Source organism: Nocardioides pakistanensis, assembly GCF_054781215.1.
Genome location: NZ_BAAGUV010000073.1, coordinates 1 through 53,884, shown reverse-complemented (window position 1 = coordinate 53,884; position 53,884 = coordinate 1). Strand labels below are relative to the sequence as shown.

Genomic DNA, 53,884 nt, shown 5'->3' with positions numbered 1-53,884 from the left:
GCGGGACTGTCACTGCGGGCGAGGTACTCCACCTGGGACGGTGACCCGTTCGACGACTCGTCCGGTTACGCCGTCAGCGTCCACGTGCTCGACTGAGCCCATGCTGACCATCGGGATGCTCGGCGGGATGAGCTGGGAGAGCACGGCGGAGTACTACCGGATCGCCAACGAGCTGGTGCGTGAGCGGCTCGGTGGGATGCACAGCGCGTCGTGCCTCGTGCGCTCGGTCGACTTCGCCGAGATCGAGGCGATGCAGGCAGCCGGCCGGTGGGACGAGGCCGGTGAGCTGCTCGCCGCCGAGGCCCGCGCGCTGGAGGCAGGAGGCGCCGACCTGTTGGTGCTGTGCACCAACACGATGCACAAGGTGGCCGACCGGGTCGAGCAGGCCGTGTCCATCCCGTTCCTGCACCTGGCCGACACCACCGCGCGCGCCGTCGCGGCGTCCGGCATCGGTGTGGTGGGGCTGCTCGGCACGGCCTTCACGATGGAGCAGGAGTTCTACCGCGACCGGCTGGAGTCACACGGCCTCACCGTGCTGGTGCCCCCGGCTGAGGACCGGGCGCTGGTGCACCGGGTGATCTACGACGAGCTCGTCCTCGGGATGGTGAAGGAGTCCTCGCGGGCGTCGTACGCAGCGGTGATGGCCCGCCTCGTCGAGCGCGGCGCCGAAGGGGTCATCCTCGGGTGCACCGAGATCGAGCTGCTCGTCGGGCCCGAGGACGTGACGGTGCCGGTGTTCCCGACGACCCGCCTGCACGTCGAGGCCGCGGTCGACCTCGCGCTGCGCTGAGCGCGCCGGTCTGGCGCCGACGGTCACCGCCGGGCGGCGTCCTTCACGCAGCGCACGGCCCAGGGCAGCGCTTCGAGCCGCTCCTCGGCGATCGGCTCACCGCAGACGTCGCACCTGCCGTAGCTGCCGTCCTCGAGCTTGGCCCGCGCCCGCTCCACGTCGGCCAGCGTGGCCTGCAGCTTGTCGTGCACCGCGACCTGCGAGAGCCGGTCCACGGCCATCGACGTACCTTCGCCGACGCGCTTGCCGAACGAGATCGAGCCGTGGTCGGTGGGCTTCTGCTCGAGCAGACCCATCTGGGCGAGGATCTCGGTGCGCTTGGCCTGCAGGGTCTCGGCGGTGGTGGGCATCTGCCCATGGTGCCCCGCCGGCAGCGGCCGAAGCGTGCGAAGTGGAAGTGGTTGCACGTCCCACTGGATGTGGGCCGCCGATCGCCCACGTGCGGCGTCACGGCGGCGACGGTCCGTCCCCTACGGGACCTTCGTCCCGATATGGCGACACACGGGCTCGACTTGGTCACATTCAGCGGCGAGACCCAAACAGGTGCTCTAGTTTCGCAAGGGTGAAGATCGCAGTCGCGAAGGAAGTGCGCGAGGGTGAGGCCCGTGTGGCCCTCGTGCCCGAGCTGGTCGGCAAGCTGACCGCTCTGGGCTACGAGGTCGCCGTGGAACCCGGCGCAGGAGAAGAGGCCCTTGCCTCCGACGAGGAGTACGCGCTCGCCGGCGCGGTGGTGTCCGGCGCGGCGCTGGAGGGCGCGGACCTTGTCGTCTCGGTCCAGCCCCTGGACCCGCTGGTGGTACGTCGCCTGCCGCGTGGCACGGCGACGTTGTCGTTCCTGCCGCCCGCGCAGTCGCTGGACCTGGTCCGCGACCTGCGCGACGTCGGCGTGACGTCGTTCGCCATGGAGCTGGTCCCCCGGATCTCCCGGGCGCAGTCGATGGACGCGCTGTCGTCGCAGGCCCTGGTGGCCGGCTACCGCTGCGCCATCGTCGCCGCCGGGATGCTCCGCCGGTTCTTCCCGCTGAACATGACCGCCGCCGGCACCGTCCCCCCGGCCGAGGTCGTGGTTCTCGGTGCCGGGGTCGCGGGCCTCCAAGCGATCGCCACGGCCAAGCGCCTCGGCGCGGTCGTCAAGGCGTACGACGTCCGCGCGGCTGCCGCCGAGGAGATCAGGTCCATGGGCGCCCAGTCGATCGACCTCGACCTCGAGACGCTCGAAGGAGCGGGTGGCTACGCGCGCGAGATGACCGAGGACCGTGCCGCTCGGCAGCGCGAGCTGCTCGCGCCGTACATCGCGAACGCCGACGCGCTGATCACCACCGCCGCGGTCCCCGGCCGCCAGGCCCCGCTGCTGGTGACCCGGGACATGGTCGAGGCGATGAAGCCCGGCTCGGTGGTGGTCGACCTCGCGGCGGAGACCGGCGGCAACGTCGAGGGCTCCGAGCCCGGCAAGGTCGTCCGGGTCGGCAACGCCCAGGTCTGGGGCGGTGCGAACGTGCCGAGCCAGATGCCCGGCCCCGCCTCCAAGCTGTACGCCCAGAACATCGTCAACATCGTCACCCTGATGACCCGTGACGGCGCCTTCGCCCCCGACTTCGAGGACGAGATCGTGGCCGGGTCCTGCGTGACGCGCGACGGCCAGGTGTGGCACGAGCCCACCCGCAACCTCCTGGAAGGAGTGACGTCGTGAGTGAGGCGGTTGTCTGGCTGACGATCTTCGTGCTCAGCGTCTTCGTCGGCATCGAGGTCATCTCCAAGGTGTCCTCCACGCTGCACACCCCGCTGATGTCCGGCGCCAACGCCATCCACGGGATCATCCTGCTCGGCGCGATCCTGGTGACCGGCTACGCCGAGTCCACGGTGCAGCTCGTCGTCGGGCTGATCGCGGTCGTCCTGGCCACGGTCAACATGGTCGGTGGCTTCGTGGTCACCGACCGGATGCTGCAGATGTTCACGCGCAAGAAGCCGAAGGCCGCGAAGGCCGGGGCCGACACGAACGGAGCGGGCGCATGACCGCGACTCCCGTCTGGGTGCAGCTGGTCTACCTCGCTGCGGCAGTCTTCTTCATCCTCGCCCTCAAGGGGCTCTCCTCGCCCAAGCACGCGCGCACCGGCAACATCCTGGGTGCGATCGGCGCCACCGTCGCGGTGGTGGTCGTCTTCTTCTACGCCGAGCTCGACAACGTGGTCGCGATCCTCGTCGCGATCGCGATCGGCTCCGTGGTCGGCGTCCTGGGCGCCCAACGCGTGCAGATGACGCAGATGCCGCAGCTGGTCGCGCTGTTCAACGGCGTCGGCGGTGGCGCGGCGGCCCTGGTAGCGCTGCTCGAGCTCTCGGAGATGACCGAGGCCGGTCACGACGCGGGCACGTTCGCCCTCGTCGCCACCGCGTTCACGGTCTTCATCGGCTCGATCACGTTCTCCGGCTCGGTGATCACCTTCGCCAAGCTCCAGGAGCTGATGACCTCCAGGCCGGTGGTGTTCCCGGGTCTGCCGATCGTCTTCGGGCTCGGTGTGATCGCGGCGGTGGTGCTCTCGGTGCTGACCGTGAGCGACCCGTCGATGGTGATCGGCATCGTGCTCGGCCTGCTCGGTCTGCTGGTCGGCGTACTCCTCGTGCTGCCGGTGGGCGGCGCGGACGTGCCGATCGTGATCAGCCTGCTCAACGCCGGCACCGGTCTGGCCGTGGCCGCCAGCGGCTACATCCTCGAGAACACCGTGCTGCTGGTCGGCGGCACGCTCGTGGGCGCGTCGGGTACCTTCCTGACCCTGCTGATGGCCGGCGCGATGGGCCGCAGCGTCGCGAACATCCTGTTCGGCGCGCTCAAGGGCGGCTCCACGCTCGGCGCCGGTGAGGCCTCGAACCGCCCGGTGCGCTCCGCGGGCCCCGAGGACGTGGCGATCCTGCTCGGCTACGCCAACAAGGTGATCATCGTGCCCGGCTACGGGCTCGCGGTCGCCCAGGCCCAGCACACGCTACGCGAGCTCGTCGACGTGCTCGGCGAGCGCGGCACCAAGGTCGACTACGCGATCCACCCGGTCGCCGGCCGGATGCCCGGTCACATGAACGTGCTGCTCGCCGAGGCCCAGGTGCCCTACGAGCAGCTCAAGGAGATGGACGACATCAACTCCGAGTTCAAGCAGACCGACGTGGTGCTCGTGGTCGGCGCGAACGACGTGGTGAACCCGGCCGCGCGTACGACGCCCAGCGCGCCGATCTACGGCATGCCGATCCTCAACGCCGACGAGGCGCAGCAGATCGTCTTCATGAAGCGCTCGATGCGGCCCGGTTTCGCCGGGATCGAGAACGAGCTGCTCTTCGACCCGAAGACCACGCTGCTCTTCGGTGACGCCAAGGACTCGCTGTCGAAGCTCCTGGCGGCGGTGAAGAGTCTCTGAGCCGCTAGACTCGCGGGCGGGGAGGGTCCTACTGCCGCAGATGACTGGAGGTCATCGCCATGGATGGTGGACACAAGTACGACGCGCCCGAGCCGCCCGAGGAGACCAAGTCCAAGGGCATCAGCTACGCCGTGCTCGGACTTCTGGTGGTGCTGATCATGGTCCTGATCGCGACCGGCACCGTTCCGATCTTCGACATGTGACGCGTGAACGACGAACCGCCCGCACGAACATCGTGCGGGCGGTTCGTCGTACCAGGCGCGGGTCGGGACCTCAGCCGCCGGCGATCCCGTACAGCCGGTCCCCGGCGTCGCCGAGGCCGGGCACGATGTAACCGAGCTCGTTGAGCCGCTCGTCCATCCCGGCGGTCACCACGGTCACCGGGACGTCCAGACCAGCGAGGTCCTTCTCCACCCGGTCACACCCCTCCGGCGCGGTGAGCAGACAGATCGCGGTGATGTGGTCCGCGCCGCGGTCGGTGAGGAACCGGATCGCGGCGGCCAGCGTGCCGCCGGTGGCGAGCATCGGGTCGAGCACGTAGCACTGCCGGCCCGACAGGTCCTCGGGCAGCCGCTCGGCGTAGGTCGAGGCCTCCAGCGTCTCCTCGTTGCGGACCATGCCGAGGAAACCCACCTCCGCGGTGGGCAGCAGCCGCATCATGCCGTCGAGCATGCCCAGGCCGGCGCGCAGGATCGGCACGACCAGCGGCTTGGGGGAGGCGAGGCGGGTGCCTTGTGCCTCCGAGACGGGGGTGCGCACGGTGACCTGCTCGACCCGGACGTCGCGCGTGGCTTCGTAGGCCAGCAGCGTCACGAGCTCGTCGGCGAGCCTGCGGAAGGTGGGTGAGTCGGTGCGCTCGTCCCGCAGAGTCGTGAGCTTGTGGGCGATGAGGGGGTGGTCAGCCACGTGGATCCGCATACGACAGAACCTAGGTCATCGGATCCGGCTAGTGCCACGCGGGATGATCTGCAACGATCGGGGTTGCGGGACCTACCAGGGAGGCTGCATGTCCGATCAGTCCGAAGCTTTCGCCGAGGGGATCGACTTCGCGGTGGTCGCCTACCGCGAGGAGGGTGTCTGGCAGGTCGAGGAGGTCGCGCCCGAGAAGGTCACCGACATCGAGTCGTTCGCCGAGGAGCTGCGCCGCTGGCCCGGAGACGGCGGGTCGCTCGGCATGGTGTCGGTCGACGAGGACTTCTTCCTGCTGGTCAAGGTCGCCGGTGCCCGCACACAGGTACTGCTCTCCGACGTGACCGCCGCGACCGACTGGCCGATCGCCCGCTCCGCGGTGGAGTTCCTGGGCATCCCGCTCCCCGACGACGAGGACGAGCAGGTCCCGGCCGGCGACGCCGGCATCCTGGCCGACCTGGGCCTCGGCGCGATGGACATGGGTGCGCTGCTCGACGACTACGACCTCTACCCCGACGAGGTGCTCGGCGACATCGCCGAGAAGGTCGGCTTCGGTGACCGGTTCAACGAGGTGGTCGGGGTCCCCGCCACCTGATGGCAGGGTACGACGAGTGGGTCGACCCGATGCGGGAGGCCCTCGCCGAGGCACGCTCGGCGCCGGACACCGGGGACGTCCCGATCGGGGCCGTCGTCCTCGACGCCGAGGGCACGGTGATCGGCCGTGGCCGCAACGAGCGGGAGGCCGTCGGCGACCCCACGGCGCACGCCGAGGTGCTCGCCCTGCGCGAGGCCGCCCGGGTGCGCGGTGAGTGGCGGCTCGAGGGGTGCACGCTCGTGGTGACGCTCGAGCCGTGCACGATGTGCGCCGGCGCGGCCGTGCTCTCCCGGGTGGCGCGGGTGGTGTTCGGTGCCTACGACGACAAGGCCGGTGCGGTCGGCTCGCTCTGGGACGTCGTACGCGACCGCAGGCTCAACCACCGCCCCGAGGTGATCTCCGGAGTGCTCGCCGACGAGTGCACGCTGATGCTGCAGGAGTTCTTCGCCACCCACCGGGTGCGGGACTGACGCCCGATTTCGGCGCGAGGTCCCGGTTCTAGTACTCTCATCGGCGGTGGCGTGTCCGAGCGGCCTAAGGAGAACGCCTCGAAAGCGTTTGTGGGCGCAAGTCCACCGAGGGTTCAAATCCCTCCGCCACCGCGCGTCGAACGGCGCCGTCCTCCGGGGCGGCGCCGTTCGTGTCTCCGCTCGACGCCCGCTCGGTGGTCAGCTGAACAGGCAGGATGCAGATGACCCACCGACGGCCCCGCGCAGCCACCGAGCTCGCAGGCACAACCTGCCTGTTGATCTGACCGCCCGCGCACGCGGCACGTCGATCCCCGACGCCGGAATGCCCCCGGCACCCGCGGGTACCGCCCTACCATGACCGAGAAGCAGCACGACCAGGACGCCGAGCCCACCCAGAACGCACCCGGCGAGGAGGCCCCGGACGGCACCGTCGCCGAAGGGCAGACCGTCGAGGGCACCCCGGCCGACACCGAGGACCAGGATGCCGAGCCGACCAGGAACGCCCCGGGAGACGCCGGCCCGACCGGCCACTCCTGAGTCCTGACCACGACGCGCAGCGGGGCCCGCCGGTTGCCGCTGTGGCGCTACCTCGTCGAGCTCGACAAGCCCGTGGTGGCGGGCGTCTGACGCGTCACGTTCGCCGCGCGATCCGGCCTGCCCTGGGACGATGGAGCTGAACCGAGGAGGCACCCACATGCAGCTCCATGTCCTGCTGCGCGACGCCGAGCACGACGTCCTCGACCTGGCGTACTCGACCCTTCAGCGCGTGCACAGCACCCACTACGAGACCGCCGGCGAGGCGTTCACCCGGGACCGGCTCGCCGACCTGTTCCGGCTCGTGGTCGCAGCGATCGAGGCCCGCGACCTGGCCGCGATCAGCTCCTACGCCACGCAGGTGGCGACCGAGCGCTTCAACCAGGGCTTCGACATCGCCGAGGTCCAGGCCGCGTTCAACGCCCTCGAGGGCGCCGCGTGGTCGCGGGTCGTCGCCGACGTCCCCGCCGACGAGCTCGCCGAGGCGATCGGTCTGCTCAGCACCGTGCTCGGTTTCGGCAAGGACGCGCTCGCCCGGGAGTACGTCGAGCTCGCCAGCCGGCGGCACGTGCACTCGCTGGACCTGTCGGCGCTGTTCGCCGGCGCTCAGACCTAGGTAGCCGGCCTAGCAGCTCACGCCTGTGGCGGGCAGGCTCACCCAGCCGCGCGTGAACGGTGCGCGCACCCGCTCGCCGGCCGTGACGTCCACGCCGATGCCCGGCTGGCGTCGCAGGAGCTCCTCGAACGCCACCCGGGCCTGCAGCTTCGCCAGGTGGTTGCCGATGCAGAAGTGCGGCCCGCTGCCGAAGCCGAGGTGCCGCGGCATGTCGCGGGTGATGTCGAGCCGGTCGGCGGTCGGCCCGAACTCCCGTTCGTCCCGGTTGGCCGAGGCGTACATCAGCAGCACCTTGGCGCCCTCGGGGATCTCCACCCCGCGTACGACGGTCGGGGCGGTCGTCGTACGCGCCAGGCCCTGCACCGAACCCTCGAGCCGCAAGAACTCCATCACCGCGTTCGGAACCAGCGACATGTCGGCGACCAGCCGCTCGCGCTGCGCGTGGTCGGAGTCGAGCAGCATCACGCCGTGGGAGATCAGGTTGGCCGTCGTGTCGTTGCCGCCGGCAACCATCACGAAGCAGAAGCCGAGGATGTCCCAGTCACCGAGCCGCTCGCCGTCGACCTCGGCGGTCACCAGCGCACTGATCAGGTCGTTACGAGGTTCGGCGCGGCGGGCAGCGATCACGTGCGTGAAGTACTCGAACATCTCCGCGACCGCATCGGGCGCGGCGACGATCGAGGAGCTGTCGAAGCCGTTGTCCTGCAGGGTGGTGAGCGCCTTCACCCACGGCCCGAACCGGGCGCGGTCCGCCGCGGGGACGCCGAGCAGGTCGGCCAGCACGAAGGTCGGCAGCGGCGCGGAGAGGTCCTGGTGCAGGTCGACCGGCGCACCGGTCCCGGCCTTCTCCTCCATCAGCGAGATCCGGCCGTTGACGAACTCGCGGATACCTTCCTCGAGCGCGGCGATCCGGCGCGGAGTGAAGCCGTGGCTGACCAGCCGGCGCAGCTGGGTCTGCCGGGGCGGGTCGAGCATCACGATCGTGGGCGCCAGGCCGAGCGCCTCGATCTCGTCGGGGTAGAAGGTCAGCCCCTGCGCCGAGGAGAACAGCCCGGGGTCGCGCACGGCGTCCCACACGTCCTCGAACCGGGAGAGCGCGAAGAACGGTGGGTCCTCGTGTCGGTGGACCGGGTCGTGGTCTCGCAGCTCGCGGTAGGTGGCGTAGGGGTCGGCAAGGAACTCCGGGTCCAGCGGGTCGTACCGGACCGGGTTGCGCACTGCTGCGTCCATCCGGCCACCTTGGCCCACCCTCCCGGACATGGGCCAGCCCCTGTCTCACTCCGGCGTCTTCCCCTGGGCGAGGATCAGTCGTTTACTGGTAAGGGTCCGCGAACTCCGGTGAGGGAGCTGGTCCGATGCCGAACTCCACGCGTGTCCCCGACTTCATGCCGACGCTGTCCCCGGGCCGGCACCGCAACCCCCGCAAGGGGGCGTGCTTCATGGAGATGGCCTCCTACCTGGCCGGCGAGCGCTGGTCGGACCATCCCCGCTGCACCCACCCGTTGCTGGCCGCGATGGCCCGCGAGATCAACGACCGGATCGGCGACGCCGCCCGCCAGCGGCTTGTTCCGTTGATCCCCCTGGTGGTCCACCTCAACGGGGACGACCGCCGGATGGACGTGTGGATCGCGCGCGAGGCGGCGCTCACCGCGCTGCCGCTGGTGTCGATGTCGCGGCAGCGGGCCGCTGCCGTCGGCATCCTCCGCAGCGAGGCGGCGCTCGCCGAGCACGACGGGCTGCCCAGCGGTTGGCTCTCGCCCCGGGCGCAGGCGACCCTGGCGCTCGTGCCCGAGGCCGAGAAGTGGGCCCGGGACTTCATGCAGATGACCATGGGCAGGCGCGACGCGTTCGTGGTGCGGGGCGCGCCGGCCGTCGTGCACCAGGCGGTGCTGGGCCTCTCCGAGGCCTGCGTCCCGGAGCCGGAGGAGCAGCTGGTCGGCCTGCTCGAGCGGACGATCGTCTCGCTGCGTCAGCTCACGATGGTCGGTAGCCAGGAGTCCATGCGCTCCAGCGCCTCGCTGATCTCCGCGGGCGCCCCGGCGAACGAGAACCGCAGGAACTTGCCTCCGTCGACGGTGTCGAAGTCGATGCCCGGCGCCGTGGCGACGCCGGTGTCGGCCAGCAGCCGGTGGCACAGGCGCATCGAGTCGGCGGTCAGGTGGGACACGTCGGCATAGACGTAGAACGCCCCGTCGGCCGGGGCGAGCCGGGTGATCCCCAGTCGGGGTAGCCCGTCGAGGAGCAGCGCGCGGTTCTCCGCGTAGCGCGCGACATGCGCGTCCACCTCGGCGTACGACTCCGGCGTGAACGCCGCGACCGCCGCGTGCTGCGACAGCACCGGGGGGCAGATCGTGTAGTTCCCGGTGAGTACGTCGACCGCACGGCGCAGCCGTTCCGGCACGAGCATCCAGCCCAGCCGCCACCCGGTCATCGAGAAGTACTTCGAGAAGGAGTGGAACACCACCGCCTCGCGCGAGGTCTGCCAGGCCGACGCGTGCTGCTTGGGGTGGGCGTACTCGATGCCGTGGTAGATCTCGTCGCTCACCAGCTGCACACCGTTGGCCTCGCACCATCCGGCCAGCGCGGCGAGCTCCTCGGGGGCGAGCATCGTGCCGGTCGGGTTCGCCGGGCTGGCCACGACGAGCCCGTCGACCGGGCGGTCCAGGGCCTCGAGCATCGCCACCGTCGGCTGGAAGCGTGACTCCGGCCCGGTGGGCAGCTCGACCACCTCCACGCCCAGCGAGGTGAGGACGTTGCGGTAGCAGGGGTAGCCAGGGCGGGCGATCGCCACCCGGTCGCCGGCGTCGAACGCGGCCAGGAACGCCAGCAGGAAGCCACCCGAGGAGCCGGTGGTGACCACGACGTCCTCGATGTCGACGTCGATCCCGTGCACGCGGCGGTGGTGGCCGGCGATCGCCTGCCGCAGCTCGGGGATCCCCAGTGCGACCGTGTAGCCGAGGACGTCCTCCTCGAGTGCGCGCTTCGCCGCCTCCTTCACCGGGCGCGGTGCCGGGGTCGACGGCTGCCCGGCGACGAGGTTCAGCAGGTCCCCGTGCGAGCGCTGCCGCTCGGCCGCCGCGGCGAGCAGGTCCATGACGTGGAACGGTGGGACGGCTGCCCGGGTGGCCACCTTCAGGCGGTGTGCGTCGGCGTGCTGCATAAGGGTCACCGTAACCGCGCGCCATAGGATGAAGCCCCAGGGACCAGCGACGTCGGAGGTGCGCGTGAGCTTCGACGTGCACCAGCTCAACGTCGTACTCCTGGCCGCGTCCGTCGTGATGCTCCTTGCGATCCTCGCGGTCCGGGCCTCGGTCCGGGTGGGCCTGCCCAGCCTGCTGATCTACCTCCTCATGGGTGTTCTGCTCGGGGAGATGGGCCCTGGGTTCAACCTCACCGACGCCAACGTCGCGCACGCCCTCGGGTTCGCCGCCCTCGTCGTGATCCTCGCCGAAGGTGGCCTGACCACGCAGTGGCAGGAGATCAAGCCCTCCATGCGGATGGGCGCTGCGCTGGCGACGCTCGGCGTAGGCGTCAGCGTCGCGGTCGTCGCGGTCGGGGCGCACTACCTGCTCGGGCTCGACTGGCAGCTCGCGGTCCTGCTCGGGGCGGTGACCTCGCCCACCGACGCCGCCGCGGTGTTCTCGGTGCTCAGGAGGGTGCCCCTGCCGCGCCAGGTGCTGGGTGTGCTGGAGGCCGAGTCCGGTCTCAACGACGCGCCGACCGTGCTGCTGGTGACCCTGGTCAGCACCGGCGCGGCGCTCGACCAGGGCGTCCTGGGCTTCGCCGGGATCGTGGTCTACGAGCTCGTGGTCGGGGTGCTGGCCGGCCTGGCCGTCGGGTTCGGTGGCGCCTGGGTGATGCGCCGGATCGCGCTGCCCGCCTCCGGGCTCTACCCGATCGCGGTCCTCGCCCACGCGATCCTGGCCTACTCGGGGGCCGCCGCGATCCACGCGTCCGGCTTCGCTGCGGTCTACACCGCAGCGCTCGTCCTCGGGAACTCCGAGCTGCCGCACCGTGCCGCCACCCGGTCCTTCTCCGAGGGTGTGGCCTGGATCGCGCAGATCGGCCTGTTCGTCATGCTCGGCCTGCTCGCCTCGCCCGAGCGGATCTCGCTGGCCCATGTCGGGTACGCCGTCGCGGCCGGCCTGATCCTGACCGTGCTCGCGCGCCCGCTGTCGGTCGTCGCCTGCTCGTGGGCGTGTCGCCTGAACTGGCGCGAGGAGGCGTTCTTGTCGTGGGCCGGCCTGCGTGGCGCCGTACCCATCGTGCTGACCACCATCCCGCTGGCCAACGAGGTGGAGGACGCCACCGAGCTGTTCGACATCGTGTTCGTGATGGTCGTGATCTTCACGCTCCTCACCGCGCCCACGCTGCCCTGGGTGGCCAAGAAGCTGCACGTCGCCTACGCCGGTGAGGCGCGCGACCTCGAGGTGGAGGCCGCGCCGCTGGAGCGGATCGCCGCCGACCTGCTGGTGGTGTCGATCTCCGGGAAGTCGCGGCTGGCCGGCGTCGAGGTCGGCGAGCTGCGGCTGCCGCACGGGGCCTCGGTCACCCTCATCGTGCGTGACGGCAACACCCTGGTGCCGGCCGACCGCACCGTGCTGCGGCGCGGCGACGACCTGCTCGTCGTCGCGCCCCGCAAGCTGCGCGAGGAGACCGAGGAGCGGCTGCGCAAGGTGTCCCGCGCGGGTCGGCTCGTGCGGTGGTGGGCCGAGGACTGAGCTCAGTCGGCCGGTGCGGAGGGCGCGACCGGCTCGCAGACCTCGACCGGGTTCTTGATCGTCAGGGACCGAGGCGCCTTGGCCAGCCGGTTGAAGTCGTTGCCGACGATCACGTCGACCCCGGCGCCGAGGTCCTCGTCGGAGAAACGGACCTTCACCTTCGGCCCGAACTGACGAGCGACCAGGCGGGCCTCGGCGTCGTTCTCCTCCGTCGACCAGACGGCCACCTTGCGCACCTTGACGTCCGAGGGGGCGTTGCCGACGTCACCGGGCAGGAAGCCGCGCTCCATGAGCGCGTCGAGGGTCCGGCCGGCGAGCCCGGAGCGACCACCGGCGTTGAACACGCTGACCCGGATCTGCTCGGAGCGGATCTTCTCGCCGGCGTCGACCGTCTTGACCACGCACGTCGGGGTCGGCTCCTCGGCGACGACGTCGGTCTCGGGGAGCTCCGCGAACAGCGACCGCCAGCCCCACACCGCGCCCAGGACGAGAAGCCCCACCAGCACGAACATCGTGACCGCGGTGGTGACGTGACGAGGGCTCATGACGTCAGCCTTCCATCACGTGCACACGAGCGTGGAGCACCTGTCGCTGCTGGAGGGCCGCGCGAAGGGCGCGGTGCAGGCCGTCCTCGAGGTAGAGCTCGCCCTTCCACTCGACGACGTGGGCGAACAGGTCGCCGAAGAACGTCGAGTCCTCGTCGAGCAGCGCGCCGAGGTGAAGGATGTCCTTGGTCGTGACCAGCTCGTCGAGCCGCACCTGGCGCGGTGGGAGCTCGGCCCAGTCCCGCGGCGACAGGCCGTGGTCCGGGTAGGGGCGGCTCTCGCCCACGCGCTTGAAGATCACAGCGGCCAGCATAGGCTGCGGCAATGAGCAGCGAGGAGCCCACCGCGACGATCACCGCCGCGGTGACCAGCGGATACGCGTTCGACGGTCCGGTCCTGGAGCTCGGAGCCTTGATGCTCGGCCCGGACCAGGTCGTGGGCTCTGCGCCGGTGCGCATCCCGCTGGCGATGGTGAACCGGCACGGCCTCGTTGCCGGGGCCACCGGCTCCGGCAAGACCAAGACCCTGCAGCTGCTCGCCGAGCAGCTGTCGGCGCACGGCGTCCCGGTCTTCGCCGCCGACATCAAGGGCGACCTGTCGGGACTCGCGGTGCCCGGGGAGGCCGGTGAGAAGATCCAGGCCCGTTCGGAGTCCGTCGGCCACGGGTGGCAGGCCACCGGGTTCCCCGTCGAGCTGTTCGCGATCGGCGGCGAGGGCAGCGGGGTGCCGCTGCGCGCGACGATCTCGTCGTTCGGGCCCACCTTGCTGTCGAAGGTGCTCGGCCTCAACGACACGCAGGAGTCCTCGCTCGGGCTGGTGTTCCACTACGCCGACCAGGCCGGCCTGCCGCTGCTCGACCTCGCCGACCTCCGCGCCGTGGTGCAGTTCCTGGTCTCCGACGAGGGCAAGGCCGACCTGAAGAACCTCGGTGGCCTGTCGACGTCGACGGCCGGGGTGATCCTGCGCGAGCTGATCGCGTTCTCCGACCAGGGCGCCGACGCCTTCTTCGGCGAGCCGGAGCTCGACACCGCCGACCTGATCCGGGTCGCCCCCGACGGCCGCGGGGTGATCTCCCTCGTCGAGCTGCCCCGGCTCCAGGACCGGCCGGCGGTGTTCTCCACGTTCCTGATGTGGCTGCTCGCCGACCTCTTCAACGACCTGCCCGAGGTCGGCGACATCGACAAGCCCAAGCTGGTGTTCTTCTTCGACGAGGCGCACCTGCTGTTCAAGGACGCCTCCAAGGCGTTCCTCGAGGCGATCGCGCAGACCGTGCGGCTGATCCGCTCCAAGGGCGTCGGGGTCTTCTTCGTGACCCAGAGCCCGACCGACGTACCCGACGACGTCCTGGCCCAGCTCGGATCCCGGGTGCAGCACCAGCTGCGCGCCCACACGCCCAACGACGCCAAGGCGCTGAAGGCGACGGTGAACACCTACCCGACCTCCGGCTACGCCGACCTCGGCGAGGTGATCACCTCGCTCGGCATCGGTGAGGCGGTGGTGACCGTGATGAGCGAGCGCGGCGCGCCCACGCCGGTGGCCTGGACCCTGGTGCGCGCACCCGAGTCGCGGATGAGTCCGGCCGACCAGGAGGTGCTGGACGGCATCGTCGCCGCCTCGCCGCTGCAGGCGAGGTACGCCGAGGCGCTCGACCGGGACTCGGCCCACGAGATGCTGGCGCGCAAGCTCGAGGCCGGCGGCGCCGCTGCGGACGAGGCGCCTGAAGAGGCCCCGGCCGAGGCCAAGATCCGCTACCCCAAGAAGTCGGCGCCGGCGCCGCAGGAGCAGGGCAGCGTGGTGCACGACATCCTCACCTCTCCGGTCGCCAAGGACCTGGCCCGGACCGCCGTGCGCGAGGTGCTGCGCGGCGTCTTCGGTACGGCACGCCGCCGTCGTTGACGCCGGGTCGCGAGGGGGACTAGGTTCGGCGAACTAGAACTCGTTCCAGTTTTGCGGAGGCAGGCATGGACGTCCAGGGGCTTCTCGCGGTCGAGGCGATCAAGCAGCTGAAGTACCGCTACCTGCGTACCCTGGACCTCAAGCAGTGGGACGAGTTCGAGCGGGTCTTCGTGCCCGAGGCGACCGGGGACTACGGCGAGGGGCTGGCCTTCCCCGACAGGGACTCGCTCGTCGGTTTCATGCGTGACTCGCTCGGGCCGCAGATGATCACGCTTCACCAGTGCCACCACCCGGAGATCGCCGTCGACGGCGATCGGGCGCGCGGGGTCTGGTACCTCGAGGACAAGGTGCTGATGCCCGAGCACCGGCTGGTGCTGGAAGGTGCGGCGATCTACGAGGACCGCTACGTGCGCACCGAGGACGGCTGGCGGATCGAGCACACCGGCTACCGGCGCACCTACGAGGCCACGATGTCGATGGCCGACGTCCCGTCGTACAACCTCAAGATCGGTACGGCGTACGCCTGAGCCGTACTTGACCGGTCCTGGGCGGTTTCGCCGGTTGATCTCGATGGGGACCAAGGGTGCATGCGCGGTGACGCATGCGTGCGCCATGTGAAGGACCTTCCGTTCTGTCCGATATCCGAGTGAGCACCCACGCTGGTGCTAAGCCTGTTCTCGGGTGTGTGGGGGGCTATCTACACACGGGAGGGGCTTCTCGATGAAGCGCACCAAATCCCTTGTCTGCCTGACGGCCTCGGTGCTCGTCGCCTCGGGCAGCGTGCTCTTGCCGGCCTCGGCCGTGGACGAGAGCGCAAGCGCATCACCCGCTGTCACGGAGTGGGCCAGTGACGACGGCGGTTCGGCCGGGCGTGAGCCAAGCCGGCCGTGCGCCTGGCTGTGGGGTCGTTGTTCAACCCGGCGATCAGTGCGGACGGCAAGGTGATCGCCTGGACGCAGTACGGAGGCGGCCACACCGGCACCGGCCAGGCGGTGTACGCCCTGGAGTGGCAGAAGGCCAACGCCGCTGCCGAGTTGGTCAGCGTCGGCGACGACGGAGCGAAGGCGACCGGGATCAACGACTACGCCTCGCTCGGCGGCAACGGGCGGTACGTGGCGTTCCAGTCCATGGACAAGGAGCTGGACGACGACGCCGTGCCGGGCAAGGAGGGCGGCGCTCCGAACAAGGTCTACGTCCGCGACCGCGTGGCCGGCGAGACCACCATGGTGAGCGTCACCGACGACGACAAGGTGATCAACGGCGCCGGCATCAAGCCCGACATCACCGCAGACGGACGCTACGTGGCCTTCGCGTCTGACGCCTCGGTCCTGCAGGGCATCGAGGAGGGCGGTGAGGGCGACCACAGTGACCTTGCGGCAGCGGCTGAGGAGGGCGAGACCACAACCTTCCAGCAGGTGTACGTGCGCGACCTGACCGCCGGGACCACCACGCCGGTCAGCGTCGGACTGCCCCCGGAGGTCGGGGTCACAGCGGACACCGTCGTCTTCGGAGACGGCGCCAGTGCGCCGGCGTACGGGCCCAGCATCAGCGATGACGGTCGGTACGTCGCCTTCGAGTCCGACGCCACCAACCTGGTGGCCGGCGACACCAACGAGGACACCGACGCGTTCGTCCGCGACCTCACCGCGGGTACGACGGTGCGGGTCAGCCTCGACGAGGACGGCGAGCAGGTCGACCTCGAGAACCCCGAGCCGATCGTGGAGCCCGAGGTGGCCGCCCAGGCCGAGGAGGGTGGCGGGAAGCCGCCTGAGGCCGGGGGCGGTGGCGAAGGTGAAGCCGGCGACATCACGCCGAACGTCGGCCTCGGGCCGGTGCTCAGCGGCAACGGCAGGTTCGTCGTCTTCGAGTCCAAGGCTGCTCTGACCGCAGATGACGAGAACGGCTGGCTGGACGAGGGAGACCCCGCCACGGAGGAGGACGACGAGTGGCAGGAGCCGGTCGACATCTACCGGGTCGGCCTGGCTGCCATCGCGTTCTCGATCGAGCGGATGAGCGTCGCCAACGACGACCCGGACGCGTTCGAGGCGACCGGCTACCGCGCCGACAGCCACGGTGAGGAGGGGGCGACCATCGTCCCCACCAACGGAGCGGACCCCGCCATCGACCTGGACGGCAACTCGGTCGCCTTCGTGTCGAACGGCAACCTCGACGGCCACGAGGTCGCCGAGGAGGGTGAGGACGAGGGCGGTGGTGGTGGTGGCCACGAGTCCAGCGTCCCGACCGTCGCGGCGACCGAGGAGCCCGAACCCGAGGCGCCCACCTCGATCGAGCCGAGCGTCTACGTGCGCAACACCACGGGCGAGGTGATCACTCCGCCTGCGCCGCCTCCGCCTCCTCCGGGCCCGATCTCCGGGTCGGACACGACGGCTCCTGTGTCGAAGGCGTCCGCTCCGGCAGTGTCGACGGCAGCGGCCTGGGAGGTCACCTACACCGCGACCGACGACTCCTCGGGTGTGGCCAAGGTGGAGCTGTTCGTGAAGTTGCCGGGTGCGGCGACGTTCGTCTCGGCGGGGGTGGACACCACGAGCCTGGACGGGAAGTTCGCGTTCGCCTCCGGTGGCGTGGAGGGTGACTACGCCTTCTACACGGTGGCGACCGACAAGTCCGGGAACATCGAGGCCGTTCCGGCGACGCCGGATGCGGTGACCGAGTATGCCAAGCCGGGTCCGGTCGTCACCGACGTGGCCGCTCCGGTGTCGAAGGCGATGTCGCCGCGGTTCGCCCGGCACGACTCGTTCAAGGTGCGGTACACCGCCCGCGACGAGAAGGCCGGTTCGGGTCTGGCCAAGGTCGAGCTGTTCGTGAAGACGCCGGGTGCGGCGTCGTACACGAAGGTCGCGACCGACGCCGGGCCTGCGATCGACAAGGTGTTCGGCTACACCGCGTCCGCGGGTGAAGGGGCCTACCGGTTCTACACGGTGGCCACCGATGTCGCGGGCAACGTCGAGAAGGCGCCGGCCAAGGCCGACACGGTGACGATCGTGGACGAGACCCCGGCGGTGGCCAAGCGGCGGATGGGCAAGGGCCCGTTCGTGCTCGACCTCGGGGACCGGGACCGGTTGATGCTGCGGCTGCGGATCAACGAGCGGTCGAGGGTGACCTTCTTCATCCGGCACGAGGGCAAGCTGGTCAAGCAGTTCGGTCCGAAGTGGTCCGGCAAGGGCCTGGTGACCAGGCACTGGAACGGCCGCGACCTCGACAAGAAGCTCTGCGAGCCCGGTGGGTACGTGCTGGTGATGAAGGTCCAGGACAGGGCCGGCAACACCACGCTGCTGCGCACCAGGATCCACGTGGTCGGCTGATCCCCCAACCGATGCCGGGCCGCCCCTCGGGGGAGGCCCGGCATTCGGCGCGTGGCGGAGGATAGGGGATTCGAACCCCTGAGGGCGTTAACCCAACCCGCTTTCCAAGCGAGCGCCATAGGCCACTAGGCGAATCCTCCGCGGGAGAGGTTACCGGTCCCGCCCGGGCTGGGAGAAATCCGCCCGGCTTGGGACGCTCGGGGGCACTGGCCTAGACTCTGCGGCAACCCCCCGTGCGGCGGCATCTCGCCCAACTCCCCCAGGGCCGGAAGGCAGCAAGGGTCAGTGAGCTCTGTCGGGTGCGCGGGGGGCCTTTTCGTCTCCAGAGGCGGTCGGTACGCCGATCCGGCTACCGGCTGTAGGTGGGGGTAGTTAGGGTGCAGGACGTGGAAGCCCCCCTCGCCCTTTACCGCCGCTACCGGCCCGAGACGTTCGCCGAGGTCATCGGCCAGGACCACGTCACGACGCCGCTGCGCACGGCGCTGGCCAACAACCGGGTGAACCACGCCTACCTGTTCTCCGGGCCCCGTGGCTGCGGCAAGACCACCAGCGCCCGGATCCTCGCCCGGGCGCTGAACTGCGAGCAGGGGCCGGTCGCCGACCCCTGCGGGGAGTGCCGGTCCTGTCGCGACCTGGCCCGAGGCGGCCCCGGCTCGGTCGACGTGATCGAGATCGACGCCGCCAGCCACGGCGGTGTCGACGACGCCCGAGACCTGCGGGAGCGGGCGTTCTTCGCCCCGGTCGCCAGCCGCTACAAGGTCTACATCATCGACGAGGCCCACATGGTCTCGACGCAGGGGTTCAACGCGCTGCTGAAGCTCGTCGAGGAGCCGCCACCGCACCTGAAGTTCATCTTCGCCACCACCGAGCCGGACAAGGTGATCGGGACGATCCGGTCCCGCACGCACCACTACCCGTTCCGGCTGATCCCGCCGCGGCTGCTCTCGTCCTACCTCTCCGAGATCTGCGAGAAGGAAGGGGTCCGGATCGAGCCTGCGGCGCTGCCGCTCGTGGTGCGAGCCGGTGGTGGTTCGGCCCGTGACACGCTCTCCGTGCTCGACCAGCTGCTCGGCGGTGCCGGCGCAGACGGGGTGACCTACGAGCTCGCCACCGGGCTGCTGGGCTACACCCCGGACGCTCTGCTCGACGAGGTCGTCGACGCCTTCGCCGCCCACGACGGCGCCACCGTCTTCGGCGTGGTCGACAAGGTCATCGAGACCGGCCAGGACCCGCGCCGCTTCACCGAGGACCTGCTGCGGCGGCTGCGTGACCTGGTGATCATCTCCGCTGTCCCCGATGCTCCGGCGTCGGGCCTGATCGACGTACCCGAGGACCAGGGCGAGCGACTCGTGGCCCAGGCGGCCCGGTTCGGCCGGTCGGAGCTGACGCGCTCGGCCGACCTGGTCGCCGCGGGACTCACCGAGATGCGCGGCGCGACCGCTCCGCGGCTCCTGCTCGAGCTGATCTGCGCCCGGGTGCTGCTTCCGGCCTCCGACGACTCCACCTCCGGCGTGCTGGCTCGCCTGGACCGTCTCGAGCGCCGGGTCGCGATCGAGGGCGGCCCGCCCTCGACGTCTCCCCAGCATGCGCCGGCTCCGAACGCGCCGGCGGCGCGCCAGGTCCCGCCTGCGACCACGCACGAGCCCCGGCCCGCCGCACCGGCCGCGCCGCCGCGCCAGCCGGCCCAGGCTCCGGACTGGCCGACCCCTGCGTCGGCCGGCCAGCCGGCCCCAGCGCAGCCGGCGCCCCAGGGGCCCGGCCCTTCCCCCGCGGCCGAGCCTCGAGACGCCGAGCCGGTCCGGGCCGAGCCCACCGGTCAGCCAGGTCGCGGGGAGACCGCGTCCGGGCCGGCGCCCGCCGAGCAGGTCCGCGGCTCCGGCGCCCCGGCCGCAGCGGCCCAGGTCGAACCGACCCCGGCGTCCGATGCCCCGGCGCCGACTCGGCCCGAGCCCCAGCGCGCCGAGACCTCCGCGCCCGCCCAGCCGCCCGTCGACCAGTCCCCGGGACAACCTGCCGCGCAGCCGACGGAGCCGGCCGCGCCGCAGTCCGGTGGACTGGGCCTGGTGGAGGTGCGCCGCCTGTGGCCGGACCTGCTCGAGGCGGTGAAGACCAAACGTCGCTACACCTGGATCCTGCTCAGCCAGAACGCCCAGGTCGCCGCGGTCGACGACAAGACGCTGACGATCGCACTGGTCAACGCCGGCGCCCGCAACTCGTTCGTCAGCGGCGGCAGCGAGGAGATCCTGCGCCAGGCCGCGATCGACGTGATCGGTCGCGACTGGCGGATCGAGGCGATCGTCGACCCGTCGGCTCAGCCCGGGGCCGACCCCGACAACGAGCCGCGGGTGGTCCGGCCGGCGGTCGACCCCGGCGTCCCCGGGCCGCCTGCTGCGCCGCAGCAGCCCGAGGCGCCGCAGGCGCCCGCGCCGGGCGCGGACCAGCCCCCGCCGCCCCGGATGCCGGTCGACCCCGGCGCGATCGCCTCGGCCCGCTCGGCGATCCAGAGCACCCGCGCGCCCGGCAGTGTGCAGCACGGCGGTCCGACCGTCTCCGACGACGACGTCGACCGCGACGACCCGGACGCCGACGACGGCAACCTCGCCGGTGCCGAGCTGCTCGAGCGTGAGCTCGGGGCGCGCATCATCGAGGAGATCAAGCACGAGTGAGCGCACCCGGCGAGCACTCGACCACGACGAGCAAGAGGACGAACACATGACCGAGGCAAACCCGTTCGGCGAGGGCGGATTCGACGTCAACGCGCTGCTGCAGCAGGCCCAGCAGATGCAGCAGCAGATGATGGACGCCCAGGCCGAGCTGGCCGACGCGACCGTTACCGGCACCGTCGGCGACGGCCTCGTGTCGGTGACCCTGAACGGCACCGGCGAGCTGGTCGGTGTCTCGATCAAGAAGGGCTCCTTCGACCCTGAGGAGACCGAGGACCTCGAGGACCTGATCGTCGCGGCGTACCGCGACGCCAAGGCACAGGCCGACGCGCTGGCCTCCCAGAAGCTCGGCCCGCTCGCGGGCGGGTTCGGTGAGGAGACGCCGGGCGGACAGCTCGGCTTCTGATGTACGAAGGTGTCGTCCAGGACCTCATCGACGAGCTCGGTCGGCTCCCCGGGGTGGGTCCCAAGAGTGCCCAGCGGATCGCCTTCCACATCCTGCAGGCCGACCCCGTCGACGTGCGCCGCCTCGCCGAGGTGCTGCTCGAGGTCAAGGACAAGGTCACCTTCTGCTCGGTGTGCGGGAACGTCGCCGAGGACGAGCTGTGCCGGATCTGCCGCGACCAGCGCCGCGACTCGTCGGTGATCTGCGTGGTCGAGGAGTCCAAGGACGTGGTCGCGATCGAGCGGACCCGGGAGTTCCGGGGGAGGTACCACGTGCTCGGCGGAGCGATCTCGCCGATCGAGGGCGTCGGTCCGGACGACCTGCGGATCCGTGAGCTGATGAGCCGGCTCGCCGACGGGGTGGTGACCGAGGTGATCCTGGCGACCGACCCGAACCTCGAGGGAGAGGCGACCGCGACGTACCTCACGCGGCTGCTGCGGCCCATGGGCTTGCGCGTGACGCGACTTGCTAGTGGACTGCCCGTAGGCGGTGACCTCGAGTACGCCGACGAGGTCACCTTGGGCAGGGCGTTCGAAGGGAGGCGAGCCGTCGATGACTGAACAGACCGCGCGGACCGCGGAGACAGGGCTGCACAGCGAGCTCGAGGACTTCGCGCAGCAGATCGCCGACCAGGTGGAGAGCTTCCTGCTCGCCCTGCAGGCGATCGCCCGGGGCGAGGCGACCGGCGGCCACGCCGTCTCGCTGCTCCTGCTCGAGGTCAGCCAGGTGCTCCTCGCCGGTGCTCGCCTCGGGGTGCAGACCGACTTCGAGACCGCGGAGACCTACGAGCCCGACGCCGGGCCCGACCCCGACCTCGACGAGATGCGGCTGCGCCTGGCGGTGCTGCTCGAGGGGGTGGACGCCTACACCGAGGTCTTCGACCCGTACGTCGATCCGCCGGAGCTCGCGCCCTCGTTGCTGTCGGACGACCTCACCAGCATCGCCACGGCGCTCGCCCACGGCCTGCGCCACTACAAGGCCGGCCGCGTCGACGAGGCGCTGTGGTGGTGGCAGTTCTCGTACGTCTCCTCGTGGGGGCACGAGGCCAGCGGGGCGCTGCGGGCGCTGCAGTCGGTGGTCTCCCATGACCGCCTCGACGCTGAGTTCGAGAGCGAGCAGGACCAGGTGGCTGCCGCCGACGAGCTGCTGGAGACCGCAAATCCTTAATCTACAGCGGCCGGTGCGGCCGCACTGACAGGAAATCTTCCTGCGGAGTCCGGGTGATCGCCCTGTCTTGTGATCCGTCGCGCGGTCGGGGCGAGACGACTCGGCCAGTAGAATCAGGGGCGTCCCCCCCGACCAGATCTCGACCATTCCTGAGGAGAACCGTGGGCATTGTCGTGCAGAAGTACGGCGGCTCCTCCGTTGCCGACGCCGCAGGCATCAAGCGTGTGGCACAGCGCATCGTGGAGGCCAAGCGCGCCGGTCACGACGTGGTCGTGGTGGTCTCGGCGATGGGGGACACCACCGACGAGCTGATCGACCTCGCCCAGCAGGTCTCCCCGCTCCCTGCGGGCCGCGAGCTCGACATGCTGCTCACCGCGGGTGAGCGGATCTCGATGGCGCTGCTCGCGATGGCGATCGGCAACCTCGGCCAGGAGGCGCAGTCGTTCACCGGCAGCCAGGCCGGCGTGATCACCGACAGCGCCCACGGCAAGGCGAAGATCATCGACGTCACGCCCGGCCGGATAGAGAAGGCCCTCGCCGCCGGCGCGATCGCGATCGTCGCGGGCTTCCAGGGCGTCAGCCAGGACACCAAGGACATCACCACGCTCGGCCGCGGCGGCTCCGACACCACGGCCGTCGCCCTTGCCGCGGCGCTGAACGCCGAGGTCTGCGAGATCTACAGCGACGTCGACGGTGTCTTCACCGCCGACCCGCGGATCGTCTCCTCCGCGCGCAAGCGCGACCGGATCTCCTACGAGGAGATGCTCGAGATGGCCGCCAGCGGCGCCAAGATCCTTCACCTGCGGTGCGTGGAGTACGCCCGCCGGTACCAGATGCCCATCCACGTGCGGTCGTCGTTCAGCAAGAAGACCGGCACCTGGATCACCGACGACACAGAGGTGGACAACATGGAGCAGGCCATCATCGCGGGGGTTGCGCACGACCGGAGCGAGGCCAAGATCACCGTGGTCGGCGTGCCGGACAAGGTCGGTGAGGCGGCCCGGATCTTCGAGGCGCTCGCCGACGCGCAGATCAACCTCGACATGGTGGTCCAGAACGTCTCCGCCGCCGCGACGAACCTCACCGACATCTCCTTCACCCTGCCCCGCGCCGACGGGCAGCAGGCGATGTCCGCGCTCGCGCAGCTCAAGGACGTCGTCGGCTACGACTCCCTGCTGTACGACGACCGCATCGGCAAGGTCTCGCTGATCGGCGCCGGCATGCGCTCCCACCCCGGCATCACCGCGCAGTTCTTCGCGGCGCTGGCCAACGCCGGGGTCAACATCGAGATGATCTCCACCTCGGAGATCCGGATCTCGGTCATCGTCGACGAGTCGCAGGTCGACGACGCGGTGACCGCGGCCCACACCGCCTTCGACCTGGACTCCGACGAGGTCGAGGCAGTCGTCTACGGCGGAACCGGACGGTGAACCAGATGAGCAACCGCAAACCCACCCTGGCCGTCGTCGGCGCGACCGGCGCCGTCGGCACCGTGATGCTCGGCATCCTCTCCCAGCGCGAGGACGTCTGGGGCGAGATCCGACTGATCGCGTCGCCGCGCTCAGCGGGCAAGAAGCTGCGTGTGCGCGGCGAGGAGGTCACCGTCCAGGCGCTGTCGGAGAAGGCGTTCGAGGGCGTCGACGTCGCGATGTTCGACGTACCCGACGAGGTCTCCGCGGAGTGGGCGCCGATCGCGGCCGCCAAGGGCGCGGTCGCCGTCGACAACTCCGGTGCGTTCCGGATGGACCCCGACGTGCCGCTCGTCGTGCCCGAGGTGAACCCCGACGCGGTCCGCAACCGTCCGCGCGGGATCATCTCCAACCCCAACTGCACGACGCTGACCATGATGGACGCGATCGGTGCGCTGCACGCGCGCTGGAGCCTGACCTCGCTGGTGGTCGCCTCCTACCAGGCCGCCTCCGGTGCGGGTCAGCCCGGCGTCGACCGGCTGTACGACGAGCTCGAGGTCGTCGCGGGGGACCGCAGCCTCGGCACCGTGGCCGGTGACGTCCGCCGCGCGATCGACGACAAGCTCGGCGACGACTCGCCGTTCCCCGCGCCGCTGGCGCTCAACGTCGTGCCCTGGGCGGGCTCGGCGCGCGACGGGGGGTGGACCAGCGAGGAGCTGAAGGTCCGCAACGAGTCGCGCAAGATCCTCGGACTGCCCGACCTCAAGGTCTCCGCCACGTGTGTCCGGGTGCCGGTGGTGACCACGCACTCGCTCGCGGTGCACGCGACGTTCGAGCAGCAGGTCAGTGTCGAGGAGGCCCGCCAGATCCTGGTGCAGGCGCCGTCGGTGGTCGTGATGGACGACGCCGAGAGCGGCAACTTCCCCACGCCGGCCGACGTGGTGGGAGCCGACCCGACGTTCGTCGGCCGAATCCGTCAGGCGCTGGACTTCCCCAACACGCTCGAGATGTTCGTGTGCGGGGACAACCTCCGCAAGGGCGCGGCGCTGAACACCGCCCAGATCGCCGAGCTGATCGCCAAGGAGCTGGCTGGCTAGGTCCAGTCGCGGCGGCCGGTGTCCTCGTGCTCGAAGCGCGTGGTCACCCAGTGCGCGAGCACGTAGGCCGCCGCGGTGAGCACCGGGATGACCGCGAACATCCACGGCGAGAAGATCTCGTCGAGCAGGGTGAGCATCACGACCACGGTCACGATCCCGACCGCCAGGAAGCTCGTGCTCGCGGTGTCGGCGACCCTGAGCGCCTTGAGGATCACGCTGCCGAGCAGCACCATCAGCACGACGATCGCGACCAGGATGAAGAAGCCCGGGGCACCGCCGCAGGTGCTGACCCCGCGGACCTCCTCGCACCCCTCCATCGCGCCGTAGGTTGCCGCGGCGCCGGCACCGCCGACCAGCAGCCCGGTGAGACCTGCCGCGAGTCGCCCCGGGATCGTGGGCGCTGAAAGGGTGGCTGGTCGCGAGGCGCGGCGCCGGGCACGTTCGGGCGTGGTCACGGGCTCGGCTGGCTCGGCCACGCGCCCGCGCTCAGGCTCGGGGACGGGCACGGGCGTCGGTTCGGGAACCGGCTCCGGCTCGGGTGCGGGTGTCGGTTCGCCGACCGGTACCTCCGGCGGGGTGGTGTCCTCCCGCGGCTCCGCCGGTGCCTGCGGCTCCGCAGTCGCCTCGCGGGTCTTCTTCCGGCGGCCGAGGCCGGGGAGCCTCAGCGAAGGCAGCTCGAGCGAAGGCTCGTTCTTCTCATCCCCGAGGTTCGGAACCATGGCCAGAGTCTGCCAGACGCCGGTCTGGTCAGGTGGACGTCGCGACCCATCCGGCCCTGCACGCGAGGCGAACGCAGGTCGTGGCAACCAGCCACGAGTCGTTCCGACAAGGGAGGGAACCCCATGCACCTGCGACGTCTCAGCTCCACCATCACCGCCCTCGTGCTCGGTGCCGGCCTCGCGGCCGTCCCGGCATCCGCCCAGGGCGCCGAACGACCGGCACCGGGGAACCGAAGTGCCGCCGCCGTACTCGCCGCCGACAGCGGGTTCGACCGAACCGCCCGCGACTTCGACATCCTCGAGAGCGCGGTCGAGGCCGTGCTGGAGGCCAAGCCCGACAGCCCCGTCGCCGTACTCGCCCAGGGGCGCACCCGGTTGACGGTCTTCGCGCCCACCGACGGCGCCTTCCGTCGTCTTGTCGAGGACCTCACCGGCACCCGTTACGCGATGGAGCGCCGGGTCTTCAACACGCTCGCCGCCGCGGCGGGCATCGACACGATCGAGTCGGTGCTGCTCTACCACGTCGTGCCCGGAGCCACGATCGGCTACCGCCAGGCAAAGGCGGCGAACGGGGCCGAGCTGGCGACCGCCCTGGACGGCGCGGAGCTGACGGTGCGGGTCCGTCACGGTCACGTGTTCCTCGTCGACACCGACCGCAACGACCCCAACGCCCGGGTCCAGCCCTGGCTGAGGAACATCAACCAGGGCAACCGTCAGATCATCCACGGCGTCAGCCAGGTGTTGCGTCCGATCGACCTGTGAGCGGCGGGTGAAGAGCGAGAGCCCGGAACGCCCGACGTGTTCCGGGCTCTCGCTCACGGAGCGCGGCTGCCCTGGGCTGGTGCCCTTGGTGGGGTCCGGGTGGATAATGCCGCGAGGAGGCAACCGACATGGACCAGAGTCTCTCCACCCTGCTGGAGAACGAGCACCACGAGATCGACTCCGGGATCGAGGCCTTCCTCGAGGGCCTCGCCCGCGGGGAGACGCGCGTGTCCGCCCTGACCCGGGCCGTGGGGGCGCTCCGGCGTCACATCTACCTCGAGGAGGAGTTCCTCTTCCCACCGCTGCGGGCCGCGGGGATGCTCGCGCCGGTCCTCGTCATGCTCCGGGAGCACGGTGAGATCTGGCGGACCCTGGACGCGATCGAGGCGCTGGACCCCGGTCGCGAGCCGGACCGGGTCCGAGAGCACTGTGACGAGCTGGTGCACCTGCTCGGCGCCCACAACGCCAAGGAGGAGCCGATCATCTACCCGCAGGGTGACTCGGTGCTCTCCGAGGAGGCGCGCGACGAGCTCGGTGAGCTCATCGGGAACGGCAGCATGCCGCAGGGCTGGGTCTGCGCCCAGGCGTAGACCCTGGCAGGTACGACGAAGCCGGGTGGACCCACTGGGTCCACCCGGCTTCTGATCTCTTCGCGAGACCACCAAGTCGGGCTGACAGGATTTGAACCTGCGGCCTCGTCGTCCCGAACGACGCGCGCTACCAAACTGCGCCACAGCCCGATTGCCTCGCGGCGTGGGGAGTCTACCCGAGCAGCAGTGCTGTCACGAAACCGGCCCGGCTACCGGGCGGTGAGCGTGACCAGCGACGCCTCCGGACGGCAGGCGAAGCGCACCGGGGCGTACGGCGACGTGCCGAGTCCCGCGGACACGTGCAGCCAGGAGCTGCCCGGGTCCCCGGGTCGTGAGCCGGCCGGATGCCGGTGCAGGCCCTTGGCCCTGGCCGGCTCGAGGTCGCAGTTGGTCACCAGCGCGCCGAGGCCGGGCAGGCACAGCTGCCCGCCGTGGGTGTGGCCGGCGAAGATCGTCTCGTAGCCGTCGCGGGCGAATGCGTCGAGGACCCGAAGGTACGGGGCGTGGGTCACGCCGATCCTCAGGTCGGCAGCCGGGTCGGCGGTCCCCGCGACGGCCGGGAGATCGTCGTACTCCAGGTGGGGGTCGTCGACACCGGCGAACGCGAGCCGCAGGCCGGCGACCTCGAGCACGTCGCGCCGGTTCGACAGGTCCACCCAGCCGCCGGCCTCGAAGCCGTCGCGCAGCTCGCCCCACGGCAGCTTCGGTGTGTAGGTGACCCGGCGGCCGTCGTCGGGCAGCAGGTAGCGCACCGGGTTGCGCCCCGAGGGAGCGAAGTAGTCGTTGGAGCCCATCACGAACACGCCGGGGACGTCGAGCAGGTCGCCGAGCGCATCGAGTACGACGGGCACCGACTCCAGGTGCGCGAGGTTGTCGCCGGTGTTGACCACGAGGTCCGGCTCGAGGTCGGCCAGCGAACGCAGCCAGCGCTGCTTCCTGTGCTGGCCCGGCGTCATGTGCAGGTCGCTGAGGTGCAGGACCTTCACCGGCGGGCTCCCCGGCGGCAGCACCGGCATCTCCACGCGACGAAGGGTGTAGGCGCGCACCTCGTAGCCCGCGGCGTAGCCGAGGCCTCCCAACCCCGCGAGGGCGCCGACGACCAGCGCGCGGGTCAGGTTGCTCGAGGAGGATGGCACCCTGCAAGGCTGCCACAATGGTGGTCATGAGTGCTCTCAAGGACCGTCTCCGTGCCGACCTCACCACGGCCATCAAGGCCCGCGACGAGCTCCGCTCGTCCACGCTGCGGATGGTTCTCACCGCCGTCACCAACGCCGAGGTGGCGGGCAAGGAGAGCCGCGAGCTCTCCGACGAGGACGTCGTCGCGGTCCTGAGCAGCGAGGCCAAGAAGCGGCGCGAGGCCGCCGAGGCGTTCGAGGAGGCCGGCCGCACCGAGATGGCGGCCAAGGAGCGCGCCGAGGCCGAGGTGCTCGCCGACTACCTGCCGGAGCCGCTCACCGAGGCCGAGATCGCCGACCTGGTCACCTCCGCGATCGCGCAGACAGGCGCCCGCGAGGAGGGGATGCGCGCCATGGGCAAGGTCATGGGCGCGATCAGCTCGCAGGTGAAGGGTCGCGCCGACGGCGCCGCCGTCGCCGCCGAGGTCCGCCGCCAGCTCAGCTGACCCGGCCGGGCCACCACCCGGGTCAGCTCGGTTGACCGACCCCGCCGCTCCGCCGGCTCGTCGCGCTAGTCGCGGCCGCCGCCACCGCCGCCACGGCCGGGCCGGTCGTTCCCGCCGCCGTTGTTGCCGTCGCCGGGCCGGTCGTTTCCGCCGCCGCCGTTGTTCTGGTCCGGCTGCGGTTCCGGCTGCGGCGGGACGTACGGCGTGCCGTCGGAGATGTAGATCGTGACGGTGCTCCCGGAGCCGATCGACGAGCCGGAGCCGGGGCTGAGGTAGGCCACGGTGCCGTAGGGGCTGCTGGAGGAGACCATCGGCCCGATCACCGGGGTCAGGCCCGCCTCACGCAGCACCCGGGCAGCGTCCTCCGGGGAGTAGCCGTAGACGCTCGGCACGGTGACGGTCTTGCCCTTGATCGTCGTCGGGTCGGGGGAGCTGAAGTCCTTGTCGGGCAGCCACTGCTGGACGACCTTCATCGCGTCGCCCCACATCGGGCCGGCGTTGGTGCTGCCGGCCGCCCGGCTGATGTAGGAGCCGCCGACGACCTGGCCGTTGAGGGAGACCCACTCGCCCTTGCTGTTGGCGCCGGCGATCATCGACGCGGTGGCCAGGTTGGGCGTGTAGCCCATGAACCAGACGGCCATGTTCTCGTTGATCGTGCCGGTCTTGCCCGCCGACGGCTGGCTGAGCCCCAGGCCGGCGTTGTAGCCGAACCCGCCGGGCTCCTGGACGCCGCGCAGGACGTCGTTGACGGCGTCGGCGACCGCGCGCGGCATCACCTGCTTGCAGGTCTTGGGGTACTCCTTGAGCAGCTTGCCCTTGCTGTTGAGGATCTCGGTGACCGGGCGGGGCTCGCAGAACAGGCCGCGGCCGGCGAACGTGGCGTAGGCACCGGCCATGGTCAGCGGGTCGGTGTTGGTCACGCCGAGCGTGAACGGCGGGTAGACCTGCTCCTCGGGCACGTCGACGCCCATCGACCGGGCGAGCTTCACCGGGTCGCACAGACCGGTGCGCTGCTCGAGCTGGGCGAAGAAGGTGTTCACCGACTTCTGGGTGCCGGTGTAGAGGTCGAAGGTGCCCGACCCGGTCGAGTTCGACGGGGTCCAGTTCTCGGTGCTCTGGATCGGCCCGTCACAGCGGCGGAAGCTGCTGATCGGCAGCGAAACCGTGTCGGGAGAGCTGATCTGCGTGGACAGCGAGATGCCCTGCTTGATCGCGGCGGCGAGCACGAACGCCTTGAACGTCGAGCCGGCCTGGAAGCCGTTGGCGTCGCCGTACTGCGCGGGCACGACGTAGTTGAGGAAGGTCTCGCCCTTCTTCTTGTTGCGGCCCATCGGCCGGGACTGGGCCAGCGCGCGGACCTCGCCGCTGCGCGGGACGACCATCGCCAGCCCGCCGATGGCCTGGTCGGTGGGGTAGACGTGGTTGCGGACCGACTCGTCGGCGGCCTGCTGGAAGCGGGGGTCGATCGTGGTCTTGATCGTCAGGCCGCCGGAGGTGAGCAGCTTCGAGCGCTCCTCGACGGTGCGGCCGAGGTCCTCGTCGGCGAGGAGGTACTGCTGGGTGTAGTCGCAGAAGAACGGCGCGATCGACGAGACACAGCCGTTGCGGGAGGGGGTGATCTTGAGGCCAAGGCCCTTGGCCTGCACCTTCTCGGCCTCGCCGTCGGTGATCACGTTGAGCTGGGCCATCCGGGCGAGGACCACGTCGCGGCGCTGCTTTGCCTCGTCGGGGTCGTTGGTGGGGTCGTAGGCGGTGGGGTTCTTCACCAGCCCGGCGAGCAACGCGGACTCGCGCAGGTTCAGCTTCTTGGCGCTCTTGGAGAAGTAGTGCCGGGCCGCGGCCTCGATGCCGTAGGCGCCGTCGCCGAAGTAGGCGATGTTGAGGTAGCGCTCGAGGATCCAGTCCTTGGAGTACTTCTCCTCGAAGGCGATCGCGTAGCGCAGCTCGTTGATCTTGCGCTCGTAGGTGTCGGCGGTGGCGGCTGCGACCTCGGCCTTGGTCTCGGCCTGGTTGACCAACGTCATCTTCACCATCTGCTGGGTGATCGACGAGCCGCCCTGCACCACGCCGTTGCTGGCCTGGTTGGTGATGAACGCGCGAAGCGTGCCCTTCAGGTCGAGCGCGCCGTGCTCGTAGAAGCGGTAGTCCTCGATGGCGATGATCGCCTTCTGCATCGTGGGGGAGACGTCGTCGAGGGAGACGTTGACCCGGTTCTCGTCGTAGAACGTCGCCAGCACGCTGCCGTCACGGGCCAGCACGCGGGTGCGCTCGGCGAGGGGTTCGGCCTCGAGGTCGGCCGGCAGGTTGTCCATGCTCTCGGCCACGTTGCCGGCGGCCAGGCCGGCCACCCCGGCGAACGGGATCACGAGCCCGGCCACGAGCAGGCCCATGACAGCCGACACCGCGGCCATGACACCGAGGTGGGAGAGGACGTTGGCGAGCCCGAGACCGTTGTCTCCACGTGCAGACATGGCTCCAAGGGTACGGGACCGCGCCGACAGGCCCTCCTAGCCGAAATCAGCGCGGAAATCACGCGTTTCGACAAGGGCGTGTCGGGCCACAGCGCCGCCGGAATGACCCGAAGGAACTAGCCCGTGACCATGGCCTCCGGAAGGCCGCGTGCGGCATGGTCGACGTACCGCGGTTCCACGCGACTCCTGTGACTTGAGAGGTCCTTCGGCCTCGGCGAGTAGTTATTTCGGACTATGCGAAGTTGCTCCCTCTGTGTCTGTTTCGCACCCGCCCGCCGCTCTTAACTTTGGGGTGAGGGTTGACTCACCCGTCCGCAGGGGAAGCGGGCGGAACGCATCTCGGAGGGACGCGACCATGACATGGAACGAGGACTGGGCCACTCAGGCTCTGTGCAACCAGACCAAGCCTGACGAGCTCTTCGTGCGCGGCGCGGCCCAGAACCGGGCCAAGCAGCTGTGTGCCGGCTGCCCGGTACGCACCGAGTGCCTGGCCGAGGCCCTCGACAACCAGATCGAGTGGGGCGTGTGGGGCGGCATGACCGAGCGTGAGCGCCGGGCGCTGCTCCGCAAGCGGCCCAACGTCACGTCCTGGCGGCTGCTGCTCGAGACCGCCAAGGCCGACCACGTCGCCGGCACCGGGACCCGGATCTCCGTCAGCGCCTGAGCCGAGAGTCGCGCGGCACACCCGCCCCAGGACGGCCGGGCGCGGGCTCAGCCCGCGAGCAGGTCGCCGACCTGCCGCAGCCCGTCGAGGTCGTGCACGTCGGTGGACAGCGCCGGCACCACCGCCGTCGGCACGTGCGGGTGTGCGGCGCTGAACCGCTGCCGCAGGTGTGACTCACGTGCCACGATGCGCAGCCGGTCCGCGTGCAGGCGCAACAGCCCGGCGGTCAGGGCGGCCGAGCTCTCGCCGGCCTCCTCCAGCCGTTCCGCGGCCGCCACGGCCTGGTCGGCGGACAGGCCGCTCTCGGTGACCCGGCCGGCCCGGTTCACCACGAGCCCGGCCAGTGGCATGCGTTCGCCGGCGAGCCGCTCGACGAAGTACGCCGCCTCCCGCAACGCGTCCGGCTCCGGAGCTGCGACCACCACGAACGCCGTACCCGACGCCTGCAGCAGCGCGAACGTCTGCTGGGCCCGGGCGCGGAACCCGCCGAACATCGTGTCCATCGCGGCGACGAACGTCTGCATGTCCCGCAGGATCTGGGCACCGAGGACCTTCGTCAGCGCGTTGGTGATCACCGACAGCCCTGCGGTCATCAACCGTGCCGGACCTCGCGCGGGGGCGAGCAGGATCCGGATGAACCGGCCGTCGAGGAAGCTCGAGAGCCGCTCGGGGGCGTCGAGGAAGTCCAGCGCGGACCGCGACGGCGGGGTGTCGACCACGATCAGGTCCCACTTGCCGGTCCTCACCGCGTCCTTGTGCAGCTGGCCGAGCTTCTCCATCGCCATGTACTCCTGCGTGCCGGCGAAGGAGCTCGAGAGCACCTGGTAGAAGGGGTTCGCCAGGATCTGCGCGGCCTTCTCGGGGCTGGCCTGGCTCTCCACGACCTCGTCGAAGGTCCGCTTCATGTCCAGCATCATCGCGTCGAGGGTGCCGGTGCCGGTGACGCCCGGGACCGGCCGCGGGGTGTTGTCGAGCTTCTCGATGCCCATCGACTGTGCCAGCCGGCGGGCCGGGTCGATGGTGAGCACGACCACCTTGCGGCCCCGCTCCGCGGCGCGCAGCGCGAACGCAGCCGAGGTCGTGGTCTTGCCGACGCCGCCTGACCCGGTGCACACGACGATCCGGGTCCTCGGGTCGTCGAGGAGCTCGTCGACGTCGAGCCGGGGGGCCTCCTCCGGCTTCGCGGCCAGCGGGCCGACGCGCCGGGTGGACCGGCCTCGGGTGCTCACATGCCCTCCTCTGCGCTCCGGTGGGTCCCGTTCATGCCAGCCTCTGCTCGCACAGGTCGGCGGCGAGCTCGTAGAGCCCACCCAGGTCGATCCCGTCGGCGAGGCGGGGCAGCTCGTACGTCGGCAGCCCGAGCTCGGCGATCCGCTCGCGCTGCTCGTCCTCCAACGCCCGGCGCTCGGCGTGCTCGCGGGCCTCGACGAACAGGCCGTCGACGACCTCCGGCGTCGCGGCGACCCCGGCCCGGTCGAGGTTCTTCTCGACCTGGTCCCGCGGCAGGTCGCCGGCCAGCGCCTGACGGCGGGCCTCCTCACCCAGGTCGTCGGCACGGACCATGTTCACGATCACCGCGCCCACGGGAAGGTCGCCTGCCCGCAGCTCGGCGATCCCGTCGGCGGTCTCCTGCACCGGCATGTCCTCCAGGACCGTGGTCAGGTGCACCTTGGTCCGGGGCGAGCGCAGCAGGGTCATGATCGAGTCGGCCTGGCTGCGGATCGGTCCGACCTTCGCCAGGCCGGCCAGCTCGCTGTTCACGTTGAGGAACTGAGCGATCCGCCCCGTGGGGGGTGCGTCGAGCACGATGGCGTCGTACTGGCGGTCGTTCTTGCCGCGCTTGTTGCGGTAGGCGGCCTCGTAGACCTTGCCGGTGAGGAGTACGTCGCGCACGCCGGGCGCGATCGTCGTCGCGAAGTCGATCACGCCGAACTTGTCGAGCGCGCGGCCGGCGCGGCCGAGCCGGTAGTACATGTCGAGGTACTCCAGCAGCGCGGACTCGGCGTCGATCGCCAGCGCGTAGAGGTCGCCGCCGTCGTCGGGGCCGCTGGCGATCCGGGTCTCCTCGTAGGGGAGCGGAGGTACGTCGAACAGCTGGGCGATGCCCTGACGGCCCTCCACCTCGGCAAGCAGCACCGTCTTGCCGCGGGAGGCGAGGGCGAGGGCGAGCGAGGCCGCCACGGTCGTCTTCCCGGTGCCGCCCTTGCCGGTGACCACGTGCAGCAGCACGTCGTCCCAGCTGGCCTGGTTCGCCGATGTCGATGCCACACCTGGAGCCTACGCGGCGCGTGGGTGCACCGGCAGGCGGTCGCGGCACGGCACCTGTGCGAAACCGGCACCTGGACAGGCCTGGTGTGTGGCGAGCCGCCATGCCGCTCAGGCTCGGCCCGTGGCTAGGATCACAGCACCGACCCCCCGCCGTTGCGACGGGGGTGCAGGCACGTCGAGGGAGGACTTGTGGACAAGGTCGTCGCAAGCGCCGCGGACGCAGTCGCTGACATCAGCAGCGGCTCGTCGCTGGCCGTAGGTGGATTCGGGTTGTGCGGGATCCCGTCAGCGTTGATCGAGGCGATCTTGGAGCAGGGCGCCGACGAGCTCGAGGCGATCTCCAACAACTGCGGCGTCGACGAGTGGGGCCTGGGCCGGCTGCTGTTCGCCAAGCGGATCCGCCGGATGATCTCCTCCTACGTCGGCGAGAACAAGGAGTTCGCGCGGCAGTACCTCCACGGCGAGCTCGAGGTCGAGCTGACCCCGCAGGGCACGCTCGCCGAGCGGATGCGCGCCGGCGGCTCGGGCATCCCGGCGTTCTTCACCGCCACCGGTGTCGGCACCCAGGTCGCCGAGGGCGGCCTGCCGTGGAAGTACGACACCGAGGGCAACGTGATCGTCTCCTCCCCCGCGAAGGAGGTGCGCACCTTCGAGACCGCCGAGGGACCGAAGGAGTTCGTGCTCGAGCAGGCGATCGTCGCGGACTTCGGCCTGGTGCGGGCCTGGAAGGGCGACCGGCACGGCAACCTCGTCTACCGGCAGTCCGCGCAGAACTTCAACCCGCTGGCCGCGATGTGCGGGCGGGTGACCATCGCCGAGGTCGAGCACCTCGTCGAGCCCGGCGAGATCGACCCGGCGGAGGTGCACACCCCGGGGGTCTACGTGCAGCGCGTCGTCGCGCTCACGCCCGAGCAGGCGGCGGACAAGAAGATCGAGAAGCGGACCGTGCGGCCGCGCGGGGAAGGGGCCTGACATGGCGTGGACGCGTGAGGAGATGGCGGCCCGGGCGGCCTCGGAGCTGACCGACGGCAGCTACGTCAACCTCGGCATCGGCCTGCCGACCCTGGTCCCCAACTACGTCGCAGACGACGTCGAGCTGGTGCTGCAGTCCGAGAACGGCATCCTCGGCGTCGGGGCCTACCCCGTCGAGGGCGAGGAGGACCCCGACCTGATCAACGCCGGCAAGGAGACCGTCACCCTGCGGCGCGGGGCGTCGTTCTTCGACTCCGCCACGTCGTTCGGGATGATCCGCGGCGGCAAGATCGACGCCGCGATCCTCGGCGCGATGCAGGTCTCGGCCGGGGGTGACATCGCCAACTGGATGATCCCCGGCAAGATGGTCAAGGGCATGGGCGGTGCGATGGACCTGGTCCACGGCGCGAAGCGTGTGATCGTGCTGATGGAGCACGTCGCCAAGGACGGGTCGTACAAGATCGTCGACGAGTGCTCGCTGCCCTACACCGGTCGCGGCGTCGTCCAGCGGATCATCACCGACCTGGGCGTCATCGACGTCACCGCCGACGGCCTGAAGCTCGTCGAGCTCGCTCCGGGCGTGACCGAGGAGGAGATCCGGGAGAAGACCGAACCCCCGCTGCTCTGAGCGGGCGCCGTCACAACGGTTCAGCTGAGCGGTTGTGACGTCGGTTTCCGGGTCGGGGCCGTCACAACGGTTCAGGTGAGCTGTTCTGACGTCGGTTTCCGGGTCGGGGCCGTCACAACGGTTCAGCTGAGCTGTTGTGACAGCGGGGATCCCACCTCACACGTCGGGGTGGTGGGTGGCCAGGCGGTAGGAGCCGGCGTGGAACACCAGCGGCTCGCCACCGGCGGCGGCGTAGGACTCGACCTCGCCGAGGAACACCACGTGGTCGCCGGCGTCGACGGCCTGGGTGGTGCGGCAGACGAAGTGGGCCACGACGCCGTCGAGCACCGGCGGCGCGTCCTCGGGGCCGGCGGCGAGCACGACGCCCTCGAACTTGTCCGCGCCCGAGGTCGCGAACTGCCGGGACAGGTGGTGCTGGTCGGCGGCGAGCACGTTGACCACGAACCGCTCGGCGGCCTGGTACGCCGGCAGCGACGGTGACCTCTTGGCCGCAGCCCACAGCACCAGCGGCGGGTTGAGCGAGACCGAGGTGAACGAGTTCGCGGTCATCCCGACCGGGCGGCCGTCGGTGTCGCGGGTGGTCACCACGGTGACGCCGGTGGCGTACTGGCCGAACGCCCGGCGCAGGTCGCGCACGTCGAACCGGGCCCGTTCCTGCTCGAGCTGCTCGGCGAGGAACCGGTCGGCGCGTTCGGGGTCGAACCACCACGGCCCGAACAGCAGCGGGTCGTCGAAGCCGGCCACGATCCTGGCCGCGACACCGGGGTGCTGGGCGGCCGCGGCGACCACCCGTTGCTGGTGGGCCTGCGCCGGCTGCAGCCAGGAGTTCGTCCAGGCCGTCGCCCAGCGCGCCCAGCCGCGCCAGAAGTTGTCGAAGGTGCGCTGCATCCACCCGGCGTCGAACGGTCCGTCGTGGGCGGTGATCGCCTCGAGGTAGAACGACGCCGACTTGATCGCGTTGTTCGAGCCCTGGCTGGTCAGCGGGTCGTTCAGGACGACCGCGTCGGCCATGCCCAGCACGCTCGCCCCGGTTGGCAGGGTGGCGACGGGACGTCGTACGACCGGGGTGAACGAGCCGCGCAGCGTGGCGTGCTCGTCGGTGAGGGCGGCGTGGCGGACCCGCTCCGCCTCCGAGGGGAAGTGCTCTGCCAGGGCCTGCCTCAGCCGGGCCAGGTGCTCCTCGTCGTCGGACACGTCCTGCCACAGGTCGAGCGGGCCGCCGGGCACGCCCTCCACCACGTAGATGTCGCACGGCCCGTGCACGCTCAGCGCGGGCAGCGTGAAGCACTCACCGACGCCCTCGATCGCGTGGTAGCGCAGCGCCGGCCCGTCGGCCGGGGCCACGCCGTGCAGGTAGGTCAGCGAGACGCAGCGCTGCGGGGAGGAGTACGGCGAGCGCGCGGGGTCGTCCTCGAACAGGCCGCCGAGCTCACCGCGCCCCGTGGAGACGATCACCAGGTCGTGCGTCGCGGCGAGGTCCTCGAGGTCCTCGACCTTCGCGTTGCGCACGACCACCTTGCCGCCGAGCCGGGCGATCTCCTCGAGCAGCGCAGGCACCTTGATCCGCAGGTCGACCGACTGGGCCGGCCGCTCGAGCTCCACGCCGAACGCGGTGCGCGTGCCGTCGAGCCGCTGGACGTCGTACTCCATCCGGCGCAGCGGAGGCGCCGACGGGAGCAGCGCGGTGATGCCCAGGGCGGTCTCCACCTCGAGGGCGGACTCGAAGGTGACCTGGCTCGACATCACCGGGCCCGACCGGATCTCCTCGGCGCTGCGCCCGGAGACCAGGGTGACGTCGTACCCCTGCTCGAGCAGGCCGAGAGCCAAGGTCGTGCCGGCCGGTCCGGCACCGACGATGGCGATTCTGCGAGAAGGCATGCAGCCATCTTGACACCGCGTCCTGATCGACCGGCCGGTCCGGCTCAACGCCTCCCGAGCGCGTGCAAGACGGCCGGCCACGCCGCCGACCCTGGATCGACAAGGTCCATGTGGCCGGCGCCGGCCACGACGTCGAGCGAGACGAACGGGTGTGCCGCGGCGAGCCCGCGCGAGACCGACAACGGCACGTCCTCGTCCTCGGTGCCGTGAACGACGCGCACCGGGCAGCGGGGTTGTGCTGCCAGCCGGGTCATCGGGTCCGCGGCGGCGTAGGCGTCGGGCACGTCGTCCGGTTCTCCGCCGAGCAGCGCCTGGGTGGCGCCGCCGCCGAGCCCCAGCCGGGCCGCTGCCCGTAGGTCGGCCACCGGCGCGAGCCCCACGACGAGGTCGAGCTCGTGGCCCTGGTTGGCCAGCCACAGCACCAGGTGCCCGCCCGCGGAGTGGCCCACGACCGTCGTACCGCTGGTGGCGACACCGAGACCGCGCAGAAGCCCGGGGATCGCGGCGACCGCGGCATCGACGTCCGCCGCGGTCGTGGGCCAGCCGCCACCGCCACCCACCCGGCGGTACTCCGGCGTCGCGACCACGAAACCCTCGGCGGCCAGTGCCTCGGCGGCCGGCCGCGTGTGCACCCGGTCGTAGGCCTGCTTCCAGAACCCGCCGTGCACGAGCACCAGCACCGGTGCCGTTCCCCCTCCCGCCGGCAGGTGTACGTCGAGCACCCCGTCGTCGTGGGCGGCGTAGCGGACGACCGCGTCGGGGAGCCGGGACATGGCCGACACCGTAGTGGCCACCGTCACCGTGCTCGAGGTGCGACACCGGCCCGTCCTGGGTAGAACTGTCCAGAACCCCGAATCAACCCTGGAGGTCGAACACCCGTGCCCGACACCCCGACCGCCCCCGAGACCGCACGGGCGGACAAGCGCACCGGCTCCCTGATGCCGGCCCCCCATGTCTTCCTCCCTGCCGCGGGCCTGCTGCTGGTCTTCTCCGTGCTCGCCGCGGCCATGCCCGGCCGGATGGGGGACTGGATCGGCAAGGCGAACACCGCCGTGGTGACCGACCTGGGCTGGTGGTACGTCCTCGCGGTCACCGGCTTCGTCGGGTTCGCGGCCTGGCTGGCGCTCTCGCCGATGGGCAGCATCCGGCTCGGCAAGGACGGCGAGGAGCCCGAGTTCGGGGTGAAGTCCTGGTTCGCGATGTTGTTCGCCGCCGGGATGGGCATCGGCCTGGTGTTCTGGGGTGTCGCCGAGCCGTTGAACCACTTCGCGTCCCCGCCGCCGGGCGTCGAGGGCGACCAGGCGACGCTGGCGCGCAACGCGATGGACGTGACCTTCCTGCACTGGGGCCTGCACGCCTGGGCGATCTACGTCGTCGTCGGCCTCGGTGTGGCCTACGCGGTGCACCGCAAGGGTCGGCCGGTGTCGATCCGGTGGGCCCTCGAGCCGCTGCTCGGCAAGCGGGTGACCGGCTTCTGGGGCGACCTGATCGACATCATCGCCGTCGTCGGCACCATCTTCGGTGTCGCCACCTCGCTCGGGTTCGGTGTCACCCAGATCGGTGCCGGCCTGGAGTACCTCGGCGTCATCGACACGGCCACCAACACGATCCTCGTCACCCTGATCGTCGTGATCACGCTGATCGCGCTGACCTCGGTGGTGACCGGCATCGACAAGGGCATCAAGTGGCTGTCCAACATCAACATGGGAGTGGCCGGCCTGCTGATGGCAGCCGTGCTGGTGCTCGGCCCGACGGTGTTCCTGCTCAGCGACTTCGTCCAGCAGATCGGGTCCTACCTGCAGAACTTCCTGCGGCTGTCGTTCAACACCCTCTCCTTCCGCGGTGAGGAGGGGCAGGCCTGGCTGGCCGGCTGGACCACCTACTACTGGGGCTGGTGGATGAGCTGGGCCCCGTTCGTCGGCATCTTCATCGCCCGGATCTCCCGCGGCCGCACGGTCCGCGAGTTCATCGCCGGGGTGCTGCTGGTGCCGACCCTGCTGACCTTCCTGTGGTTCTCGATCATGGGCGGCTCGGGCCTCTACCGGGAGATGTTCGGCGAAGGCGGCCTCGTCGGCGCGGAGGGCGCCGTGTCCACCAACACCGCGCTCTTCGAGCTGCTCGACGGGCTCCCCGCCGCAGCTCTTCTCAGCGTCGTCACGATCTTCCTCATCGTGATCTTCTTCGTGACCAGCTCGGACTCCGGCTCGTTCGTCGTCGACATGATCGCCTCCGGCGGCGACCCGAACCCGCCGGTGTGGAGCCGCGCGTTCTGGGCCGGGCTCGAGGGCGTGATCGCGGCGGTGCTGCTGGTCGCCGGTGGCTTGGCCGCCCTGCAGACGATGGCGATCCTGGTCGCTCTTCCGTTCAGCGTGGTGATGGTGCTGATCGTCTTCGCCACCACCCGGGCGCTGATGGCCGAGCACCGCGTGATCACGCGGCGGCGCGAACGGGCGCTCGCCGAGCGGATCGCCGACCACGTGAGCGGAGAGCAGGAGATCGGGGGTACGGCGGCCACCCCGGCCGACACCGCCCCCGCCACCACCCGCTGACCCGGCTAGCATCGCCAGCATGACGAAATGGGAATACCTGACCGCACCGGTGCTCGTGCACGCCACCAAGCAGATCCTCGACAACTTCGGTGAAGAGGGCTGGGAGCTGGTGCAGGTGGTCCCGGGGATGAACCCGGAGAACCTGGTCGCCTACTTCAAGCGCCCGAAGCAGTGAGCACCCCCGAGGAGCGGCTCGCCGAGCTCGGCCTGGCGGTGCCGGAGGTGGCCAAGCCGGTCGCGGCGTACATCCCCGCGGTTCGCAGCGGCAACCACGTCTTCACCTCCGGGCAGCTGCCGATGCGCGAGGGTCAGCTGATCGCCACCGGCAAGGTGGGTGGTGAGGTGACCCCCGAGGAGGCCGTGGAGTGCGCCCGCCAGTGTGCGCTCAACGCGATCGCGGCCGTGCGCGCGGAGGTTGGCGAGCTGTCGAACGTGAAGCGGATCGTCAAGGTCGTCGCGTTCGTCGCCTCGACCCCCGACTTCACCGGCCAGCCGGGCGTGGCCAACGGCGCCTCCGAGCTGCTCGGCGAGGTGTTCGGTGAGGCCGGCCGGCACGCCCGCTCCGCCGTCGGCGTGCCGGTGCTGCCGCTGGACGCGCCGGTCGAGGTCGAGCTGGTCGTCGAGGTGTGATGGACGTCCTGCGCGAGCTCCCGCCGCACCTGGCCGAGCAGATCCGCGGGTTCCTGGACGGCACGAGCACACCCGCGGAGCCGCGCAACGCCGCCACCATCGTGCTGATGCGCGAGGGGCAGGAGGCGGCGCCGGGTGCGCTGGAGGTCTACCTGCTGCGCCGCCACCTCGACATGGCGTTCGCCGGCGGGATGGCGGTCTTCCCCGGCGGCGGCGTCGACCCGCGCGACTTCGACCATGCCGTCGACTGGGTCGGCCCGACCCCGGAGGAGTGGGCCGGGCGGATGGGCGTCGAGGTGCCGCTGGCGCGGGCCCTGGTGTGCGCGGCCGTGCGGGAGACGTTCGAGGAGTCCGGGGTGCTCTTCGCCGGGCCCACCGCGGACAGCATCGTCGAGGACACCACGGGCGCGGACTGGGAGGAGGACCGCCGCCGCCTCGAGGCCCGGGAGCTGTCCTTCACCGACTTCCTCTCCCAGCGGGGGCTGAAGCTGCGCTCGGACCTGCTCGGGGTGTGGGGCGCATGGCTCACCCCGGTGTTCGAGCCGCGCCGCTACCTGACCTGGTTCTTCGTGGCGGAGCTGCCCCCGGGGCAGGAGACCCGCGACGTGTCCACCGAATCGGTCGAGGTGACCTGGCTGTCGGTGCGCGACGCGATCACCGCCGCCGACGAGCAGCAGATGCTCGTGCTGCCCCCGCAGTACTGCACGTTCCTCGAGCTCTTCGACCACGCCACCCCGCGTGAGGCGATCGCCGCGGCCGCCGAGCGCGACCTGGCCTGTGTCGAGCCGACCGGGTCGGTCGACGGCGACCGGGCCTACCTCGAGCTCCCCGGCCACCTCGTAGAGCTGGCCGAGCAGGTCGCGGGGAAGCTGCGCGCGTGAGCTGGGCCGGCGGCTCGTTCGGCGAGCGGGCGCGCTGCGTGCTCGCCCCCAACCCGAACATCATGACCCTCGACGGCACCAACACGTGGGTGCTGCGCGAGCCCGGCGGCCGCCGTTCGGTGGTGGTCGATCCCGGTCCGGAGATCGTCGAGCACCTCGACACCGTCGCTGACCTGGCCGGTCCGGTGGGCGCCGTACTCCTCACCCACGGGCACGCCGACCACTCCGAGGCGGCGCGCTCGTTCGCCGAGCGGATGGGCTGCGGGGTCCGCGCGCTCGACCCGCACCACCGACTCGGCGGGGAGGGGCTGGGCGACGGCGACGTGGTCGAGGTCGACGGGCTCGAGGTGCACGTGGTCGGGACGCCGGGCCACACCTCGGACTCGCTGTCGTTCGTGCTGCCCGCCGAGCGGGCGGTGCTCACCGGCGACACCGTGCTCGGCCGCGGTACGACGGTCGTGGCGCACCCGGACGGACAGCTGGGGGCCTACCTCGACTCGCTGCACCGGTTGCACGCGCTCGCCGAGGCCCACGAGATCACCGCGGTGTGGCCCGGCCACGGGCCGGTCATCGCCGACGCCCTCGGGGTGCTCGACTACTACCTGGCTCATCGCAAGGAGCGGCTCGAGCAGGTCCGTGAGGCGCTGCGTCACCTCGACCCCGACCGTGCCGACCTGGCACGGGCGGTGGTGGAGCGGGTGTACGCCGACGTCGACCCGGTGCTGTGGGGGGCCGCGGAGCTCTCGGTCCGCGCCCAGCTGGCCTACCTCCGCGGCTGACGGAGTCCGGTCAGCGGGCGCGCCGCCCGAGACGCTCGATGTCCATGATCACGACCGAGCGGGGCTCCAAGCGCAGCCAGCCCCGGGAGGCGAAGTCGGCCAGCGCCTTGTTGACCGTCTCGCGCGAGGCGCCGACGAGCTGCGCGAGCTCCTCCTGGGTGAGGTCGTGGTGCACGTGGATGCCGTCGTCGGCGGTGCGGCCGAACCGGTCGGCGAGGTCGATCAGCGCCTTCGCGACACGGCCGGGCACGTCGGAGAACACCAGGTCGGCGACCACGTCGTTGGCCTTGCGGAGCCGGCCGGCGAGCTGGCTGAGCAGGCCGCGCGCCACGCCGGGGCGGCCCTCGAGCCACTTGAGCAGGTCCTCGTGGGAGAGCGAGTAGAACGAGGTGTCGGTGACCGCGGTGACCGTCGCCGAGCGCGGGCCGGGGTCGAACAGCGAGAGCTCGCCGAACATCTGGCCGGGGCCGAGGATCGCCAGCAGGTTCTCACGCCCGTCGGAGGAGGTGCGGCCGAGCTTGATCTTGCCGTCGATGACGATGTAGAGCTTGTCGCCCTCGTCGCCCTCCCGGAACAGGACCTCGCCGCGGCGGAGCTTCGTCGTGCTCATCGACGCTCGAAGGGCGGTGGCAGCCTCGTCGTCGAGCGCACTGAAGAGAGGTGCCTGACGCAGCACGTCGTTATCCACGAGTTCCTCCTCGTCACGCCAGGCGCTCTACCCGGCGGTTACTCACGTCACAGTCTGACGCATTGACCTGGGAATTCGCCAAAAATGGCCGCTCTGCGAGCCCCGTACGATGTGGGCGTGCCTGACACCGCCCTCGTCCGCCGCGCCCGCAAGATCAACCGGGTCCTCGCCGAGACCTACCCCGAGGCGCGTTGCGAGCTGGACTTCGACAACGCCTTCGAGCTGCTCGTGGTCACGGTGCTCTCCGCGCAGACGACCGACAAGCGGGTCAACGCGGTGCGCCCGGCACTCTTCGCCGCCTACCCCGACGCGGTCGCGATGGCCGCCGCCGAACGGGAGAAGCTCGAGCAGCTGATCCAGCCGACCGGGTTCTTCCGCGCCAAGACCGAGTCGCTGCTGAAGCTGTCGCAGGCCCTGGTGGAGAGGTACGACGGTCAGGTGCCCGGGCGACTGGAGGACCTCGTCACGCTGCCCGGCGTCGGCCGCAAGACCGCCAACGTCGTGCTGGGCAACGCCTTCGGCGTCCCGGGCATCACCGTCGACACCCACTTCGGCCGGCTGGCGCGACGGTTCGGGTGGACCACCGAGACCGACCCGGTCAAGGTCGAGCACGAGGTGGGTGCGCTGTTCCCCAAGCGGGACTGGGTGATGCTGAGCCACCACCTGATCTGGCACGGCCGCCGGATCTGCCATGCCCGCAACCCCGCCTGTGGTGCGTGCCCCGTGGCGCGCTGGTGCCCGGCGTACGGCGAGGGGCCGACGGACCCGGAGAAGGCGGCCAAGCTGGTGCGCACCGAGGGGCGCGGGTGAGCCGGAGCCGTCCCGGGCGGGCGCTGTTCGCGACGGCCGCCGCGGCCGCCGTACTGATGCTCGCCTCCTGCGCGCCCGCCGGCGACGACGGGACAGGTCGCGGCTTCACCCCGCCGGCGGTGGACGTCGACGTCGACACCCCGGCGCTGCGAGCGGCGAAGAAGGCCGCGGGGATCGCGGACTGTCCGCAGCCGGACGGTCCGACCCCGCAGGCCGAGGAGCCGATGCCGGACGTGACGCTGCCGTGCCTCGGCGGCGGCGACCCGGTCGACCTGACCGAGCTGCGCGGCCCGATGGTGATCAACCTGTGGGCGCAGTGGTGCCCGCCGTGCCGCGAGGAGCTGCCGTACTACCAGGAGCTGCACGAGCGGGCCGGGGACCGGCTGACCGTGCTCGGCGTCGACCACCTCGACACCCGCCCCGAGCTCGCGATCGAGCTGCTCGCCGAGACCGGCGTGACCTACCCCAGCCTCGCCGACCCGGCGGGGGAGCTGCGGGCGCCGTTCCGGGTCCGGGGCCTGCCGGGGATCGTGTTCCTGGACGAGGACGGCGAGGTGGTCGCGGTGGAGTTCGTCGTGATCGAGTCCTTCGACCAGCTCGCCGACCTGGTCGAGACGCACCTCGGTGTCTCTGTCGGGGCCGCTGGGTAGGCTCGGCAACGTGTCAGAGGTGACGACGGAGCCGGCGGGGCACCCGGTCCTGCCCGAGTGGCTGGAGCCGATCCGTCGCGGCGCGATGAGCATCACCGCCGACGAGCTGACCCGGTTCGTGCCGCCCGAGGACGCCGACACCCGGCGTGGCGCGGTCCTGATGCTGTTCGGAGAGGGTCCGCAGGGTCCCGACCTGCTGCTCACCGAGCGCGCCCACGACATGCGCTCCCACCCCGGCCAGGTGTCCTTCCCCGGCGGGTCGATCGACCCCGAGGACCCGACCCCCGAGCACTGCGCGCTGCGCGAGGCCGAGGAGGAGACCGGGCTCGACCCCGACGGCGTGGACGTCTTCGCCCAGCTGCCCGAGCTGTGGCTGCCGCCCAGCAACTTCGCCGTGACCCCGGTGCTCGGCTACTGGCGCGAGCCGACCGAGGTCCGGGTGGTGGACCCGCGTGAGGTGCACAGAGTGCTGCGCGTGCCGGTCGAGGAGCTGGTCTCGCCCACCCACCGGGTGCGGGTGCGCCATCCCTCGGGCTGGCTGGGCCCGGGGTTCCTGATCGGCGACGACAAGGACCTCCTGCTCTGGGGGTTCACCGCCGGGATCATCGCGCGGCTGTTCGACTTCGTCGGCTGGTCCGAGCCGGGCGACCCGGGTCCGATCCGCGACCTGCCCCCGCACATGCTCGCCGTCCCCCGGGAAGCCGACCGCCGGGCGATGCCTGCGCCCAACACGAACTTCCGAGAGCGGTGAGGTTGCCCCTGTGACGCAGCAGTGAACGTCCTCGACTGGATCCTGGTCGTCGTCGTCCTCGCCTACGCCGTCTCCGGCTACTGGCAGGGCTTCATCTCCGGGGCATTCGCAACCGCCGGTCTCCTGATCGGCGGTTTCCTGAGCGTGCTGTGGCTGGTGCCGCAGCTGCTCGGCGACGCCGACCCCTCGCTGTGGGTCTCGCTCGGGGCACTGTTCGTGGTGCTGCTGTCCGCGTCGGTCGGGCAGGCGGTCTTCCAGTACGTCGGCACCCGGATCCGCGACCGGATCACCTGGCAACCCGTGCGCGCGGTCGACGCCGTGGGCGGTGCGGCGCTGAGCGCGGCCGCCGTGCTCGTCGTGGCCTGGGTGCTCGGTGTCGCGGTCAGCGGCTCCGCGCTGCCGGGGATCAGCACCCAGGTGCGCTCGTCGACGGTGCTCGGTCAGGTCGACGAGGTGATGCCCGACGAGGCCGACGAGGTCCTGAAGGCGTTCAACGAGGTCGTCGGCTCCAGCTTCTTCCCGCGCTACCTCGAGCCGTTCGCACCGGAGCGGATCATCGAGGTCGGCCCGCCGTCGGACAAGATCGCGCGCGACCCGCAGGTGCGGGCCGCGCGCGCCAGCGTGCTCAAGATCCGCGGGGAGAACAGCTGCGGCCGTGGCGTGGAGGGCACCGGTTTCGTGTACTCACCCGGCAGGATCATGACCAACGCGCACGTGGTCGCCGGCGTCGACGACCCGACGGTGCTGGTCGGCGAGCAGGAGGTCACCGCCCGGGTGGTGCACTACGACCCCGACCTCGACGTCGCGGTCCTCGCCGTCGACGGGCTCGGCCGGCCGTTCCTGCGCTTCGACAAGACCGCCGAGGCCGGTGACAACGCCGCGGTGCTCGGCTACCCCAACGACGGCCCCTACAACGTGCAGGCGGCCAGGATCCGTGGCGAGCAGCGGCTGCGCAGCCCCGACATCTACGGCAGCGGCACCGTGGTCCGCGAGGTGTTCTCGCTGCGCTCGCTGGTGCGGCCGGGCAACTCCGGAGGCCCGCTGCTGTCGGCCGACGGCCACGTGTACGGCGTGATCTTCGCGGCCTCGGTGACCGACCGGGAGACCGGCTACGCCCTGACCGCGGACCAGGTCGCCGAGAGCGCGGCACAGGGCCTGACCAACGACGCCGAGGTGGACACCGGCGACTGCGCCTAGCTCTCCGCGGGGTAGTGGCTCGCCAGCCAGGGCATCAGCACCTCGCCGAACGCGGTCGGGTCCTCCTCGTGCGGGAAGTGGCCGGTGTCCGGAATCACCCGGGCCTCGAACGGTCCGCTCACCCGGGACTCCGAGCGGGCGGTGCTGCCGGCCGGGACGATCGGGTCGTCGGCGCCGACCACCGCGCACACCGGCACGCCAAGCCGCGGCTGCATCAGCTCGGTGAAACGGCGGCCGTCCGCGCGGAACCGGGAGCGCACCAGCCAGCGGTGGTACTCCAGCGCGCAGTGGGCGGCGGGCCACAGCGCGAGCGCGTCGTGGTAGCGCTGCGCGGTCTCCTCGTCGGGGAAGTCCGACCGGGGGCTGCTCCAGCCGCGCAGGTGGTCGGCGACGTAGCTGCTGGTCTCCCGGGACAGCCGGCGCTCGGGGAAGAACGGTGCTTGCATCGCGAGCAGGTGACCCACCCCGGCGAGCGCTTGGCGGTTGCGGTACGACGCCGCGGGCCCGACCATCACCAGCGGATGTGGTGCGGCGACCGCGCACAGTCCGGCGACGTGCCGCTGGTGCATGGCCGCGGTCGCCCAGCCGACGTACCCGCCCCACCCCTGGCCGACGAGGACCGCCCGCCGCGCTCCGAGTGCCTTGATCACGCCGGCGACGTCCCCGGCGAGCGTCACCGGGTCGTAGCCGCGGGGCGGCTTGTCGGACCCGCCGTACCCGCGCAGGTCCATCGCGACCGCGCGGTAGCCGGCCTCGGCCAGCATCGGGAGCTGGGCCCGCCAGGTCCACCAGAACTCCGGGAACCCGTGCAGCAGCAGCACCAGCGGCGCGTCCGAGCGCCCTGCCGGTGCGGCCTCGACGACGTGGAACCGGGCACCGTTGGCGGTGACGTGCCGGTGCAGCCAGGGACCGGGTACGTCGACGACCCCGGCCGGGTCGGCGGGCAGGGCCACGTGGCCGGCTAGCCCCGCTTGAAGATGGTCTTGGCCTCCTGGGCCTGGTGGATCGCGCGCTCGGGGGCCTTCACCTTCTTCACCTGCTTGACCCCGATCATCGCCAGCAGGCCGGCGATGAGCAGGTACGCGCCGAAGACGATCAGGAAGCCCCAGGCCAGGTGCAGCCCGGTCATGGAGACGAAGTAGGCGAACGCGACCGACAGCATGATGACCGCGAGCAGCCCGAGGAACGCGGCGCCGGCGAACAGGCCGGCCCCGGCTCCGCCGTACCTCATGCTGACCTTGAGCTCGGACTTGGCCAGCGCGATCTCGTTCTGGATCAGGCTGGAGATGTCGCGGCTCGCGTCGGCGACGAGGCGACCGATCGTGGGCTCCTCGGTCTCCGCGGGCGCCATCGCACGCACGTCCGCGGTCGTCGGCGGGGCCGAGACGGCGGCGTCGGCGTTGCCGGTGGTGGTCGCGCGCGGGTCGGTAGCCATCGGTCCGTTCCTCGTCATCTGTGGTCCTTTCGCGGCGGGCGTCCGCTGTGGTCCAGCGGCCCCGTCACGGTGCGTGCCCCTGAGACTATCGGGCTAAACCCCGGGCCGGGCAGTGTGGCCCGCACCACGAGGTCACCGCCCCTGGTGGACCCGGTTGCGCCGGCCGAGGACGGCGCCGGCGATGACGGCGGCCGTCAGCGACCCGAGGAGTACGGCGGTCTTGGCCGACTCCGCCTCCGGGCCGGCGTAGGACAGCTCGGCGACCAGGAGCGCGACGGTGAACCCGACGCCCGCGAGCACCGCGACCCCGAACACCTCGCGCCAGGACAGCTCCTCGTTGAGCTCGGCGCGGGTCAGCCGGGTGACCAGCCAGGCACCGCCCATCACACCGAGTGGCTTGCCGACGACGAGGCCGAGGACGACGCCGACGACGATCGGGTCGGTGAGGAACGCCGTGTCGGCCTCGATCGCCACGCCCGCCGACATGAGCGCGAAGAACGGGACCGCGACGCCGGCGGACAGGGGCACGAGCCGGTGCTCGAGGCGTTCGGCGGGCGAGCGCTTCTCGCCCTCGTCGGGCAGCACGCGGGTCAGCAGGCCGAGCGCGACACCGGCGATCGTGGCGTGGACGCCGCTCTGGTACATGTACCACCACGCGACCAGCGCGACGGGCACGTACAACAGCGACGATCGCACGCGGTTGCGCTGCATCAAGGCGTACAGCGCGAGCGCCGCGGCCGAGCCCAGCAGCGGGGTCAGGCTCAGGTCGGAGGTGTAGAAGACCGCGATGATCACGATCACGATCAGGTCGTCGACCACGGCCAGCGTCAGCAGGAAGGCCCGCAGCTGGGTGGGCAGCGCGGAGCCGACCACGGCGAGCACGGCCAGTGCGAACGCGATGTCGGTGGCGGCCGGGATCGCCCAGCCGGCGAGGTCGCCGCTGCCGAGGTTGGCGACGGTGAAGATCACCGCCGGCACCGCCACACCGCCCAGCGCGGCGACCACCGGCACCAGCGCGTCGGCCGGCCGTCGGAGGGAACCCACCAGGAACTCGCGCTTCAGCTCGAGACCGGCGATGAAGAAGAACAGGGTCAGCGCCCCGTCGGCAGCCCAGTGCTGCAGGTCGAGCCCGGGGCCCTCGAACGGCACCCAGTGCCGCACGGTGTCATAGCCCTCGGCCCACGGCGAGTTGGCCCAGATGACGGCGAGAGCGGCGGCGGCCAGCACGATCGCGCCGCCGATCGCCTCGCGGCGCAGGAACGCGCCGAGGAAGGTGCTCTCGCCCAGCTCGGGGTCGGGGAAGAACTTCGGGCGGCGGCGCGTGAGCGGCATGGGCGTGGGTCCTTCGGGGTCGTCGGCTGTTCGACGCCGACCAGACTTCCCGGCACACCGTGTTGCTCGTCGTACACCCTAGCGGGCTGGTGGTGACGCGCTCCGGGCTGCTTGGCACGAAGAACCGGGACTTCGCACGGCATGTGCGCCGTGCAAAGTCCCGGTTCACCAGGTCAACATGGGAATCCGCCGAGGGCGGAGCTGGCTACTCGTCGCCGCCGGACTTGTTACCGGCAAGCCCCTCCTGGATCAGCGACATCACCGTCGAGTCGGCCAGCGTGGTGACGTCGCCGACCTCGCGGTTCTCCGCGACGTCGCGCAGCAGCCGGCGCATGATCTTGCCCGACCGGGTCTTCGGCAGCTCCTGGACGACCATGATCTGGCGGGGCTTGGCGATCGCGCCGATCTCCTTGGCCACGTGCGTGCGCAGCTCCTGGACGATCTCCTCGCCGCCGTCACCCGCGGACTCCCGCAGGATCACGAACGCGCAGACCGCCTGGCCGGTGGTCTCGTCGGTGGCGCCGACGACGGCGGCCTCGGCGACCTTCGGGTGCGACACCAGGGCGGACTCGATCTCGGTGGTGGACAACCGGTGGCCCGACACGTTCATGACGTCGTCGACGCGGCCGAGCAGCCAGATGTCGCCGTCCTCGTCGAGCTTGGCGCCGTCGCCGGCGAAGTAGCGGCCCGGGAACCGCGACCAGTAGGTGTCCTTGAACCGCTGGTCGTCGCCCCAGATGGTGCGCAGCATCGCCGGCCACGGCTCGGTGAGGACGAGGTAGCCGCCGTGGCCGTTCTCGACCGGGGTGCCGGTGTCGTCGACGACCTCCGCGGAGACACCCGGGATCGGGGTCATCGCCGAGCCCGGCTTGCCGGCGGTCACGCCCGGCAGCGGGGAGATCATGATCATCCCGGTCTCGGTCTGCCACCAGGTGTCCACGATCGGGCAGCGGTTGCCGCCGATGTGCTCGCGGTACCACATGTAGGCCTCGGGGTTGATCGACTCGCCCACCGACCCGAGCACGCGCAGCGACGACAGGTCGTACTTCGCGGGGATCTCGTTGCCCCACTTCATGAACGTCCGGATCGCGGTCGGCGCGGTGTAGAAGATCGAGACCTTGTAGTCCTGGATGATCTCCCACCAGCGGCCCTTGTGCGGCGTGTCGGGGGTGCCTTCGTACATCACCGAGGTGGTGCCGTTGGCGAGCGGCCCGTAGACCATGTAGCTGTGCCCGGTGACCCAGCCGACGTCGGCCGAGCACCAGTAGACGTCCGTCTCCGGCTTGAGGTCGAAGATCCCGTGGTGGGTGTACGCCGAGCCGACCAGGTAGCCACCGGTGGTGTGCAGGATCCCCTTCGGCTTGCCCGTGGTGCCGGAGGTGTACATGACGTACAGCGGATGCTCGGAGTCGAACGCCTCGGGGGTGTGCTCGGCGGACTGCTTGTCGACCAGGTCGTGCCACCACACGTCGCGGCTGTCGTCCCAGCCGACCTCCTGTCCGGTGCGGCGGACCACGACCACGTTGCGCACGTCGGGGCAGCGGCTCACGGCCTCGTCGACGGCCGGCTTGAGCGCGGACGGCGCGCCGCGCCGGTAGCCGCCGTCGGAGGTGATCACGACACGGGCGTCGCAGTCCTGGATCCGGCTGGCCAACGCGTCGGCGGAGAAGCCACCGAAGACCACGGTGTGCGGCGCGCCGATCCGGGCGCAGGCCAGCATCGACACCACGGTCTCGGGGATCATCGGCATGTAGATCGCGACCCGGTCGCCGGTCTTCACGCCGAGCTCGATCAGCGCGTTGGCGGCCTTGGAGACCTCCTCCTGGAGGTCGGCGTAGGTGATCGTGCGGGTGTCGTCGTCGGGCTCGCCGACCCAGTGGAAGGCGACCTTGTCGCCGCGGCCGGCCTCGACGTGGCGGTCCACGCAGTTGTAGGCGGCGTTGAGCTTGCCGCCGACGTACCACTTCGCGAACGGCGGGTTGTCCCAGTCGAGGACCTTGTCCCAGCGCTGGGCCCAGTCGAGACGCTCCGCCTGCTCCTCCCAGAACGCCAGCCGGTCCGCCGAGGCCCTCTCGTAGGCCTCCGCGGTGAGGTTCGCCGAGGCGGCGAGCTCGGCGGGAGGCTCGAAGCGACGCTCCTCGCGCATCAGGTTGGACAGTGTCTCGTCACTCACGTCGTCTCCTCGGTCACGGGTCGGTGATCGGCGGTGGGGTGCGGCCCTTGCCGCCACGATAGGCGCTCCGGCGGCCCGCGACGAGGGGGCGGCTGCGGGCGGTGGCGGCGCTGTCGACGTGCGGCAGGAAACGCACGACGAGCGGTCAGAGCGGGGCCGGCCCGCGGTCGAGGTCGACGGTCTCGGGGGTGTGCAGCCGCACCATCGTCCGGGACAGGTTCACCGGCAGCCGTCGGGGCGTGAGCAGCGAGACCACCACCATGGTCAGGAACGCCGCGGGCACCGTCCACGCCGCCGGGTGGGCCAGGAGCGCGCCCTGCCAGCCGGCGTGCACGTGCAGCAGCAGCGTGTCCGCCACCGCGATCCCCGACAGCCCGCCGCCGACGACCATCCCCGCGATCGCGCCGTAGTCGGTCAGCCGGCGCCACCAGATCCCCAGCACCAGCAGCGGGCAGAACGTCGATGCCGCGACCGCGAACGCCAGCCCTACAGCCCGCGCGACGCCGACGCTGTCGGCGAACACCGCGAGCCCCAGGGGTACGACGACCGCCACGACCGCCGCGGCCTGGAACGACCGGACGCCGCGGAACTGCCGTCCCATCACGTCCTGGCTGATCACCCCGGCGACGGCGATGGTCAGCCCCGAGGAGGTGGACAGGAACGCCGCGAAGGCGCCGGCGGTGGTGAGCGCCGAGAGCAGGTCGCCGCCGAGCCCGCCCACCATCCGGCTGGGCAGCTCGAGCACCACCGTGTCGGTGGCGCCGCTGGCGATCAGGTCCGGTGCGTAGAGCCTGCCGAGGGCGCCGTACACCGGGGGCAGGACGTAGAAGACGCCGAGCAGCGCGAGCACCACCAGCGTCGTACGACGGGCGGTCCGGCCGTCGGGGTTGGTGTAGAAGCGCACCACCACGTGCGGCAGGCCCATCGTGCCGAGGAACGTCGCCACGATGATCGAGTAGGTGGTGTACACCGGGTGGTCGCTGCGCGAGGCCAGCGGCGAGGTCCACACCGCGGTGTCGCCGCCCACCGCGTCGGCCGGCGAGACCGCGCCGTCGCCGACCCACACCGCGAGCAGGAACAGCACCGGCACGAGCAGCGCGGTGAGCTTGAGCCAGTACTGGAACGCCTGCACGAAGGTGATGCTGCGCATGCCGCCCGACATCACGTTGACCAGCACGACCCCGGCGACGATCGCGCCGCCGACCCAGTGCTCGGTCCCGGCCACCGTCGCGAGCGCGAGCCCTGCGCCCTGGAACTGCGGCATCAGGTAGAGCCAGCCGATCCCGACGACCAGCGCGGAGGAGAACCGGCGCACCGCGAGCGACTCCAGCCGGGCCTCGGCGAAGTCGGGCAGCGTGTAGGCACCCGAGCGCCGCAGCGGCGCGGCCACCAGGACCAGCAGGATCAGGTAGCCCGCGGTCCAGCCGACCGGGTACCACAGCATCTCGGTGCCGAAGGTGAGCACGAGCCCGGCGATGCCGAGGAACGACGCGGCCGAGAGGTACTCCCCGCCGATCGCGGAGGCGTTCAGCGCCGGACGCACCGACCGGGAGGCGACGAAGAAGTCGCTGGTCGTGCGGGAGAACCGCCAGCTGTAGGCACCGATCGCCAGCGTCGCCAGCGAGACCAGGACCACCGCGGTGATCCCGTACGACGAGCTCACCTGCCCGTCCGAGCCGGGGTCACGACCGCTCCACCACGTCGGCGAACTCCCGCTCGTTGTTCTCCGCCGAGCGGACGTAGAGCCAGCCGAGCAGCACCAGCAGCGGGTAGACGCCGAAGCCGAGCAGCACCCAGGCCAGCGGCATGCCGAGCACGTCGACCTCGTCGAGCGAGGGGAACAGCGCGTAGGCCAGCGGCACGCCGCCGACCAGCAGTGCCAGGGCCCCGACCACCAGGCCCGCCAGCCGCAGCTGTGCCCGCAGCAGCGTGCTCATGTAGATCTCGCCGAGCCGGGTCTGTGCGTCGATCTCGGAGCCGACGCTGACCCGCCGCGGCCGGCCCGCCGACGTGCGCGGGCTGGTGACGCGGACCCGGCGGACCGGGCCGGTCGGCTCGCTCATGCCCGGGAGCCGGTGCCGGGGCGGGACCGCCGGACCAGCAGGTCACGCAGCTGCCGGGTGTGCCGGCGGCTGACCGCGAGCTCCTCGCCGCCGACGATCACCGTGCACCGGCCGGAGTCCATCCGGACCTCCTCGACGTGGGCCAGCGCGACCAGCAGCGAGCGGTGGATCCGGACGAAGCCGGCATCGCGCCACTGCTCCTCCAACGAGCTCAGCGGCACCCGCACCAGGTGGCTGCCCTCGTCGGTGTGCAGCCGGGCGTAGTCGCCCTGCGCCTCGACGTAGCGCACCGAGCTGCGCGGCACGAACCGGGTGCGGCCGCCGAGCTCCACCGCGATCGTGTCGGTGTCCAGCGGCGTGGCCGGGGTGCTGCGGGCCTCGGCGACCCGGCGGACCGCCTCGGCGAGCCGGTCGTCGCGCACGGGCTTGAGGACGTAGTCGACGGCGTTGAGCTCGAAGGCGTCGACGGCGTGCTCGTCGTACGCGGTCACGAAGACCACCGGCGGCGGCTCCTTGAACCGGGCCAGCACCTTCGCCAGGTCCAGACCGCTGAGCCCGGGCATCCGGATGTCGAGGAAGACCGCGTCGACGTGCTCCTCCTGGAGAAGCCGCAGCGCCTCGGCGGCGGAGTCGGTGGTGAGTACGTCGGCCACCCGGTTGTCGCGGCCGAGCAGCCAGGCGAGCTCGTCCAGGGCGGGACGCTCGTCGTCGACGACGAGGACCTTCAGGCTCACTGGTCTACCTTCCTGAGGTCATCGCTTCTGGATGGGGCGGTGATGCACCCCGGGTGCCACC

At 71.2% G+C, this 53,884-nt stretch carries 56 protein-coding genes, 3 tRNA genes and 1 other RNA gene (1 of these 60 cut by a window edge); 37 read left to right on the top strand and 23 right to left on the bottom strand.

Features of this window, described 5'->3' with window-relative positions; all coding sequences use genetic code 11:
• Positions 1-96, top strand: partial view of a class I SAM-dependent methyltransferase gene (locus ACYVIH_RS21145; RefSeq protein WP_460871522.1) — the end only. It extends 528 nt beyond the left edge of the window; 96 of the gene's 624 nt are visible here — the last part of the coding sequence; its start codon lies off the left edge, out of view; its stop codon occupies positions 94-96.
• Between the two features lie 4 nt (positions 97-100).
• Positions 101-790 carry an aspartate/glutamate racemase family protein gene (locus ACYVIH_RS21140; RefSeq protein ID WP_460871521.1) on the top strand — a complete coding sequence of 230 codons (690 nt, stop codon included), beginning with the start codon at positions 101-103 and terminating at the stop codon, positions 788-790.
• A 23-nt stretch (positions 791-813) separates the two neighbouring features.
• Here the strand turns inward: ACYVIH_RS21140 and ACYVIH_RS21135 are convergent, their stop codons facing one another.
• The gene (locus ACYVIH_RS21135; RefSeq protein WP_460871520.1) at positions 814-1,140 is read right to left on the bottom strand and encodes a TraR/DksA family transcriptional regulator; all 327 of its coding nucleotides are present in this window, start codon (positions 1,138-1,140) and stop codon (positions 814-816) included.
• Between the two features lie 212 nt (positions 1,141-1,352).
• On the opposite strand from ACYVIH_RS21135, the gene ACYVIH_RS21130 reads away from it, so the two are divergent.
• Genes ACYVIH_RS21130 through ACYVIH_RS21115 form a run of 4 tightly spaced genes read left to right on the top strand, consistent with a single transcriptional unit; the run spans position 1,353 to position 4,391 of the window.
• Positions 1,353-2,480, top strand: a complete 1,128-nt coding sequence (locus tag ACYVIH_RS21130) for a Re/Si-specific NAD(P)(+) transhydrogenase subunit alpha (protein ID WP_460871519.1) — start codon at positions 1,353-1,355, stop codon at positions 2,478-2,480.
• Entirely contained in the window at positions 2,477-2,803 is a 327-nt protein-coding gene (locus ACYVIH_RS21125; RefSeq protein ID WP_460871518.1) for an NAD(P) transhydrogenase subunit alpha part 2, read from the top strand. The genes ACYVIH_RS21130 and ACYVIH_RS21125 overlap by 4 nt, the downstream gene beginning before the upstream one ends.
• A complete protein-coding gene (locus tag ACYVIH_RS21120) occupies positions 2,800-4,188 on the top strand; it encodes an NAD(P)(+) transhydrogenase (Re/Si-specific) subunit beta (RefSeq protein ID WP_460871517.1) in 1,389 nt (462 codons plus the stop codon). Before ACYVIH_RS21125 ends, ACYVIH_RS21120 begins: the two co-directional genes overlap by 4 nt.
• A 59-nt stretch (positions 4,189-4,247) precedes the next feature.
• Positions 4,248-4,391, top strand: coding sequence for a hypothetical protein (locus tag ACYVIH_RS21115; protein WP_460871516.1), 144 nt, complete (start codon positions 4,248-4,250; stop codon positions 4,389-4,391).
• A gap of 70 nt (positions 4,392-4,461) precedes the next feature.
• Here the strand turns inward: ACYVIH_RS21115 and upp are convergent, their stop codons facing one another.
• Positions 4,462-5,106, bottom strand: a complete 645-nt coding sequence (upp, locus tag ACYVIH_RS21110; RefSeq protein WP_460871515.1) for a uracil phosphoribosyltransferase — start codon at positions 5,104-5,106, stop codon at positions 4,462-4,464.
• Between the two features lie 88 nt (positions 5,107-5,194).
• Here upp and ACYVIH_RS21105 point away from each other — a divergent pair, with 88 nt between their 5' ends.
• The 5 genes from ACYVIH_RS21105 to ACYVIH_RS21085 all read left to right on the top strand — a co-directional run bounded on the left by ACYVIH_RS21105 (position 5,195) and on the right by ACYVIH_RS21085 (position 7,312).
• Positions 5,195-5,692 (top strand): tRNA adenosine deaminase-associated protein, encoded by a 498-nt coding sequence (locus tag ACYVIH_RS21105; RefSeq protein ID WP_460871514.1) that lies wholly within the window; start codon positions 5,195-5,197, stop codon positions 5,690-5,692.
• A gap of 29 nt (positions 5,693-5,721) precedes the next feature.
• Positions 5,722-6,162, top strand: a complete 441-nt coding sequence (gene tadA / locus ACYVIH_RS21100; RefSeq protein WP_460871573.1) for a tRNA adenosine(34) deaminase TadA — start codon at positions 5,722-5,724, stop codon at positions 6,160-6,162.
• Between the two features lie 45 nt (positions 6,163-6,207).
• Positions 6,208-6,294, top strand: a tRNA-Ser gene (locus tag ACYVIH_RS21095).
• 222 nt (positions 6,295-6,516) lie between these two features.
• On the top strand, positions 6,517-6,699 hold the full coding sequence (locus ACYVIH_RS21090) for a hypothetical protein (protein ID WP_460871513.1): 183 nt from the start codon (positions 6,517-6,519) through the stop codon (positions 6,697-6,699).
• A 157-nt stretch (positions 6,700-6,856) separates the two neighbouring features.
• Positions 6,857-7,312 (top strand): hypothetical protein, encoded by a 456-nt coding sequence (locus ACYVIH_RS21085; protein WP_460871511.1) that lies wholly within the window; start codon positions 6,857-6,859, stop codon positions 7,310-7,312.
• Positions 7,313-7,321: 9 nt separating this feature from the next.
• Here ACYVIH_RS21085 and ACYVIH_RS21080 read toward each other — a convergent pair whose 3' ends face one another.
• Together ACYVIH_RS21080 and ACYVIH_RS21075 are read right to left on the bottom strand one after the other, a co-directional pair.
• A complete protein-coding gene (locus ACYVIH_RS21080; RefSeq protein WP_460871510.1) occupies positions 7,322-8,542 on the bottom strand; it encodes a cytochrome P450 in 1,221 nt (406 codons plus the stop codon).
• Between the two features lie 739 nt (positions 8,543-9,281).
• On the bottom strand, positions 9,282-10,472 hold the full coding sequence (locus ACYVIH_RS21075) for a pyridoxal phosphate-dependent aminotransferase (protein ID WP_460871509.1): 1,191 nt from the start codon (positions 10,470-10,472) through the stop codon (positions 9,282-9,284).
• A 28-nt stretch (positions 10,473-10,500) separates the two neighbouring features.
• Between ACYVIH_RS21075 and ACYVIH_RS21070 the strand changes: the two genes are divergently transcribed.
• Positions 10,501-12,033, top strand: coding sequence for a potassium/proton antiporter (locus ACYVIH_RS21070; RefSeq protein WP_460871508.1), 1,533 nt, complete (start codon positions 10,501-10,503; stop codon positions 12,031-12,033).
• Between the two features lie 2 nt (positions 12,034-12,035).
• On the opposite strand, the gene ACYVIH_RS21065 is transcribed toward ACYVIH_RS21070, so the two are convergent.
• A complete protein-coding gene (locus tag ACYVIH_RS21065) occupies positions 12,036-12,578 on the bottom strand; it encodes a LytR C-terminal domain-containing protein (protein WP_460871507.1) in 543 nt (180 codons plus the stop codon).
• Positions 12,579-12,582: 4 nt separating this feature from the next.
• Entirely contained in the window at positions 12,583-12,879 is a 297-nt protein-coding gene (locus tag ACYVIH_RS21060) for a type II toxin-antitoxin system VapB family antitoxin (protein ID WP_460871506.1), read from the bottom strand.
• Between the two features lie 23 nt (positions 12,880-12,902).
• Here ACYVIH_RS21060 and ACYVIH_RS21055 point away from each other — a divergent pair, with 23 nt between their 5' ends.
• The 3 genes from ACYVIH_RS21055 (at position 12,903) to ACYVIH_RS21045 (ending at position 17,797) form a co-directional block, all read left to right on the top strand.
• Complete coding sequence (locus ACYVIH_RS21055; protein ID WP_460871505.1) at positions 12,903-14,474, top strand: helicase HerA-like domain-containing protein; 1,572 nt, start codon at positions 12,903-12,905, stop codon at positions 14,472-14,474.
• Positions 14,475-14,539: 65 nt separating this feature from the next.
• Entirely contained in the window at positions 14,540-15,001 is a 462-nt protein-coding gene (locus ACYVIH_RS21050; RefSeq protein ID WP_460871504.1) for a nuclear transport factor 2 family protein, read from the top strand.
• 360 nt (positions 15,002-15,361) lie between these two features.
• Complete coding sequence (locus tag ACYVIH_RS21045) at positions 15,362-17,797, top strand: TolB-like translocation protein (protein ID WP_460871503.1); 2,436 nt, start codon at positions 15,362-15,364, stop codon at positions 17,795-17,797.
• Between the two features lie 52 nt (positions 17,798-17,849).
• Here ACYVIH_RS21045 and ACYVIH_RS21040 read toward each other — a convergent pair.
• Positions 17,850-17,937: transfer RNA gene (locus ACYVIH_RS21040), tRNA-Ser, on the bottom strand.
• An 85-nt stretch (positions 17,938-18,022) separates the two neighbouring features.
• Between ACYVIH_RS21040 and ffs the strand changes: the two genes are divergently transcribed.
• The 7 genes from ffs (at position 18,023) to ACYVIH_RS21005 (ending at position 24,578) form a co-directional block, all read left to right on the top strand.
• An RNA gene (ffs, locus tag ACYVIH_RS21035) (signal recognition particle sRNA small type) lies at positions 18,023-18,113 on the top strand.
• Between the two features lie 70 nt (positions 18,114-18,183).
• A complete protein-coding gene (locus ACYVIH_RS21030; protein ID WP_460871502.1) occupies positions 18,184-20,463 on the top strand; it encodes a DNA polymerase III subunit gamma and tau in 2,280 nt (759 codons plus the stop codon).
• Between the two features lie 46 nt (positions 20,464-20,509).
• Positions 20,510-20,866 carry a YbaB/EbfC family nucleoid-associated protein gene (locus ACYVIH_RS21025; protein WP_460871501.1) on the top strand — a complete coding sequence of 119 codons (357 nt, stop codon included), beginning with the start codon at positions 20,510-20,512 and terminating at the stop codon, positions 20,864-20,866.
• The gene (gene recR / locus ACYVIH_RS21020) at positions 20,866-21,465 is read left to right on the top strand and encodes a recombination mediator RecR (RefSeq protein ID WP_460871500.1); all 600 of its coding nucleotides are present in this window, start codon (positions 20,866-20,868) and stop codon (positions 21,463-21,465) included. The genes ACYVIH_RS21025 and recR overlap by 1 nt, the downstream gene beginning before the upstream one ends.
• Positions 21,458-22,072 carry a DUF5063 domain-containing protein gene (locus ACYVIH_RS21015; RefSeq protein WP_460871499.1) on the top strand — a complete coding sequence of 205 codons (615 nt, stop codon included), beginning with the start codon at positions 21,458-21,460 and terminating at the stop codon, positions 22,070-22,072. The genes recR and ACYVIH_RS21015 overlap by 8 nt, the downstream gene beginning before the upstream one ends.
• A gap of 161 nt (positions 22,073-22,233) precedes the next feature.
• Positions 22,234-23,502, top strand: a complete 1,269-nt coding sequence (locus tag ACYVIH_RS21010; RefSeq protein WP_460871498.1) for an aspartate kinase — start codon at positions 22,234-22,236, stop codon at positions 23,500-23,502.
• Positions 23,503-23,507: 5 nt separating this feature from the next.
• Entirely contained in the window at positions 23,508-24,578 is a 1,071-nt protein-coding gene (locus tag ACYVIH_RS21005; RefSeq protein WP_460871497.1) for an aspartate-semialdehyde dehydrogenase, read from the top strand.
• Here the strand turns inward: ACYVIH_RS21005 and ACYVIH_RS21000 are convergent.
• Positions 24,575-25,297 carry a hypothetical protein gene (locus ACYVIH_RS21000; RefSeq protein ID WP_460871496.1) on the bottom strand — a complete coding sequence of 241 codons (723 nt, stop codon included), beginning with the start codon at positions 25,295-25,297 and terminating at the stop codon, positions 24,575-24,577. The genes ACYVIH_RS21005 and ACYVIH_RS21000 overlap by 4 nt on opposite strands.
• A 123-nt stretch (positions 25,298-25,420) precedes the next feature.
• Here ACYVIH_RS21000 and ACYVIH_RS20995 point away from each other — a divergent pair, with 123 nt between their 5' ends.
• Positions 25,421-26,059 (top strand): fasciclin domain-containing protein, encoded by a 639-nt coding sequence (locus tag ACYVIH_RS20995; RefSeq protein WP_460871495.1) that lies wholly within the window; start codon positions 25,421-25,423, stop codon positions 26,057-26,059.
• 128 nt (positions 26,060-26,187) lie between these two features.
• Entirely contained in the window at positions 26,188-26,649 is a 462-nt protein-coding gene (locus ACYVIH_RS20990; protein ID WP_460871494.1) for a hemerythrin domain-containing protein, read from the top strand.
• A 76-nt stretch (positions 26,650-26,725) separates the two neighbouring features.
• Here the strand turns inward: ACYVIH_RS20990 and ACYVIH_RS20985 are convergent.
• Positions 26,726-26,799 (bottom strand) — tRNA-Pro (locus tag ACYVIH_RS20985).
• 59 nt (positions 26,800-26,858) lie between these two features.
• The gene (locus ACYVIH_RS20980; protein WP_460871493.1) at positions 26,859-27,785 is read right to left on the bottom strand and encodes a metallophosphoesterase; all 927 of its coding nucleotides are present in this window, start codon (positions 27,783-27,785) and stop codon (positions 26,859-26,861) included.
• 26 nt (positions 27,786-27,811) lie between these two features.
• On the opposite strand from ACYVIH_RS20980, the gene ACYVIH_RS20975 reads away from it, so the two are divergent.
• Entirely contained in the window at positions 27,812-28,270 is a 459-nt protein-coding gene (locus tag ACYVIH_RS20975) for a GatB/YqeY domain-containing protein (protein ID WP_460871492.1), read from the top strand.
• Between the two features lie 65 nt (positions 28,271-28,335).
• Here ACYVIH_RS20975 and ACYVIH_RS20970 read toward each other — a convergent pair whose 3' ends face one another.
• Positions 28,336-30,741 carry a transglycosylase domain-containing protein gene (locus tag ACYVIH_RS20970; protein WP_460871491.1) on the bottom strand — a complete coding sequence of 802 codons (2,406 nt, stop codon included), beginning with the start codon at positions 30,739-30,741 and terminating at the stop codon, positions 28,336-28,338.
• Between the two features lie 355 nt (positions 30,742-31,096).
• Between ACYVIH_RS20970 and ACYVIH_RS20965 the strand changes: the two genes are divergently transcribed.
• On the top strand, positions 31,097-31,405 hold the full coding sequence (locus ACYVIH_RS20965) for a WhiB family transcriptional regulator (protein WP_460871490.1): 309 nt from the start codon (positions 31,097-31,099) through the stop codon (positions 31,403-31,405).
• 47 nt (positions 31,406-31,452) lie between these two features.
• Here ACYVIH_RS20965 and ACYVIH_RS20960 read toward each other — a convergent pair whose 3' ends face one another.
• Positions 31,453-32,595 (bottom strand): ArsA family ATPase, encoded by a 1,143-nt coding sequence (locus tag ACYVIH_RS20960; protein ID WP_460871572.1) that lies wholly within the window; start codon positions 32,593-32,595, stop codon positions 31,453-31,455.
• A 70-nt stretch (positions 32,596-32,665) separates the two neighbouring features.
• A complete protein-coding gene (locus ACYVIH_RS20955) occupies positions 32,666-33,673 on the bottom strand; it encodes an ArsA-related P-loop ATPase (RefSeq protein ID WP_460871489.1) in 1,008 nt (335 codons plus the stop codon).
• A gap of 189 nt (positions 33,674-33,862) precedes the next feature.
• Between ACYVIH_RS20955 and ACYVIH_RS20950 the strand changes: the two genes are divergently transcribed.
• Both ACYVIH_RS20950 and ACYVIH_RS20945 read left to right on the top strand, forming a co-directional pair.
• Positions 33,863-34,645 carry a CoA transferase subunit A gene (locus tag ACYVIH_RS20950; protein ID WP_460871488.1) on the top strand — a complete coding sequence of 261 codons (783 nt, stop codon included), beginning with the start codon at positions 33,863-33,865 and terminating at the stop codon, positions 34,643-34,645.
• 1 nt (position 34,646) lies between these two features.
• Positions 34,647-35,273 (top strand): CoA transferase subunit B, encoded by a 627-nt coding sequence (locus tag ACYVIH_RS20945; protein ID WP_460871487.1) that lies wholly within the window; start codon positions 34,647-34,649, stop codon positions 35,271-35,273.
• Between the two features lie 156 nt (positions 35,274-35,429).
• On the opposite strand, the gene ACYVIH_RS20940 is transcribed toward ACYVIH_RS20945, so the two are convergent.
• The gene (locus ACYVIH_RS20940) at positions 35,430-37,151 is read right to left on the bottom strand and encodes a flavin reductase (protein ID WP_460871486.1); all 1,722 of its coding nucleotides are present in this window, start codon (positions 37,149-37,151) and stop codon (positions 35,430-35,432) included.
• Positions 37,152-37,195: 44 nt separating this feature from the next.
• Positions 37,196-37,924, bottom strand: coding sequence for an alpha/beta hydrolase family protein (locus ACYVIH_RS20935; RefSeq protein ID WP_460871485.1), 729 nt, complete (start codon positions 37,922-37,924; stop codon positions 37,196-37,198).
• Positions 37,925-38,029: 105 nt separating this feature from the next.
• Here ACYVIH_RS20935 and ACYVIH_RS20930 point away from each other — a divergent pair, with 105 nt between their 5' ends.
• From ACYVIH_RS20930 to ACYVIH_RS20910, 5 genes are read left to right on the top strand one after another with little or no spacing between them, the layout of a single operon-like run.
• Positions 38,030-39,700, top strand: a complete 1,671-nt coding sequence (locus ACYVIH_RS20930; protein ID WP_460871484.1) for a BCCT family transporter — start codon at positions 38,030-38,032, stop codon at positions 39,698-39,700.
• Between the two features lie 19 nt (positions 39,701-39,719).
• On the top strand, positions 39,720-39,875 hold the full coding sequence (locus tag ACYVIH_RS20925; RefSeq protein WP_460871483.1) for a DUF4177 domain-containing protein: 156 nt from the start codon (positions 39,720-39,722) through the stop codon (positions 39,873-39,875).
• On the top strand, positions 39,872-40,330 hold the full coding sequence (locus ACYVIH_RS20920) for a RidA family protein (RefSeq protein WP_460871482.1): 459 nt from the start codon (positions 39,872-39,874) through the stop codon (positions 40,328-40,330). Before ACYVIH_RS20925 ends, ACYVIH_RS20920 begins: the two co-directional genes overlap by 4 nt.
• On the top strand, positions 40,330-41,211 hold the full coding sequence (locus tag ACYVIH_RS20915; protein ID WP_460871481.1) for an NUDIX hydrolase: 882 nt from the start codon (positions 40,330-40,332) through the stop codon (positions 41,209-41,211). The genes ACYVIH_RS20920 and ACYVIH_RS20915 overlap by 1 nt, the downstream gene beginning before the upstream one ends.
• On the top strand, positions 41,208-41,990 hold the full coding sequence (locus ACYVIH_RS20910; protein ID WP_460871480.1) for an MBL fold metallo-hydrolase: 783 nt from the start codon (positions 41,208-41,210) through the stop codon (positions 41,988-41,990). Before ACYVIH_RS20915 ends, ACYVIH_RS20910 begins: the two co-directional genes overlap by 4 nt.
• Before the next feature lie 10 nt (positions 41,991-42,000).
• Here the strand turns inward: ACYVIH_RS20910 and ACYVIH_RS20905 are convergent, their stop codons facing one another.
• Entirely contained in the window at positions 42,001-42,678 is a 678-nt protein-coding gene (locus ACYVIH_RS20905) for a Crp/Fnr family transcriptional regulator (protein WP_460871479.1), read from the bottom strand.
• 84 nt (positions 42,679-42,762) lie between these two features.
• Here ACYVIH_RS20905 and nth point away from each other — a divergent pair, with 84 nt between their 5' ends.
• Genes nth through ACYVIH_RS20885 form a run of 4 tightly spaced genes read left to right on the top strand, consistent with a single transcriptional unit; the run spans position 42,763 to position 46,086 of the window.
• Complete coding sequence (nth, locus tag ACYVIH_RS20900) at positions 42,763-43,488, top strand: endonuclease III (RefSeq protein ID WP_460871478.1); 726 nt, start codon at positions 42,763-42,765, stop codon at positions 43,486-43,488.
• Positions 43,485-44,138 carry a TlpA family protein disulfide reductase gene (locus tag ACYVIH_RS20895; protein WP_460871477.1) on the top strand — a complete coding sequence of 218 codons (654 nt, stop codon included), beginning with the start codon at positions 43,485-43,487 and terminating at the stop codon, positions 44,136-44,138. Before nth ends, ACYVIH_RS20895 begins: the two co-directional genes overlap by 4 nt.
• Before the next feature lie 10 nt (positions 44,139-44,148).
• Positions 44,149-44,889, top strand: coding sequence for an NUDIX hydrolase (locus tag ACYVIH_RS20890; protein WP_460871476.1), 741 nt, complete (start codon positions 44,149-44,151; stop codon positions 44,887-44,889).
• A gap of 21 nt (positions 44,890-44,910) precedes the next feature.
• Complete coding sequence (locus tag ACYVIH_RS20885; protein WP_460871475.1) at positions 44,911-46,086, top strand: MarP family serine protease; 1,176 nt, start codon at positions 44,911-44,913, stop codon at positions 46,084-46,086.
• Here the strand turns inward: ACYVIH_RS20885 and ACYVIH_RS20880 are convergent.
• From ACYVIH_RS20880 to ACYVIH_RS20850, 7 genes are all read right to left on the bottom strand, one after another.
• Entirely contained in the window at positions 46,083-47,039 is a 957-nt protein-coding gene (locus ACYVIH_RS20880; RefSeq protein WP_460871474.1) for an alpha/beta fold hydrolase, read from the bottom strand. The genes ACYVIH_RS20885 and ACYVIH_RS20880 overlap by 4 nt on opposite strands.
• A gap of 8 nt (positions 47,040-47,047) precedes the next feature.
• On the bottom strand, positions 47,048-47,521 hold the full coding sequence (locus ACYVIH_RS20875; protein WP_460871473.1) for a phage holin family protein: 474 nt from the start codon (positions 47,519-47,521) through the stop codon (positions 47,048-47,050).
• 132 nt (positions 47,522-47,653) lie between these two features.
• Positions 47,654-48,853 carry a Na+/H+ antiporter NhaA gene (gene nhaA / locus ACYVIH_RS20870; protein ID WP_460871472.1) on the bottom strand — a complete coding sequence of 400 codons (1,200 nt, stop codon included), beginning with the start codon at positions 48,851-48,853 and terminating at the stop codon, positions 47,654-47,656.
• 205 nt (positions 48,854-49,058) lie between these two features.
• A complete protein-coding gene (gene acs, locus ACYVIH_RS20865; protein ID WP_460871571.1) occupies positions 49,059-50,999 on the bottom strand; it encodes an acetate--CoA ligase in 1,941 nt (646 codons plus the stop codon).
• A gap of 172 nt (positions 51,000-51,171) precedes the next feature.
• Positions 51,172-52,689 (bottom strand): sodium/solute symporter, encoded by a 1,518-nt coding sequence (locus tag ACYVIH_RS20860; RefSeq protein WP_460871471.1) that lies wholly within the window; start codon positions 52,687-52,689, stop codon positions 51,172-51,174.
• 19 nt (positions 52,690-52,708) lie between these two features.
• Positions 52,709-53,089, bottom strand: a complete 381-nt coding sequence (locus tag ACYVIH_RS20855; RefSeq protein ID WP_460871470.1) for a hypothetical protein — start codon at positions 53,087-53,089, stop codon at positions 52,709-52,711.
• Complete coding sequence (locus tag ACYVIH_RS20850) at positions 53,086-53,823, bottom strand: LytR/AlgR family response regulator transcription factor (RefSeq protein WP_460871469.1); 738 nt, start codon at positions 53,821-53,823, stop codon at positions 53,086-53,088. The genes ACYVIH_RS20855 and ACYVIH_RS20850 overlap by 4 nt, the downstream gene beginning before the upstream one ends.
• Positions 53,824-53,884: the final 61 nt, after the last annotated feature.

What these genes read in the sequence shown, in the direction of transcription:
- ACYVIH_RS21065 (WP_460871507.1), bottom strand. Translation starts at nt 12,578, where the DNA reads ATGAGCCCTCGTCACGTCACCACCGCGGTCACGATGTTCGTGCTGGTG.
- ACYVIH_RS21105 (WP_460871514.1), top strand. Translation starts at nt 5,195, where the DNA reads ATGTCCGATCAGTCCGAAGCTTTCGCCGAGGGGATCGACTTCGCGGTG.
- ACYVIH_RS21080 (WP_460871510.1), bottom strand. Translation starts at nt 8,542, where the DNA reads ATGGACGCAGCAGTGCGCAACCCGGTCCGGTACGACCCGCTGGACCCG.
- nhaA (WP_460871472.1), bottom strand. Translation starts at nt 48,853, where the DNA reads ATGCCGCTCACGCGCCGCCGCCCGAAGTTCTTCCCCGACCCCGAGCTG.
- ACYVIH_RS20875 (WP_460871473.1), bottom strand. Translation starts at nt 47,521, where the DNA reads ATGGCTACCGACCCGCGCGCGACCACCACCGGCAACGCCGACGCCGCC.
- ACYVIH_RS20995 (WP_460871495.1), top strand. Translation starts at nt 25,421, where the DNA reads ATGCACCTGCGACGTCTCAGCTCCACCATCACCGCCCTCGTGCTCGGT.
- acs (WP_460871571.1), bottom strand. Translation starts at nt 50,999, where the DNA reads ATGCGCGAGGAGCGTCGCTTCGAGCCTCCCGCCGAGCTCGCCGCCTCG.
- ACYVIH_RS21055 (WP_460871505.1), top strand. Translation starts at nt 12,903, where the DNA reads ATGAGCAGCGAGGAGCCCACCGCGACGATCACCGCCGCGGTGACCAGC.
- ACYVIH_RS21140 (WP_460871521.1), top strand. Translation starts at nt 101, where the DNA reads ATGCTGACCATCGGGATGCTCGGCGGGATGAGCTGGGAGAGCACGGCG.
- ACYVIH_RS20855 (WP_460871470.1), bottom strand. Translation starts at nt 53,089, where the DNA reads ATGAGCGAGCCGACCGGCCCGGTCCGCCGGGTCCGCGTCACCAGCCCG.
- ACYVIH_RS21120 (WP_460871517.1), top strand. Translation starts at nt 2,800, where the DNA reads ATGACCGCGACTCCCGTCTGGGTGCAGCTGGTCTACCTCGCTGCGGCA.
- ACYVIH_RS20975 (WP_460871492.1), top strand. Translation starts at nt 27,812, where the DNA reads ATGAGTGCTCTCAAGGACCGTCTCCGTGCCGACCTCACCACGGCCATC.
- ACYVIH_RS20965 (WP_460871490.1), top strand. Translation starts at nt 31,097, where the DNA reads ATGACATGGAACGAGGACTGGGCCACTCAGGCTCTGTGCAACCAGACC.
- ACYVIH_RS20935 (WP_460871485.1), bottom strand. Translation starts at nt 37,924, where the DNA reads ATGTCCCGGCTCCCCGACGCGGTCGTCCGCTACGCCGCCCACGACGAC.
- recR (WP_460871500.1), top strand. Translation starts at nt 20,866, where the DNA reads ATGTACGAAGGTGTCGTCCAGGACCTCATCGACGAGCTCGGTCGGCTC.
- ACYVIH_RS21025 (WP_460871501.1), top strand. Translation starts at nt 20,510, where the DNA reads ATGACCGAGGCAAACCCGTTCGGCGAGGGCGGATTCGACGTCAACGCG.
- upp (WP_460871515.1), bottom strand. Translation starts at nt 5,106, where the DNA reads ATGCGGATCCACGTGGCTGACCACCCCCTCATCGCCCACAAGCTCACG.
- ACYVIH_RS21015 (WP_460871499.1), top strand. Translation starts at nt 21,458, where the DNA reads ATGACTGAACAGACCGCGCGGACCGCGGAGACAGGGCTGCACAGCGAG.
- ACYVIH_RS21075 (WP_460871509.1), bottom strand. Translation starts at nt 10,472, where the DNA reads ATGCAGCACGCCGACGCACACCGCCTGAAGGTGGCCACCCGGGCAGCC.
- ACYVIH_RS21050 (WP_460871504.1), top strand. Translation starts at nt 14,540, where the DNA reads ATGGACGTCCAGGGGCTTCTCGCGGTCGAGGCGATCAAGCAGCTGAAG.
- nth (WP_460871478.1), top strand. Translation starts at nt 42,763, where the DNA reads ATGGCCGCTCTGCGAGCCCCGTACGATGTGGGCGTGCCTGACACCGCC.
- tadA (WP_460871573.1), top strand. Translation starts at nt 5,722, where the DNA reads ATGCGGGAGGCCCTCGCCGAGGCACGCTCGGCGCCGGACACCGGGGAC.
- ACYVIH_RS20915 (WP_460871481.1), top strand. Translation starts at nt 40,330, where the DNA reads ATGGACGTCCTGCGCGAGCTCCCGCCGCACCTGGCCGAGCAGATCCGC.
- ACYVIH_RS21090 (WP_460871513.1), top strand. Translation starts at nt 6,517, where the DNA reads ATGACCGAGAAGCAGCACGACCAGGACGCCGAGCCCACCCAGAACGCA.
- ACYVIH_RS21005 (WP_460871497.1), top strand. Translation starts at nt 23,508, where the DNA reads ATGAGCAACCGCAAACCCACCCTGGCCGTCGTCGGCGCGACCGGCGCC.
- ACYVIH_RS21115 (WP_460871516.1), top strand. Translation starts at nt 4,248, where the DNA reads ATGGATGGTGGACACAAGTACGACGCGCCCGAGCCGCCCGAGGAGACC.
- ACYVIH_RS21135 (WP_460871520.1), bottom strand. Translation starts at nt 1,140, where the DNA reads ATGCCCACCACCGCCGAGACCCTGCAGGCCAAGCGCACCGAGATCCTC.
- ACYVIH_RS20945 (WP_460871487.1), top strand. Translation starts at nt 34,647, where the DNA reads ATGGCGTGGACGCGTGAGGAGATGGCGGCCCGGGCGGCCTCGGAGCTG.
- ACYVIH_RS20940 (WP_460871486.1), bottom strand. Translation starts at nt 37,151, where the DNA reads ATGCCTTCTCGCAGAATCGCCATCGTCGGTGCCGGACCGGCCGGCACG.
- ACYVIH_RS21070 (WP_460871508.1), top strand. Translation starts at nt 10,501, where the DNA reads ATGAAGCCCCAGGGACCAGCGACGTCGGAGGTGCGCGTGAGCTTCGAC.
- ACYVIH_RS21085 (WP_460871511.1), top strand. Translation starts at nt 6,857, where the DNA reads ATGCAGCTCCATGTCCTGCTGCGCGACGCCGAGCACGACGTCCTCGAC.
- ACYVIH_RS20990 (WP_460871494.1), top strand. Translation starts at nt 26,188, where the DNA reads ATGGACCAGAGTCTCTCCACCCTGCTGGAGAACGAGCACCACGAGATC.
- ACYVIH_RS20925 (WP_460871483.1), top strand. Translation starts at nt 39,720, where the DNA reads ATGACGAAATGGGAATACCTGACCGCACCGGTGCTCGTGCACGCCACC.
- ACYVIH_RS20970 (WP_460871491.1), bottom strand. Translation starts at nt 30,741, where the DNA reads ATGTCTGCACGTGGAGACAACGGTCTCGGGCTCGCCAACGTCCTCTCC.
- ACYVIH_RS21000 (WP_460871496.1), bottom strand. Translation starts at nt 25,297, where the DNA reads ATGGTTCCGAACCTCGGGGATGAGAAGAACGAGCCTTCGCTCGAGCTG.